General features: G+C 43.8%; 43 protein-coding genes, 1 tRNA gene and 2 pseudogenes (2 of these 46 cut by a window edge). 41 read left to right on the top strand and 5 right to left on the bottom strand.

Annotated features, from left to right (window positions below):
• From ruvA to EL081_RS09480, 34 genes and pseudogenes are all read left to right on the top strand, one after another.
• Positions 1 to 433 carry the 3' portion of a Holliday junction branch migration protein RuvA gene (ruvA, locus tag EL081_RS09650; protein WP_048691877.1) on the top strand. 161 nt of this gene lie to the left of the window's left edge, so the window shows 433 of its 594 coding nt (coding positions 162–594); its start codon lies off the left edge, out of view; its stop codon occupies positions 431 to 433.
• Positions 434 to 442: 9 nt separating this feature from the next.
• On the top strand, positions 443 to 1,009 hold the full coding sequence (locus tag EL081_RS09645) for a DNA-3-methyladenine glycosylase I (RefSeq protein WP_126404973.1): 567 nt from the start codon (positions 443 to 445) through the stop codon (positions 1,007 to 1,009).
• A gap of 83 nt (positions 1,010 to 1,092) precedes the next feature.
• The gene (locus EL081_RS09640; RefSeq protein WP_126404972.1) at positions 1,093 to 2,361 is read left to right on the top strand and encodes a competence/damage-inducible protein A; all 1,269 of its coding nucleotides are present in this window, start codon (positions 1,093 to 1,095) and stop codon (positions 2,359 to 2,361) included.
• A 46-nt stretch (positions 2,362 to 2,407) separates the two neighbouring features.
• Positions 2,408 to 3,550, top strand: coding sequence for a recombinase RecA (recA, locus tag EL081_RS09635; RefSeq protein ID WP_125335103.1), 1,143 nt, complete (start codon positions 2,408 to 2,410; stop codon positions 3,548 to 3,550).
• Positions 3,551 to 3,637: 87 nt separating this feature from the next.
• Positions 3,638 to 4,036: a transcriptional regulator Spx gene (gene spx, locus EL081_RS09630; RefSeq protein WP_006595399.1), complete on the top strand. Its 399-nt coding sequence runs from the start codon at positions 3,638 to 3,640 to the stop codon at positions 4,034 to 4,036.
• A gap of 184 nt (positions 4,037 to 4,220) precedes the next feature.
• Complete coding sequence (locus EL081_RS09625; RefSeq protein ID WP_125335101.1) at positions 4,221 to 4,814, top strand: SP0191 family lipoprotein; 594 nt, start codon at positions 4,221 to 4,223, stop codon at positions 4,812 to 4,814.
• Between the two features lie 9 nt (positions 4,815 to 4,823).
• Complete coding sequence (locus tag EL081_RS09620; RefSeq protein ID WP_023027380.1) at positions 4,824 to 5,375, top strand: SP0191 family lipoprotein; 552 nt, start codon at positions 4,824 to 4,826, stop codon at positions 5,373 to 5,375.
• 142 nt (positions 5,376 to 5,517) lie between these two features.
• Entirely contained in the window at positions 5,518 to 5,784 is a 267-nt protein-coding gene (locus tag EL081_RS09615; protein WP_006597020.1) for an IreB family regulatory phosphoprotein, read from the top strand.
• Entirely contained in the window at positions 5,784 to 6,203 is a 420-nt protein-coding gene (gene ruvX / locus EL081_RS09610) for a Holliday junction resolvase RuvX (protein WP_023027379.1), read from the top strand. Before EL081_RS09615 ends, ruvX begins: the two co-directional genes overlap by 1 nt.
• 17 nt (positions 6,204 to 6,220) lie before the next feature.
• A complete protein-coding gene (locus tag EL081_RS09605) occupies positions 6,221 to 6,532 on the top strand; it encodes a DUF1292 domain-containing protein (RefSeq protein WP_006595405.1) in 312 nt (103 codons plus the stop codon).
• A 225-nt stretch (positions 6,533 to 6,757) separates the two neighbouring features.
• Entirely contained in the window at positions 6,758 to 8,005 is a 1,248-nt protein-coding gene (locus EL081_RS09600; RefSeq protein ID WP_126404971.1) for a bifunctional folylpolyglutamate synthase/dihydrofolate synthase, read from the top strand.
• A 121-nt stretch (positions 8,006 to 8,126) separates the two neighbouring features.
• Positions 8,127 to 8,549, top strand: a complete 423-nt coding sequence (locus tag EL081_RS09595) for an SP_0198 family lipoprotein (protein WP_126404970.1) — start codon at positions 8,127 to 8,129, stop codon at positions 8,547 to 8,549.
• A gap of 265 nt (positions 8,550 to 8,814) precedes the next feature.
• Positions 8,815 to 10,350: a cardiolipin synthase gene (gene cls, locus EL081_RS09585; RefSeq protein WP_126404969.1), complete on the top strand. Its 1,536-nt coding sequence runs from the start codon at positions 8,815 to 8,817 to the stop codon at positions 10,348 to 10,350.
• 156 nt (positions 10,351 to 10,506) lie between these two features.
• Positions 10,507 to 11,370, top strand: a complete 864-nt coding sequence (locus tag EL081_RS09580; RefSeq protein WP_185946468.1) for a hypothetical protein — start codon at positions 10,507 to 10,509, stop codon at positions 11,368 to 11,370.
• Positions 11,371 to 11,544: 174 nt separating this feature from the next.
• On the top strand, positions 11,545 to 13,023 hold the full coding sequence (locus EL081_RS09575) for an LCP family protein (RefSeq protein ID WP_164555446.1): 1,479 nt from the start codon (positions 11,545 to 11,547) through the stop codon (positions 13,021 to 13,023).
• On the top strand, positions 13,016 to 13,747 hold the full coding sequence (gene cps4B / locus EL081_RS09570; RefSeq protein ID WP_126404967.1) for a capsular polysaccharide biosynthesis protein Cps4B: 732 nt from the start codon (positions 13,016 to 13,018) through the stop codon (positions 13,745 to 13,747). Before EL081_RS09575 ends, cps4B begins: the two co-directional genes overlap by 8 nt.
• Before the next feature lie 42 nt (positions 13,748 to 13,789).
• The gene (locus EL081_RS09565) at positions 13,790 to 14,485 is read left to right on the top strand and encodes a Wzz/FepE/Etk N-terminal domain-containing protein (RefSeq protein ID WP_126404966.1); all 696 of its coding nucleotides are present in this window, start codon (positions 13,790 to 13,792) and stop codon (positions 14,483 to 14,485) included.
• A 12-nt stretch (positions 14,486 to 14,497) separates the two neighbouring features.
• Complete coding sequence (locus EL081_RS09560; RefSeq protein ID WP_126404965.1) at positions 14,498 to 15,193, top strand: tyrosine-protein kinase; 696 nt, start codon at positions 14,498 to 14,500, stop codon at positions 15,191 to 15,193.
• 19 nt (positions 15,194 to 15,212) lie between these two features.
• Positions 15,213 to 16,586, top strand: coding sequence for a sugar transferase (locus EL081_RS09555; protein WP_126404964.1), 1,374 nt, complete (start codon positions 15,213 to 15,215; stop codon positions 16,584 to 16,586).
• A 3-nt stretch (positions 16,587 to 16,589) separates the two neighbouring features.
• The gene (locus EL081_RS09550; RefSeq protein WP_126404963.1) at positions 16,590 to 17,375 is read left to right on the top strand and encodes a LicD family protein; all 786 of its coding nucleotides are present in this window, start codon (positions 16,590 to 16,592) and stop codon (positions 17,373 to 17,375) included.
• Between the two features lie 17 nt (positions 17,376 to 17,392).
• Positions 17,393 to 18,118 (top strand): WecB/TagA/CpsF family glycosyltransferase, encoded by a 726-nt coding sequence (locus EL081_RS09545; RefSeq protein WP_414485334.1) that lies wholly within the window; start codon positions 17,393 to 17,395, stop codon positions 18,116 to 18,118.
• The gene (locus tag EL081_RS09540) at positions 18,093 to 19,178 is read left to right on the top strand and encodes a glycosyltransferase family 4 protein (RefSeq protein ID WP_126404961.1); all 1,086 of its coding nucleotides are present in this window, start codon (positions 18,093 to 18,095) and stop codon (positions 19,176 to 19,178) included. The genes EL081_RS09545 and EL081_RS09540 overlap by 26 nt, the downstream gene beginning before the upstream one ends.
• Positions 19,175 to 20,269 (top strand): non-hydrolyzing UDP-N-acetylglucosamine 2-epimerase, encoded by a 1,095-nt coding sequence (gene wecB, locus EL081_RS09535; RefSeq protein WP_126404960.1) that lies wholly within the window; start codon positions 19,175 to 19,177, stop codon positions 20,267 to 20,269. Before EL081_RS09540 ends, wecB begins: the two co-directional genes overlap by 4 nt.
• The gene (locus tag EL081_RS09530) at positions 20,269 to 21,234 is read left to right on the top strand and encodes a glycosyltransferase family 2 protein (RefSeq protein WP_126404959.1); all 966 of its coding nucleotides are present in this window, start codon (positions 20,269 to 20,271) and stop codon (positions 21,232 to 21,234) included. The genes wecB and EL081_RS09530 overlap by 1 nt, the downstream gene beginning before the upstream one ends.
• A 57-nt stretch (positions 21,235 to 21,291) precedes the next feature.
• Positions 21,292 to 21,999: an IspD/TarI family cytidylyltransferase gene (locus EL081_RS09525; RefSeq protein ID WP_126404958.1), complete on the top strand. Its 708-nt coding sequence runs from the start codon at positions 21,292 to 21,294 to the stop codon at positions 21,997 to 21,999.
• Between the two features lies 1 nt (position 22,000).
• Positions 22,001 to 23,026 (top strand): zinc-binding dehydrogenase, encoded by a 1,026-nt coding sequence (locus EL081_RS09520; RefSeq protein ID WP_126404957.1) that lies wholly within the window; start codon positions 22,001 to 22,003, stop codon positions 23,024 to 23,026.
• A 6-nt stretch (positions 23,027 to 23,032) separates the two neighbouring features.
• On the top strand, positions 23,033 to 24,451 hold the full coding sequence (locus tag EL081_RS09515; RefSeq protein ID WP_126404956.1) for a flippase: 1,419 nt from the start codon (positions 23,033 to 23,035) through the stop codon (positions 24,449 to 24,451).
• Between the two features lie 202 nt (positions 24,452 to 24,653).
• Complete coding sequence (locus EL081_RS09510; protein ID WP_126404955.1) at positions 24,654 to 25,802, top strand: polysaccharide polymerase; 1,149 nt, start codon at positions 24,654 to 24,656, stop codon at positions 25,800 to 25,802.
• Positions 25,803 to 25,930: 128 nt separating this feature from the next.
• Positions 25,931 to 27,028: a UDP-galactopyranose mutase gene (glf, locus tag EL081_RS09505; RefSeq protein ID WP_126404954.1), complete on the top strand. Its 1,098-nt coding sequence runs from the start codon at positions 25,931 to 25,933 to the stop codon at positions 27,026 to 27,028.
• A 15-nt stretch (positions 27,029 to 27,043) separates the two neighbouring features.
• A complete protein-coding gene (locus tag EL081_RS09500) occupies positions 27,044 to 28,099 on the top strand; it encodes a sugar transferase (RefSeq protein WP_126404953.1) in 1,056 nt (351 codons plus the stop codon).
• Between the two features lie 116 nt (positions 28,100 to 28,215).
• The gene (locus tag EL081_RS09495; RefSeq protein ID WP_126404952.1) at positions 28,216 to 30,657 is read left to right on the top strand and encodes a GBS Bsp-like repeat-containing protein; all 2,442 of its coding nucleotides are present in this window, start codon (positions 28,216 to 28,218) and stop codon (positions 30,655 to 30,657) included.
• Positions 30,658 to 31,099: 442 nt separating this feature from the next.
• Positions 31,100 to 36,433 (top strand): Cna B-type domain-containing protein, encoded by a 5,334-nt coding sequence (locus EL081_RS09490; RefSeq protein ID WP_126404951.1) that lies wholly within the window; start codon positions 31,100 to 31,102, stop codon positions 36,431 to 36,433.
• Positions 36,434 to 36,877: 444 nt separating this feature from the next.
• Positions 36,878 to 37,813, top strand: a complete 936-nt coding sequence (locus EL081_RS09485; RefSeq protein ID WP_126404950.1) for a metal ABC transporter solute-binding protein, Zn/Mn family — start codon at positions 36,878 to 36,880, stop codon at positions 37,811 to 37,813.
• A 9-nt stretch (positions 37,814 to 37,822) separates the two neighbouring features.
• Positions 37,823 to 40,883 (top strand): annotated as a pseudogene (locus EL081_RS09480) (pneumococcal-type histidine triad protein); the annotation flags it as partial.
• A gap of 478 nt (positions 40,884 to 41,361) precedes the next feature.
• On the opposite strand, the gene EL081_RS09475 reads toward EL081_RS09480, so the two are convergent.
• Positions 41,362 to 42,237 (bottom strand): RluA family pseudouridine synthase, encoded by an 876-nt coding sequence (locus tag EL081_RS09475; RefSeq protein ID WP_164555445.1) that lies wholly within the window; start codon positions 42,235 to 42,237, stop codon positions 41,362 to 41,364.
• Positions 42,238 to 42,420: 183 nt separating this feature from the next.
• Here EL081_RS09475 and pbp2a point away from each other — a divergent pair, with 183 nt between their 5' ends.
• Positions 42,421 to 44,652 (top strand): penicillin-binding protein PBP2A, encoded by a 2,232-nt coding sequence (pbp2a, locus tag EL081_RS09470; protein WP_126404947.1) that lies wholly within the window; start codon positions 42,421 to 42,423, stop codon positions 44,650 to 44,652.
• A gap of 324 nt (positions 44,653 to 44,976) precedes the next feature.
• On the opposite strand, the pseudogene ypfJ reads toward pbp2a, so the two are convergent.
• Positions 44,977 to 45,896, bottom strand: a pseudogene (gene ypfJ / locus EL081_RS09465) (KPN_02809 family neutral zinc metallopeptidase).
• Between the two features lie 126 nt (positions 45,897 to 46,022).
• On the opposite strand from ypfJ, the gene rpmG reads away from it, so the two are divergent.
• From rpmG to nusG, 3 genes are all read left to right on the top strand, one after another.
• A complete protein-coding gene (rpmG, locus tag EL081_RS09460; protein WP_006595433.1) occupies positions 46,023 to 46,175 on the top strand; it encodes a 50S ribosomal protein L33 in 153 nt (50 codons plus the stop codon).
• Between the two features lie 9 nt (positions 46,176 to 46,184).
• Positions 46,185 to 46,361 carry a preprotein translocase subunit SecE gene (secE, locus tag EL081_RS09455; RefSeq protein ID WP_006595434.1) on the top strand — a complete coding sequence of 59 codons (177 nt, stop codon included), beginning with the start codon at positions 46,185 to 46,187 and terminating at the stop codon, positions 46,359 to 46,361.
• Positions 46,362 to 46,546: 185 nt separating this feature from the next.
• Positions 46,547 to 47,083 (top strand): transcription termination/antitermination protein NusG, encoded by a 537-nt coding sequence (gene nusG, locus EL081_RS09450; RefSeq protein ID WP_006595435.1) that lies wholly within the window; start codon positions 46,547 to 46,549, stop codon positions 47,081 to 47,083.
• 88 nt (positions 47,084 to 47,171) lie between these two features.
• Here nusG and EL081_RS09445 read toward each other — a convergent pair whose 3' ends face one another.
• Complete coding sequence (locus EL081_RS09445) at positions 47,172 to 47,891, bottom strand: hypothetical protein (protein ID WP_126404946.1); 720 nt, start codon at positions 47,889 to 47,891, stop codon at positions 47,172 to 47,174.
• 119 nt (positions 47,892 to 48,010) lie between these two features.
• Positions 48,011 to 48,081 (bottom strand) — tRNA-Cys (locus EL081_RS09440).
• A gap of 312 nt (positions 48,082 to 48,393) precedes the next feature.
• Between EL081_RS09440 and rpsB the strand changes: the two genes are divergently transcribed.
• Positions 48,394 to 49,176, top strand: coding sequence for a 30S ribosomal protein S2 (rpsB, locus tag EL081_RS09435; protein WP_042507486.1), 783 nt, complete (start codon positions 48,394 to 48,396; stop codon positions 49,174 to 49,176).
• 78 nt (positions 49,177 to 49,254) lie between these two features.
• Positions 49,255 to 50,295 carry a translation elongation factor Ts gene (tsf, locus tag EL081_RS09430; RefSeq protein WP_126404945.1) on the top strand — a complete coding sequence of 347 codons (1,041 nt, stop codon included), beginning with the start codon at positions 49,255 to 49,257 and terminating at the stop codon, positions 50,293 to 50,295.
• 331 nt (positions 50,296 to 50,626) lie between these two features.
• Here the strand turns inward: tsf and EL081_RS09425 are convergent, their stop codons facing one another.
• On the bottom strand, positions 50,627 to 51,097 hold the full coding sequence (locus EL081_RS09425; RefSeq protein WP_126404944.1) for a COG2426 family protein: 471 nt from the start codon (positions 51,095 to 51,097) through the stop codon (positions 50,627 to 50,629).
• A gap of 394 nt (positions 51,098 to 51,491) precedes the next feature.
• On the opposite strand from EL081_RS09425, the gene EL081_RS09420 reads away from it, so the two are divergent.
• Positions 51,492 to 57,671, top strand: the 5' portion of a protein-coding gene (locus EL081_RS09420) for an Ig-like domain-containing protein (RefSeq protein ID WP_126404943.1). The gene runs 675 nt beyond the window's last position; only the first 6,180 of its 6,855 coding nucleotides appear in the window; the start codon lies at positions 51,492 to 51,494; the stop codon falls past the right edge of the window.

Here is a 57,671-nt window from a genome sequence, read left to right as displayed (position 1 = left end):
AGATGCTCACCTTCTCTATGGCTTTGCGACTGAAGAAGAGAAACAGCTCTTTTTAAACTTGATCTCAGTCTCTGGGATTGGACCTGTCTCAGCTCTGGCTATCATTGCTGCAGATGACAATGCAGGCCTTGTCCAAGCCATCGAAAGCAAGAACATCACCTACTTGACCAAGTTTCCAAAGATCGGCAAGAAAACAGCCCAACAGATGGTGCTGGACTTGGAAGGTAAGATCAATCTCGATCTAGAAGATGCACCGGCTCAGACAAAAGCTAAGGCGACAGAAGAGAACCAAGCCTTAGAAGAAGCCATGGAAGCTATGTTGGCATTGGGCTACAAGGCAACGGAGCTTAAGAAAATCAAGAAATTCTTTGAAGGCACGACCGATACAGCAGAGAACTATATCAAGTCTGCCCTGAAGATGTTGGTGAAATAGGAGGTTCCTATGCCAAAACGTTGTGGCTGGGTTAAAATGAACAACCCGCTCTATGTAGCCTACCATGATGAGGAATGGGGACAGCCTCTCCACGATGACCAGGGGCTTTTTGAGTTGCTCTGTATGGAGACCTATCAGGCTGGTTTGTCTTGGGAAACGGTCCTCAATAAACGGCAGGCTTTCCAGGAATCTTTTCATGGTTACCATCTTCAACGCGTCGCAGAGATGACCGACTCTGAACTGGAATCCTTGTTAGACAATCCAGCAATTATCCGAAATCGAGCCAAGATTTTTGCGACACGGGCCAATGCTCAAGCCTTTTTACAAGTCCAGGTAGAGTTTGGCACCTTTGATGCCTATCTCTGGTCTTTTGTCGATGGAAAAACCATTGTCAATGATGTTCCAGATTACAGTCAAGCACCAGCTAAGACGCCTTTATCTGAGAGATTATCCAAGGATCTCAAAAAACATGGCTTCAAGTTTACAGGCCCCGTTGCGGTCCTATCCTTTCTACAGGCTGCAGGCCTGGTCAATGATCATGAGAATGATTGTGAATGGAAAAATCCGAATAACTAACCCATCGTAGAAAATTTTTCTACGATTTTTCTATTTTTGTGTTACAATGAAGAAAAATTACGAATAGTATAAGTGGAGGCGTTATGAAAGCAGAGATCATTGCAGTAGGAACTGAAATTCTCACAGGACAGATTGTCAATACCAATGCGCAATTCTTATCAGAAAAGTTGGCAGGTCTAGGGATCGACGTTTATTTCCAAACTGCAGTTGGAGATAATGCCGATCGTCTCTTGTCTGTTCTTGCAATCGCGCGTGATCGAAGTGATCTCGTCATCCTCACGGGAGGACTCGGACCGACCGAAGACGACCTGACCAAGCAGACCCTAGCGCAGTTCTTGGGTAGAGACCTGACCTTTGATCCAGAAGCAATGGCCAAGTTGGATCGCTTCTTTGCCAGTCGGCCAGACCATGTCCGAACTCCCAACAATCTGAGACAAGCGCAAATAGTGACAGGCTCAACACCGCTCCAAAATCTGACCGGTTTGGCAGTGGGAGGGCTGATTGAAGTAGAGGGTGTTAGCTATGTCGTCTTGCCTGGTCCCCCTAGTGAATTGAAACCCATGGTTAATGATGAGTTAGTGCCCTTGCTAGCCACAGGCGAGAAGCTCTACTCACGTGTCTTGCGCTTCTTTGGGATTGGGGAAAGCCAGCTGGTAACCGTTCTAGCCGATGTGATTGATGGCCAGACGGACCCGACGGTGGCTCCTTATGCTAAGACCGGAGAAGTGACCTTGCGCTTGTCAACCAAGGCTGCATCACAAGAGCAGGCTGATCAGAAATTGGATCAGTTGGAGCAAGTGATCCTCCGTCATGAGACTTTGGATGGTCAAGCCTTGAGCCAGCTCTTCTATGGCTATGGTGATGACAATTCCCTAGCCAAGGTTGCTTTTGAACTCTTACGAGAGAGAGGTTTGACCCTAACCGCAGCAGAGAGCTTGACGGCCGGGATGTTCCAGTCGACTCTGGCTAATTTTTCAGGAGCCTCAGCAGTCCTACCAGGAGGTTTCGTCACTTACAGCATAGAGGAAAAGAGCAAAATGCTCCAAATCCCCCTAGCTGAGTTGCAAGAACATGGAGTGGTCTCTGCCCATACAGCTGAGCGGATGGCAGCGCAAGCCCATCTCTTAACAGGGGCTGACTATGGAGTCAGTCTGACAGGTGTTGCTGGTCCAGACAGTCTAGAAGGCCACCCAGCAGGGACCGTTTTTATTGGAATTGCGGGTCCTAAAGGAGTCCAATCAATCAAGGTCAATATCGCTGGCCGGAGTCGTATGGATGTTCGTAAAGTTGCAGTCCTCCATGCCTTTAATCTGGTACGCCGGACTGTATTATTAGATGAAAATTTGCTATAATGAAAAGAAGCTTGTATAGCATTACGCTTTGATATAGGAGAAAAGAATGGCGAAAAAACAGAAAAAATTAGATGATATCTCTAAGAAATTCGGAGACGAGCGTGAAAAAGCGCTCAATGATGCCCTAAAGTTGATCGAAAAAGACTTTGGTAAAGGATCCATCATGCGTCTGGGCGAACGCGCAGAGCAAAAAGTTCAAGTCATGAGCTCAGGTTCCTTGGCTCTTGATATTGCCTTGGGTGCTGGTGGTTATCCAAAAGGTCGGATCATCGAAATCTATGGTCCAGAATCATCTGGTAAAACAACCGTTGCCCTCCATGCAGTAGCGCAAGCACAGAAAGAAGGAGGCATTGCTGCCTTTATCGATGCCGAGCATGCCTTGGACCCATCTTATGCTGCAGCTCTTGGGGTTAATATTGATGAACTCCTCTTGTCTCAACCAGACTCAGGAGAACAAGGACTTGAAATTGCTGGTAAATTGATTGACTCTGGTGCCGTTGACTTGGTCGTTATCGACTCTGTTGCTGCCTTGGTCCCACGCGCAGAAATCGATGGAGATATCGGTGACAGCCACGTTGGTTTGCAAGCGCGGATGATGAGCCAGGCTATGCGTAAGCTTGGAGCTTCAATCAACAAGACCAAGACCATTGCTATCTTTATCAACCAATTGCGTGAAAAAGTTGGGGTCATGTTTGGGAATCCAGAAACCACACCTGGTGGTCGTGCCCTTAAATTCTACGCTTCTGTTCGTCTAGATGTTCGTGGAAATACTCAAATCAAAGGTACTGGGGACCAAAAAGATACCAACGTTGGTAAGGAAACCAAGATTAAGGTTGTGAAGAACAAGGTGGCTCCACCGTTCAAAGAAGCCATGGTTGAAATCATGTACGGAGAAGGAATTTCACGTACAGGCGAATTGCTAAAAATTGCAACAGACCTTGATTTGATCCAAAAAGCAGGGGCTTGGTATTCTTATAACGGTGAGAAGATCGGCCAAGGTTCTGAAAATGCTAAGAAGTACTTGGCAGACCATCCAGAAATTTTTGATGAGATTGACCACCAAGTGCGCGTGCGCTTCGGTTTGATCGATGATGACACTGCTGTAGTTGCACAAGATGAAGTAGCTGAAAGCCCACTTCTTGAAGAAGTAACACTAGATCTTGATGATGCCATTGAGATTGAAGAGTAATTTTTTTTAAAATAGGTCGAAAGACTGATGGTTTTTATGGTATAATATACTACAATGTTATTATCGTGTGGCGAAAGGAGTGCATGCATGATTAAAATTTACACAGTTTCAAGTTGCACGAGTTGTAAAAAAGCCAAAACTTGGCTAAATGCTCATCAGTTGATCTATAAAGAACAAAACCTTGGTAAAGAAGGGATTACAAAAGAAGAATTACTCGATATTTTGACCAAAACAGAAAATGGCATTGCAAGTATCGTTTCTTCAAAAAACCGATACGCTAAGAATCTAGGTGTCGATATTGAAGACCTCAGCATGAATGAAGTCATCGATATCATCTTAGAAACACCACGAATCTTGAAAAGTCCTATCCTAGTGGATAACAAGCGACTTCAAGTTGGTTATAAGGAAGATGATATTCGGGCCTTTTTACCACGTTCTGTACGAAATGTTGAAAATGCGGAGGCTCGCTTAAGAGCAGCCCTATAAGAACAAGTAGCCAAACATTGAGCTACTGAGAAGAGTCGAGATGTCAAAATCTCGACTTTTTCTTTTGTATCTGGCCAAAGAATCCACGAAAAAATGGTTGTAAGAATGTTTTTGCGGGGCATTCTATGGTACAATACTTCTGTGGGGAAAATCCCTTTTATAGAAGCTTATCAAAGGAGAAAACATGAAAAAGAAGCTTATTTGTCTCGGAGTCTTGCTCCTGACGCTGACAGCTTGTGGACAGAAGAAACAAGGGAAAACCGACTCTTCCAGTGTTCAAAAATCCAACAGTGCTAAAATTGAATCATTCAATAAAGAAAATCGAAATCTGTTAGAGAAGGCAGAAGAGCAGCAAGTCTTTACCAAACACTTTGTTCTTCCAACAGATGAGAAAGGTATTCGCCAAGAGCAGACCATCACCTATCAAGGGGAACAATTACAAAAATTGGTCATGACCAATACCACTCCTGCTAGTGATGAATTGAAAAAAGCCATTCAAGAGGTCGGCCTCGAAGAAGCCCAACGATTGATGGTGGAGTCGATGGACAAGGATGAACAACTCCAACAGGCACGGACTCTTCCAGGCTTTACCATTGAACTGACCGTACCAAATGAAAATGAATACCAAACGGTCATCACCTATGACTTCACTCAGTTGGATACTAAAAAAGCGGTTGAGTTAGAGTACTTCAAATCGGCTAATATTGCAGATTTGTTGAAGTTGACACCAACAGAGTATATGAATAATCTACTCCGTAATGGAGCAAAAGAAGAATAAGGAGAAAACATGAAAAAATTTCTATTACTGGTCGTTGCTGGATTGCTTGTCTTGGTAGGTTGTGGGAATTCTCAATCAAAAGGGGGCAACTCCCTATCGAAAGATAGCGTCATCACTCGGACCTTTAAGATTGACAGAGATGTTGATGAGGTTGACGTGGTAGGTAAACAGGAAATCACAGTGACCGTATCCTACCAAGGAAAGAAATACAAAAAAGTTTCCATCAAACTAGCGACTCATGTGTCGGATGAATTCAAAGCTGAAATCAAGAAGATGATTGATGCTGAGGATGATAAAGAAGGTGCCAAGCAAGCCTTGATCGAAGGTTACGAAGGTGAAGGTGGCATTGATGAATTGAGAGACTACGATGGAATCACCGTGACATCAGATTGGACAGGTGAAGCAATGGTCTCTGAGATTGAGATTGACCCTGATAAAGTAGACTTCGATGACATTAAAAACAGCGAAGACTTGGGAGAAATTTGCAAAATGATCAAGACCTATTCTCCAACGCTCTTCATCAAAAACATGGAAAAGAATGGCTTTAAAGAAGTAAAATAAAGTCATTGAAAAAATATAGCAGATTGTTTTCGGAAACAAGTGATAAAAAGTCCAAGAAAGCCCATGAAATCAGTAATTTTCGTTTGAGAAAGTATGGAAATTATGATATAATAGTATGAATATAAAGAAAGAGGGTGGTATTGTGGGATTTACAGACGAAACAGTACGTTTTAATCTTGACGATTCAAACCGTAAAGAAATTAGTGATACATTAAAGGATGTCTACTTATCTTTGGATGAGAAGGGCTACAATCCAATCAATCAAATCGTTGGTTATGTACTCAGTGGTGATCCTGCTTATGTACCTCGTTATAACAACGCTCGCAACCAAATTCGTAAGTACGAACGAGATGAAATTGTTGAAGAATTGGTTCGTTACTACTTGAAAGGGCAAGGGATCGATCTCTAATGAGAATTATGGGACTAGACGTTGGCTCGAAGACTGTCGGAGTAGCCATCAGTGATCCATTAGGTTTTACTGCTCAAGGTCTGGAGATTATTCAGATTGATGAGGAGAAAGGAGAGTTTGGTTTTGACCGTCTCTCTGAACTGGTGAAGGAATACCGGGTTGATCGTTTTGTCGTTGGTTTGCCGAAAAACATGAACAACACAAGCGGTCCTCGAGTGGAAGCGAGTCAAGCTTATGGAAAGCGCCTTGAAGAGTTATTCAACTTGCCGGTTGAGTATCAGGACGAGCGTTTGACGACCGTTGCCGCAGAGCGGATGCTGATTGAACAAGCAGATATCAGCCGAAATAAGCGAAAAAAAGTAATTGATAAATTGGCTGCCCAGTTGATTTTGCAAAATTATTTAGATCGAAAATTTTAGAAAAAAGAGGAAATAAGATGGCACACAATCATGATCATGACCACAACCATGACGAACGCGAATTGATTACATTGGTAGATGAGCAAGGAAACGAAACCTTGTTTGAAATCCTTTTGACCATTGATGGAAAAGAAGAATTTGGTAAAAACTATGTTCTTTTGATTCCTGCAAATGCAGAAGAAGATGAAAACGGTGAAGTAGAAATCCAAGCTTACTCATTTACTGAAAACGAAGACGGAACAGAAGGCGACCTTCAACCAATCCCAGAAGATTCAGATGATGAATGGAACATGATTGAAGAAGTCTTCAACAGCTTTATGGAGGAGTAAAAACGTCCGGGGGACGTTTTTAGCCTTGCGCTGGAAATGAAAACCGCAAGTAAGTCTGGGAGACTGTATCACCCCAACTCCAAGAGATTGGAAAGAGTTGGTAAGTCCGGGGGACGTTTTTAGCCCTGCTTCTAAAAATACTGGAAGTGAAATAAGAAACCAAAGAAATAGCAGAGCGTGAGCCAGCAACAAGGCTTGATCGCTCTTTTCTTTTAGGAGAAAGATATGAATCAAATTGAAGAATGGATGAATAGCCGAATTGGACTCAATTTTCGTTCAGGCTTGGGGCGGATGCAACAGGCTGTAAAGCTCTTAGGGGACCCTCGTGAAGCTGTTCCGATGATCCATGTGACGGGGACCAACGGTAAGGGCTCGACCATTGCGTTTATGCGCCAGCTATTCCAACAACATGGCCTAAAAGTCGGGACCTTTACTTCTCCGCATATTGTTAGTATGCATGATCGGATTTGTATCAATGGGCAACCAATTTCGGATCAAGATCTGATTCGCTTGGGTCAGAGCATCCAAGCGATGGAGTCTCAGCTTCTTGAGACTCACGACCAACTCTCTTACTTTGAAATCATCACCCTCTTGGCCTTTTTGTATTTCCATGAACAAAAAGTAGACCTGGCCTTGATCGAGGTTGGGATCGGAGGCCTCCTTGATACGACCAATGTCATCACAGGAGAGGTAGCAGTGATCACCTCAGTAGGGCTGGATCATCAGGAGACCTTGGGAGGAAGCCTAGAGGCCATTGCTAGGCAAAAAGCTGGGATCTTTAAAGCCGGGAAGCCGGCTGTTATCGGTCCACTGGCTAAAGAGGCTGAGCAAGTCTGCATAGAAAAGGCCCAAGCAATAGGCTGTCCGCTAGCTCGCTATGGAGAAGATTTCCAACTGGTGAAGGGCGTCTTTCAAGATGCGCAGCATCGGTTTGACTCACTGAAAATTGGGCTCAATGGAGCTTATCAGGAAGAGAATGCTGCGGTGGCTCTCGAAGCCTTTCTCCTCTTCATGGAGCAGAGAGGTCTGGCGGTCGATGAAAACGGTGTTCGGGAGGCTTTGCAAGCGACTAGCTGGCCGGGTCGTCTGGAAAACTTTGACCAAGGCATCTATCTAGATGGCGCTCATAACCCCCATGCCATCCATCGCTTGGTCGAATATGCCCGCACTTTTTCAGATAAGCGCGTGAAGATCCTCTTTGGTGCTTTAAAACGCAAGGATTACCAGGGAATGTTGGAGATCTTTGCAAGCGATTTGCCGGAGGCGGACTTGACGGTGACGACCTTTGCTTATGGGGAAGTGGTCCAAGAGGCGGATGGCTTAGGCTATCCTTATGTGGCGGATTTCAGAGATTATTTGCAAGATTTTTATAGCCGGCAAGCTGGTCAAGAGGTGCTCTTTGTCACTGGCTCTCTCTACTTTATTTCCGAAGTTCGCGCATATCTATTAGAGCAGGGAAAGAATCCTTTATAGGTAGCAACTCTCATCGGCCAGTCATAAAGATTGACCAAAAACAGGCTCTAACGTATACTAAAGGTGAGCCACAAATGAACGGGGAAGTCCGTTGAAAAGTTGGCGCGAAAGGAGACCATCCATGGCAAAGAAAGTAACTGCTTTATTAGTAACAGCTACAGTCCTCCTACTTGGAGCGTGTTCGAACCAGCAAACACCATCGCAAACGAACACGTCATCAAGTGCGACGACCACAACGGCAACTTCTTCTCAACAGACAACGACTAGTCCGCAGGTTAACCAAGCAGGTCTGAACGGAACCTATATGGGAATGGATGAAAGCGATCAAGTGACGCTCGTCATCGCTGGTGATTCAGGGACTTGGACGGCTGTAGAGGCAGATGGAGAGCAAGAGCTGAAACAAGTCAAGCTAGATGCTGCCAACCAGATCCTCTTTATCGGAGATGATGGCTACCGCTATCAACTGGAGGGGCAACAATTGACCCTGAAGGAAGCGGATCAAGACTTGGGTGATCAGGATACGATTGTTCTGACCAAGCAATAAACTAGCAGAAGTGAGAGTGGGACAGAAGTCCTAGCCTCTCAATTGTCTTTGGATTGTCGAGCAAGACGCAGTGGTTGAGTGGGCTCTACTACGCTGATTTCATCAGCTTTTACAGCCCTACTCAACTGTGCGGAGGTGGGACGACGAAATCGAATTCTAACGAATTACCGATTTCTGTCCCACTCTCTTTTTTCATTTTATCGGGTTTGCGCTCCCTTCTTAGAACTGGTATACTAGTAGGGATTATAAAAGAAGGAGAATGAGGGTGAGTTTTCGAAAGATTCGATTGTTAATGTCCAAATATGGGTTCAGTATCCTCTTTATGGGGTTTGAACTCTGGCTGTCCTTTGCGGCCTTCTTTTGGTTAAATGAATGGTTCCCCAACTGGATGTCTGTCACCATCATGGTCCTCTTGTATATCTCGACCATTTTGGCGATCGTCAACCGAAATATGCCTCCAGAGAGCAAGGTGACCTGGCTCCTGATTGCCGTCATCCCTGTCTTTGGTTCCCTTCTTTACCTCATGTTTGGAGAGCGGCGTCTGTCCAAGAAAGAAATGGTTCAGTTGGAAAATATGGAGTCCATGAATTTCCGTGAGGACAACAGCCGTGAGCTTCGCCTGCAATTGAAAGAAGAGAGTAAGAGCGTCTATGGGATGGTCAAGTCTATTCTGTCCATGGACCACAACGCAGACCTCTACAATGGGACGGCTTCGACCTTTTTCCCACTAGGGGACCATATGCTCCCACAATTGTTGGAGGATTTGCGTTCAGCCAAGAAATTTATCTTTCTCGAATTCTATATCATCGAGGAAGGTCTCATGTGGAATAGCATCCTAGATATCCTACTTGAGAAAGTCAAAGAAGGGGTAGAGGTGAAACTGCTCTACGATGATATTGGCTGTATGGCGACCCTGAAGGGAAACTACACCAGACGCTTGCGCAAATTAGGCATTGATGCCCATAAGTTTAACAAGGTGGTGCCACGATTGACGGTGGCTTATAACAATCGAGACCACCGCAAGATCTTGGTCATTGATGGCCAGATTGGCTATACAGGTGGCGTTAACCTAGCGGATGAGTATATCAACCAGAGAGAACGCTTCGGTCATTGGAAGGATAGTGCAGTGCGCTTGGACGGCCGAGCCGTCAAGGCCTTGACGCGACTCTTTCTCATGAACTGGTACATCAACCAGGGAGAGATTGAAGATTTCGATAAATACCATATGGAAAACCAAGCGGTAGATGGAGAAGGCTTCTATATCCCCTTTGGGAGTGGACCGAAACCCATCTACAAGTCCCAGGTTGGTAAGTCTGTGTATCAGAATATCATCAATCAGGCAACAGACTATGTCTACATTACGACCCCTTATTTAATCATTGATTATGATTTGACAGAAGATATTCGAAATGCGGCTCTCCGTGGTGTCGATGTACGCATCGTGACCCCTTTCATTCCGGATAAAAAATTGATCCAAATCGTTACAAGAGGGGCTTATCCAGACCTGATGGAAGCAGGGGTGAAAATCTATGAATACACCCCAGGCTTTATCCATAGCAAGCAAGTATTGGCCGACGATGAAGTCGCAGTAGTCGGGACCATCAACTTTGACTATCGGAGCCTAGTTCATCACTATGAGAATGCTGTCTGGATGTATCGAAGCCCAGAATTGACCAAGATCCGAGCGGATTTTGAAGAGATCTTTTCCGTATCTCAGCAGATCAAGTTGGACACTTTCCGGATCACCTGGTACCAGCATTTGATCAAAGAAATTATGCAGTTATTTGCGCCCATGCTATAGTTGATAGGCGATTAGATCCCTTCTCAAGAGAAGGGATTTTTTTATTACGAAGGAGAGACAAAATATTACAATTTCTTTACATAGGCTTGTCTAAGAATGTTCAAGGGGGCTATTTTTGGTATAATGAACATAATCTATAAAAAATAAGGAGAACTTATGAAAAAGCTCGTAAAATATGGTGTCTTACCAGCCTGCTTGTTGTTGTTGGCAGCTTGTTCGTCAAAACCAGCTACTGAGAAAAAAACAGCCAAAGAGGACAAGGTAGAACAATCTAGCGAATCAAAAGAAGAAAAAACAAAAAAACAAATTGAGAAAGATGGAGATATTATTCTTCGTGCCATCTTCACTGACCATTCTTCTGGTTTTACAACCTTGATGGGAACATCCGTTGATAAGTGGAAAAAACAAATTACTGAAAAATTTGTTGATGAAAATGCATCAAAATATCTACCTGCAGAAGACTTCACGCTTGAACTGTCAACTGAAACATTCACTCCAGAAAAAATCTTGGAATTGTTTGACCAAGCTCGTTTCAAAGTGTTAGCAACGATTGGTGATGACTATGAAATCACTAAGGTTGAAGACGAAGGAGATACTGCGACAGTTACCTTCAAATCTCGTGCGATTGCAACACGTGACTTGGCTAACTTGATCAACCGTGCAAAATCTAGTCTGTTTGAAAACGGAATTGAAGATGTTAAAAAATTAGAAGACAACACAGATCCAGAACTAGAAAAACGCTTGTCTCTATTGAACAACTTCTTATTCTATTATGCCTTTGACCGTTTGAATGAAGACTTTGGTTACATCGAACCACGCGAGTATACTTTGGAATTGACTAAAACCAAAGAAGGACGTTACATCCTTAGCGATGAAAGTTTCCTTGAATTGCGTAAGGAAATCTTTGTAAACGAATATTCTGCTGATGGAGCTGAAACTCGTAAAGGAAGCAATTCCTCACAGAGTGACTCAACTAGCAAGGATTCAGATACAAGTTCAACCTCAAAAGATAAAGTATAAATCCATAAAAAAGGTGAGTTTCCTCACCTTTTTTATTTACTCATTTCTTTGTCCCATATTGCTGTACAGAGAGCTCAGAATAGTATAAAATTAATAGTGGAGAATTGGGCCTAGATTCCGATTTTTAGGATGATTTTATGTTATAATATTTAAGAAAATAGTATGGGGGATAAAATGAATCAAAGCAGAAAAAACAAACGCTCAACTAGAACTAGCAGTTGGGATCAGCTACGGATTGTCAATAGCGGTCTCTGGGTCTTAACGCTACTTGTGGCTGGGCTCTTTCTTTATAATGTCTTTAGCTACAATATCCTAGCCTTTCGCTATTTGAATATCCTTGTGACGGCCTTGCTGGTTGGCGGACTTTTTTTAACCTTGGGTTTGATCCTTGCAGGCAAGGCTAAAAAGACGACGCTATTTTTATTGGTCCTAGGCTTGCTAGGAACCTCTGTGGGAACCTATGTTACCCAACAGTTGGTCGATGTCGCTGGAAATGTGAACAGAAATGCCAATTATACGGAGTTTGAGATGGCTGTCTATGTTAAAGCAGATAGTCCAATCCAAGATATCAAAGAAATCAGCAGTGTGGCAGCGCCTACGGGGAATAATAATGCAGATGATCTGATGGCCCTAGTAGAGGAAGTGAAGAAAACGCGCCAGCATGACCTGACCATCGAAGATGTGGAATCTTATGCGGCAGCCTACCAGGCCCTACAAGAAGACAAGACGAAAGCCATCGCCTTGAATAGTACCTTTGAAGATACTGTAGCAAGTGTGGATGCTGACTACGCAAAAAAATTAAAGAAAATCTACTCTTACAAGATCCGTCGCCAAGTGGAAACCAAGGCAAAGGCAGATGCCAATGCGGACACCTTTAACATCTATGTCAGCGGGATTGACACTTACGGTCCAGTCACTTCGGTTTCTCGGTCTGATGTCAATATTATCATGACGGTCAATCGAAAGACCAAGCAAGTCTTGCTGACTACGACTCCGCGTGACGCCTATGTTCCAATTGCTGATGGCGGGAACAACCAAGGGGATAAGTTGACCCACGCTGGGATTTACGGAGTAGATGCGTCTATTCATACCTTAGAAAACCTGTACGACATCAAGATTGACTACTATGTCCGCTTGAACTTCACCTCCTTCTTGAAGCTTGTCGACCTCGTCGGAGGGATTGATGTAGAAAATGATCAAGAGTTTACAAGTCTACACGGGAACTACCACTTCCCTGTAGGGAAAGTTCACTTGAATTCGGAACAGGCCCTTGGCTTTGTCCGTGAACGCTACTCTCTCGAAGGTGGAGACAACGATCGTGGGAAGAACCAAGAAAAAGTGATCGCAGCCATTATCCATAAATTAACATCGACCAAAGCATTGAGCAATTACAACGAAATCGTTTCTGGTTTACAAGATTCCTTGCAAACCAATATGCCCTTGCCAACCATTATGAATTTGGTCAATACACAGTTGGAGACTGGTGGAAGTTACAAGGTGACTTCACAAGCTGTCACTGGACAAGGACGAAATGACTTGCCTTCATATGCGATGCCAGGATCTGCTCTTTACATGATGGAGCTGAATGCTGATAGCGTGGCACAAGCCAAAGAAAAGATAAACCAAACCATGGAAGGAAAAAACAATGATTGATATTCATTCACACATTGTCTTTGATGTGGATGATGGACCAAAGACGATTGAGGATAGCAAGCTCCTCATCGAGGAAAGCTACCGTCAAGGGGTTCGTACCATCGTTTCGACGTCCCATCGTCGAAAAGGGATGTTTGAAACCCCAGAAGAAAAGATCTATCAAAACTACTTGGCAGTAAAAGAGATGGTAGAGACCTATCTGCCTGAAATGAAACTGCATTTCGGAGCAGAAATCTACTATACGCGAGATATCCTAGAAAAGCTAGAAGCCGGGACTATTCCAACGCTTGCTGATACCAGTTTTGCCTTGATCGAGTTTAGTATGGCGACCCCCTACAAGGAGATTCACCAGTCCTTAAGTGCAGTTTTGCGCTTAGGAGTGACTCCGGTGGTTGCCCATATTGAACGCTACCACTGTTTAGAAAAGAATGAAAAACGGGTGCGGGAATTGATCCGAATGGGATGCTATACCCAGATCAATAGTTCGAGCGTCCTCAAGCCTAAGTTGTTTGGTGATCGCTATAAGTTCATGAAACATCGTGCCCAATATTTCTTGGATAAGGACTTGGTTCATTTTGTTGCCAGCGATATGCACAATGTTGATCAGCGCCCTCCATACATGGACCAGGCTTATCAGTTGATTGAAAAACGCTACGGCAGTGACCGGGCGCGTGCCCTTTTTGTTGAAAATCAGCAAACATTATTGGATGACGAATTATTTTAACAATCAAGTTCCATCACGGGGATTGAAAAGGAGAAAGTGAATATGAAAAACCAAGAGAGCAAAGAGATCGAATTGGATGTGGTCTCCCTCTTTAAAACCTTATGGCGTCGTAAATTCTCAATTATCATTACGGCCTTGCTGTTTGCGATTGGAGCCCTGGGGTACAGTGCTTTTGTAGCGAAAAAGATCTACCAAAGTACTAGTCGTATCTACGTGGTCAGCCGTCAGAATCAAGAAAACAATGCCTTGACCAACCAAGATCTTCAAGCGGGATCCTACTTGGTTAAAGACTATCGCGAGATAATTCTCTCTCAAAACGTTTTGAATCAAGCTATTGATGAGTTGAAATTAGAGATGACTCCAGCAGAGCTTGCTAAGAAAGTCTCCGTGGCAGTACCTACAGATACTCGGATTTTGTCGATCACAGCATCAGACCCAGATCCCAAAGAAGCAGCTCGCATCGCGAATGGCTTGAAAGATGTAGCGGCAGAAAAAATTATTGCTGTAACAAAGGTGTCTGATGTGACAACATTGGATGAGGCAGTTGTCCCGCAGAATCCTTCTTCACCAAATATCAAACGAAATGTTGTCATTGGTTTTGTCCTTGGTGGTCTCTTGATTTCCATTCTGGTGATTTTGTCAGAGGTATTGGATGACCGTGTGAAGAAACCAGAAGATATCGAAGAAGTGATGGGTATCACACTATTAGGTGTGATCCCGAATGTGAAGAAACTGTAAGAGGGAGAATTCATGGCAACCTTAGAAATTGTAAAAAGCAAATTAGCAGCGATGACTCAGGCTGAAGAATATTTTAATGCCTTGAGTACCAATATTCAGTTGAGTGGGACGAATATCAAGGTCGTTGCCATCTCATCTGTGCAACCAAACGAAGGAAAATCAACCATTTCTACGAATTTGGCGACAGCCTTTGCGCGTGCGGGCTATCGTACCTTGTTGATTGATGCGGATATCCGTAACTCGGTGATGACAGGTGTCTTCAAGAGCCAAGGCCGTGTCGCTGGATTGACAGAAGTCCTTTCTGGGAAGAGTGAGATTTCCCAAGCGATTGCGACAACAGACTATCCAAAATTGGACGTTCTCTTGTCAGGTCAGATTTCTCCAAATCCAACGGGTCTCTTGCAAAGCAAAAACTTCGAGGTCATCATGGAGGCGCTTCGCAATCACTATGACTATATCATTGTCGACACCCCACCAATTGGGATGGTGATTGATGCGGCGATTATTGCTCAACGCTGTGATGGTAGCTTGATTGTGACAGCAGCAGGAGCTGTTAGTCGCAAGGCTGTTCAAAAGGCCAAAGAGCAACTAGAGCAGACAGGAACACCATTCCTGGGAGTGGTCCTCAATAAATTTGATATTCAATTAGAAAAATATGGTTCCTATGGTAATTACGGGAACTATGGCAATTATGGGAAAAAAAGATAAGGAATAGGATAGGGAAATTATGACAGAAGGAAGGGGATTTCACAAATTTGCTTTGGCCTTTGTTCAAAGCTTACCAGTCTTAGTTGTGGCTTATTTGTTTAGTTTTGTGACAGAGACAGAAATCCACTCTAATACAATTTTCTATCTGTATTTGTTGCATTACGTAGCCTTTTACGTCAGCGATTACAACCAAGATTACTTCAAGCGGGGGCATCTAGTCGATTTCTTACAAACCTTGAAATACAGCTTGTGCTTCGCGCTTGTCATCAGTTTTTCGAGCTTCTTTTTGGAGGAGAAGTTCTCCCTCTCCCGTCGCGGAATGATTTATTTTCTGTTCCTGCTAACACTTGTCCTTTATTTGATGAACTACCTCATCAAACGCTACTGGAGACGCTTCTATTATAGTCTCAAAGGAAGTCACAAGATTCTCTTGATTACGGCTCATTCTCGTATGGATAAAGTCCTGGATCGACTCCTTTCGTCCAATGATAGCGGTGGGGAAGTGGTTGCGGTGACAGTATTAGACCGGCCAGACTTTCAACACCCCTCTGTTCGGGTTGTTCCAAAGGAAGACCTGTTGAATTTTGCGACCTATGAAGTGGTAGACGAAGTCTTTCTCAATCTTCCAAGTGAAGAGTATGATATTGGGGAGTATGTCTCACAATTTGAGACCATGGGAATCGACGTTACCGTTAACCTCAATGCTTTTGATTTGAACTTTGCTGGCAACAAACGGATTCGCGAAGTGGCTGGACTCAATGTTGTCACCTTCTCGACCAACTTCTACAAACCTAGCCACGTGACCGCGAAACGCGTGATTGATATCTGTGGTTCTTTGGTGGGCTTGGTTATCTGTGGCTTGGTGGGTATCGTGTTGGTGCCCTTGATTCGCAAGGATGGAGGTCCAGCTATTTTTGCTCAAAAGCGGGTCGGGAAAAATGGCCGCTATTTCAAGTTTTATAAGTTCCGTTCTATGTATGTCGATGCAGAGGAGCGGAAAAAAGAATTGATGGATCAAAACACTATGACCGGTGGGATGTTCAAAATGGACAATGACCCTCGGATTACGCCGATTGGACGCTTTATCCGCAAGACCAGTCTGGATGAGCTGCCCCAATTCTTTAATGTCCTAAAAGGAGATATGAGTCTGGTTGGAACCCGTCCGCCAACAGTGGATGAGTATGAGAAGTACACTCCGGAACAGAAACGTCGCTTGAGCTTTAAGCCTGGAATTACAGGGCTTTGGCAGGTGAGTGGACGCAGCGAAATTACAGACTTTGATGAAGTGGTTCGCTTAGATGTGTCCTATATTGATGATTGGACCATTTGGTCAGATATAAAAATCTTGCTGAAAACGATCAAAGTTGTATTTAAACGAGATGGAGCGAAGTAGAAAATGAGTAAAGTAAGACAGATTCAATTAGGAGAGTTGTCCTTATTAGAAAAGTATATTGAGATTTGTTCTAAGTACAATCTTCGCTATTATGCTTTAGGTGGGACTCTATTAGGAGCAATTCGTCACAAAGGATTCATTCCTTGGGATGATGATATGGATTTGGGAATGCCTAGAAAAGATTATGAAAAATTCCTGGAAATTTGCGAAAAGGAATTGCCAGATCATGTTATCCTAAGAATCCATGACGATAATTTAGGTAACACCTCTATCATGGATACTTCCCTTCAAATTGAATTTGGTGGGGTTGTGTGTAGTCCGTTTATTGATGTGTTTCCTTTAGATGGTTATCCGTCAGATGGTTTCCACTATTTCTTGCATACTAATAAAATCAAGTATTACCGTGCCCTTTCAAAAATATCTGTCATCAATCGATTGCACAATCGGGACCGAGGCTTCTTTGAAAATTCAATTGTGAAGGTTTCTAAGATCCTTCACTTGGACAAATTATTAAATACAGAAAAAATTAATCGGAAATTACAGAATACGATTAAACAGTACGACTTTGAGACAAGTGCTCTTGTCGGAAACGTCTTAGGCTCATATCGTGAGAGAGAGTTGGCCTATAAAGAGGTGTTTGGGGAGCCACAACTCCTTGATTTTGAAACCATTAAAATCAGTGGACATGCTGATCCGGATGCTTATCTGACAAAGATTTATGGCGATTATATGAAGTTGCCAGAAGAATCAGAGCAAAAAGGTCACTTTGAATCCACTTGGGGAGAATAAGCTTGAAAAGTTTTACAATGATGGGGGTCAGAATTGACCCTTTAACAATGGCAGAAACCGTTGCTGCTACAGAACAATTCGTACGAGATAAAAAACCGCTCCATTTGATGGGGGTCAACGCAGATAAGCTCAATCAATGTGCGACAGATGAGGCCATCAAGAAGATTGTCAATGAGTCTGAAATCATCAATGCAGACGGTGCTTCTGTTGTTCTCGCGGCACGCTATTTGGGCTATGCTGTGCCAGAACGCGTGGCAGGCATCGATTTGATGCAGGAATTGCTTCATTTGGCCAATGAAAAAGGCTACTCTGTCTACTTCTTCGGGGCAAAAGAGGAAGTCTTGACAGATATGTTAACTATCTTTAAAAAGGATTATCCGAATCTCCGAGTAGTGGGGCATCGCAATGGCTATTTCTCTGTTGAAGAGGAAGAGGCTATTCAAGAAGATATTCGTGAGAAGAATCCAGATTTTGTTTTTGTCGGCATCACCTCTCCTAAAAAGGAGTACTTGATCCAGAAGTTTATGGACAATGGAGTCAATTCTGTCTTTATGGGAGTGGGAGGAAGCTTTGATGTCCTCTCAGGTCATATCAAGCGGGCACCTATATGGATGCAAAAAGCCAATCTGGAATGGTTGTTCCGTGTGGCCAACGAACCCAAACGGCTCTTTAAGCGCTATTTTGTAGGAAATGCCACTTTTATTAAGAGAGTAGTACATGAAAAACGGAAAGCAAAAAAATAATATTCTTCACATTTCGCGAACCATGGATATCGGTGGGGCGGAACGTATTGTCTATCAGTTGGCGACAGATCTTAAGGATGAATTTGATCAGGTTCATGTCGCATCAACTGGTGGATTGTGGGAAGAAAAGCTAGCAGAGAATGGGATTCAACACCATCGCATTTTAGACGTCGATAGCAAACAGCCAGCTACGGTGCTCAAGATTCTTGCTAGTCTCTCCAAGATCATCAAAGGAAATGAGATCACTCTTGTCCACACCCATCACCGGATGGCTGCTTTCTATGTTCGTTTGTTGCAGATGCGCCATCCGAAATTGCTCCATGTCTATACAGCCCATAATGTTTTTAAGGACAAATTGCCACTTTATAAATTTGCTCTAGGGAAGGCTCGAACTGTTGCTGTTAGTCAAGCTGTCCAGGAAAATATCCATAATGATGTAAGGTCAAAAAACTCTATTGTAATTTATAATGGGGTGAAAATGAAACAAAGTGAGCATACAGTAAATGAAATTACTAAGTGTGACGGTATCAAAATAGGCTGTATAGCTCGCCTGTCCGAACAAAAAGGGTTGCCTTATCTGATCCAAGCCATGTCACTAGTGACAAATCCAAGTGTATCCTTGTTTCTTATCGGTGACGGAGAATTAAAAAATGATTTGATAAATCAAACAAAAGAGCTAGATCTGGAAGAAAGAATTCATTTTTTGGGCTACCGTAGTGACGTGGTAGAGTGTATCAATAGCTTTGACTTTTGTGTTCTTCCATCGGTCTTTGAAGGATTTGGATTGGTTGCAATCGAGGCCTTTATGAACGGTAAAACGATGATTGCAACAGATATTCCGGGTGTGAATGAAGTAGTGAACTCTGAGAATGGGATCCTCGTCCCAGCTGAGGACCCGCAAGCCTTGGCTCAAGCAATTAAAGAGTTGGCAGGGAATCCTGAGAAAAGAGCCTCTTTAGCTGCTCAAGCAAAGAGGGATTATGATACTAAGTTTAGCTATTCTATCTTTTTAGACAACTATCGTAACTTTTACCAATCGATGAGGAAGGGTTCAAAATGAAAAAAGTAATGTTGGTGTTTGGGACGCGTCCAGAAGCCATTAAAATGTGTCCTTTGGTGAATGAACTCAAGCAGCACAATACGATTGAAACCGTAGTCTGTGTAACAGGGCAGCACAAGGAAATGTTAGAACAGGTCTTAGATGTCTTCCAAGTCACTCCAGATTATGATCTTGGTATCATGAAAGCCAACCAAACCTTGTTCACCATCACGACCTCTATTTTAGAGAAAATCCAACCAGTCTTAGTGCAGGAGCAACCTGATATTGTCCTCGTCCATGGGGATACCACCACCACCTTTGCGACAGCTTTGGCGGCCTTTTATATGGGCATCAAAGTGGGGCATGTGGAAGCAGGTTTACGGACATACAACCTTCAAAGCCCTTATCCCGAGGAGTTTAATCGTCAGGTTACTTCCATTGTGGCAGACTATAACTTTGCACCGACCCAAGTTTCAAAAGACAACCTCTTAAAAGAGGGGCGCACCAATATTTTCGTTACAGGAAATACTGTTATTGATGCCTTAAAAACAACGGTAAAAGAAGACTACGACCACCCTATATTGGAGTGGGCAAAAGGGAGCAAGCTCATCATGTTGACGGCTCATCGTCGCGAAAATCTTGGAGAACCTATGGAGCACATGTTCCGTGCGGTCAACCGGATTTTGGATGAGTTTGAAGATGTCAAGGTAGTCTATCCCATCCACAAAAATCCAAAGGTCAGAGAATTGGCCAGCAAGATTTTTGGAGAGAATGAGCGAATGAAAATCATTGAGCCCTTGGAAGTGATTGATTTTCATAATTTCATGAACCAAAGCTATATGATTTTGACAGACTCAGGTGGCGTCCAAGAAGAAGCACCTTCTTTAGGAAAGCCTGTCCTTGTCATGCGCGACACGACAGAGCGTCCAGAAGGTGTGGCTGCGGGGACTCTGAAATTGGTAGGAACAGAAGAAGAAGCCATCTATCGCAACTTTAAGCTCCTTCTGGAAGACCAAGACGAATATGAGAAGATGAGCCAGGCAAGTAATCCTTACGGGGATGGAACAGCTTGTCAACAGATTGTAGAAATTATCATGAAGGGATTAGCATAATGGAAAAGGTTTCGATTGTCATACCGGTCTATAATGTCGAGGAGTATTTACAGTATAGTGTCGGTAGTCTTAGACAACAGACCTATTCAAATATTGAAATCATCCTAGTCGATGATGGATCGACGGATCGATCAGGAGAAATTTGCGACCAGTATGCTCAGGAAGATGACCGTATTCGAGTGCTCCATCTTCAAAATGGGGGAATATCTTATGCTCGCAACAACGGTGTAAGAGTGGCAACAGCTGATTGGATTATGTTTCTAGATTCAGATGATTATTATGATCGTAGAACTGTTGAATATTTAATGGGATTGAAAGACCAGTATAATGTTGACCTCGTATCGACCCCGGTCATTGAAGTCAGAAGTTATGAGGACAAAGATTTTTCAGGAGATCTAAATGAAAAGGGCGCTAGGAAATTAGACCGCCATACAGCTCTGATAGAAATGTTCTATGGTCACCACGTTGGGACCCATTCAGGAGGAAAACTCTACAAGAAAGAGATCTTACTCCAACATCCCTATCCAGAAGGAATGATTTATGAAGATTTGGCCATTGCCTATGAGCATATTGCAGCTTGTAAGGAGATTGCTGTAAGCAATCTTAATCTTTATAAATACTATCGAAGAGCGGGTAGTACAGTCAATTCGAAGTATAGCGATCGCCTTTTGAATTTCTACAAGGCCATGGAATGGAACAGAGCCTATGTCGAGAGAGACTATCCTGATGATCCGGAAATGAAAAAAGCGGTCAATGCCCGCTATGTCTTTAATGGCTTGCATGTGGTCCATGCTATGCTAGGTTCTCATATGTATGATCAGGTTAACAAAATTCGCAAAGAGTATCGTCGCTATTGGAAAGATATTCTAATCAATTCACATATTACAAGAAAAAATAAACTCAAATACCTTCTTTTGCTCCTTTCTCCTCATTTGTATCAAAAGGTGAGAGCAAAACTAGGCTAGATTGCTAAATAGCCATGTTCTAGAGAAGGAAAAAGAGACAACATCAGGAGGTTTAGGATGATTTATGCAGGGATTTTAGCAGGTGGGACAGGCTCACGGATGGGTATTACGGATATGCCCAAACAATTTTTGGATTTGGGTGGACGTCCTATTTTAATCCACACGGTTGAGAAGTTCTTATTGGTTCATGAGATTCAAAAGATTGTATTGGGGATCCATCCGGACTGGGTGACCTATACCGAAGATCTGGTAGACAAGTACTTGGCTTCTTATAAGGACCGGATCTTGGTTGTAGAGGGAGGAAGTGACCGCAACTCTACTATCGAAAACATCATCCTGGCTATTGATGGCCTACAACCTTTGACAGATGAGGACATTATCGTCACACATGATTCGGTTCGTCCCTTTGTCAGCCTAAAAACCATCCAAGAAAACATTGAACTAGCCAAGAGCCATGATGTTGTGGATACAGTGGTCGAAGCGACCGATACCATTGTTCAAAGCTTGGACAATACCTTTATCACGGATATCCCAGAGCGCCAATATCTCTATCAGGGTCAAACCCCTCAAACCTTCAAAATGAAAGACTTTCTTACCTTGTATCATGATTTAAGTGACCAACAAAAAGAAGTCTTGACAGATGCCTGCAAGATCTTTGTCATTAATGGCAAAAAAGTTGCCCTTGCAAATGGGGAATATTCCAATATTAAAATTACGACGATTACAGATTTGAAAATTGCACGCGGTATGATTGAGGACAATTAATATGTTGAACCAAATCTTTCAGCTGACCCAGCCGAAAAACATCACCATCAAATACCAAGAAGAAGACATGAGCCGTGGAGACAAGGTGTTGATTCGCCCCTATTACATGGCTATTTGTCATGCGGACCAACGTTACTATCAAGGGAAGCGGGATCCTAAAGTGCTTAAAAAGAAATTGCCCATGGCCCTGATCCATGAGTCATCAGGTATCGTGGTAGCGGATCCTACGGGGACCTATCAACCAGGACAGATTGTGGCCATGGTTCCCAATCAGCCTCCTCATCAAACAGAAGGTATCTTCTTTGAAAATTATTTGGCGGGGACACACTTCTTATCTAGCGGTTTTAATGGCTTTATGCAGGAAGTCGTTGCCTTACCGCTGGATCGTGTAGTAGCTTATCCAGAAGAAGTTCGGGGCCCTGTGACAGCTTTAGCGGAGTTTAGTAGTGTTGCTATGCATGCCATTCATCGCTTTGATCTCATTGCCCACCAACGAAGAGAGTCCGTTTTGATTTTAGGTGACGGAAGCCTCTCTTATGTGGTTGCGACTTCTTTGCACTATCTTTACCCTGATTTGAAGATAACTGTAGTTGGGCGCAATAGTGATAAATTGCAATTGTTTAATTTTATCCATCAAGCAATTTTGACCAGCGAGTTAACAGAAGACCAACGGTTTGATCACGCTTTTGAATGTACTGGTGGTCAAGGAAGTGAACCAGCTATCAATGACATTATTGATCACATCAAGCCTCAAGGAACTGTAATGTTGATGGGGGTTAGTGATAACCGGGTCGCAGTTAATACAAGAGATGTTCTTGAAAAGGGATTGACCTTTGTGGGGTCTTCTCGCTCGGGTCGTGAGGATTTCGAGCGGGCTGTAGAGATGCTGGCTAATCGTCGGGTCCAAAACCGTTTGAAAAACATTATCCACGTTGACGAAGAGGTTCAAACCATCCCAGATATTCACCGAGCTTTCGCGACGGATTTGATCACGCCGTTTAAAACGGTCTTTAAGTGGGGATTGTAGCCAATCATGAAAGTTCTTAAAAATTACGCCTATAATCTCTCCTACCAGTTACTGGTGATTATCTTGCCGATTATCACCACCCCTTATGTGACGCGGGTTTTTAGTTCAAATGACTTAGGGACCTACGGCTATTTTAACTCCATTGTCACCTATTTTATCCTCTTGGCGACGCTAGGGGTGGCCAATTATGGAACTAAGGAGATTTCGGGGCACCGGAAAGATATCCAAAAGAATTTCTGGGGGATTTATACCCTCCAGTTGGGGGCTACGATTTTATCTCTTACCCTCTATGTTCTTTTGTGTCTAACCCTACCTTCCATGCAAAATCCTGTCGCTTATATCCTAGGACTTAGCTTGGTTTCAAAGGGACTCGACATTTCCTGGCTCTTTCAGGGGTTAGAGGACTTCCGCAAGATTACGGTTCGGAATATCACGGTCAAACTAGTTGGAGTCATCTCCATCTTCTTGTTTGTCAAATCTGCCAATGATCTGTATCTCTATGTATTCTTACTGACCATCTTTGAGCTCTTAGGTCAGCTCAGTATGTGGCTACCTGCTCGGGAGTTCATTGGGAAAGCCCATTTTGATATGGCTTATGCACGGGTACATTTAAAGCCGGTCATTCTGCTCTTTTTACCGCAGATTGCCATTTCCCTCTATGTCACCTTGGACCGAACCATGCTGGGGGCTCTCGCCTCTACAAAGGATGTGGGGATTTATGACCAAGCCTTAAAACTGGTCAATATTTTGTTGACCTTGGTGACCTCACTGGGCAGTGTCATGTTGCCTCGGGTATCGAGCCTCTTATCCTCAGGAGACCACAAGGCGGTTAATAAGATGCACCAAATGTCCTTTTTGATTTATAATTTGGTCATTTTCCCCATTATTGCCGGCATGCTAATCGTCAATGATGACTTTGTTCAGTTCTTCCTAGGGAAGGACTTCCAGGATGCGCGTTATGCCATTGCCATCATGATTTTTAGAATGTTCTTTATCGGATGGACCAATATCATGGGGATTCAAATTCTGATCCCTCATAATAAAAATAAAGAATTTATGATTTCGACTACTGTACCTGCCATTGTCAGTGTCGGATTGAACCTCATCTTCCTACCAAAACTGGGCTTTATTGGAGCTGCGATTGTCTCAGTGTTGACAGAAGCTTTGGTATGGGGGATTCAACTCTACTTCACACGAGCTTATCTTAAAGAAGTGCCGATTATAGGCTCAATGATGAAGATTGTGCTCGCTTCAGGCCTCATGTATGGTCTCTTGCTACTAGTCAAGTCCATTGTCCATTTTTCGCCGACTCTGAATGTCGTTCTGTATGCTGGACTAGGTGGGGTCATCTATGGAACCTTGATTTTACTCTTCAAGGTGGTGGATGTGAAAGAGTTGAAACAGCAATTTACGAAACGTGCATAGAGCAAGACTCATCCATAAAGATGGAAGAGGTACTTGCTAGACGAAATAATGGTAACTATGAAAAGAGAGGCCGAGAAAGGAAAGATAAAAGATTCTTGATCAGCTTGGATATAAATAGTGAGATGGACACTTCTGTCTGGCACAAGACGAACCTGTCTCTTGTTATCCGTGCTTTCTTGTTTTTTATCAATGTATTATCAATATGTTAAAAATGAAATTTGACGACCTCCTCGTTAGTGTTGTCGTAGCTATCGTCATATTCTTTAATACCCTATCAACAACGATGTTGAATAAAGGGATTTTTCACATGAATGCAAGCACTCTTTTGTTAGTAGTCTTACTATTAGCATTGCGATTTTGGAACAAGATTCATGTTTCTTATACGTACTTGTTATTTTCATTAGCCTTACTATCAATTGGTGTCCTCGTATTTGTGAAAACTGGTAGACTCAATTTTTTAGTCTATTCCTTATTGATGTCCTTGTTAATAAGTGCAGATAGGAAGGTTGTTTTACGGACCTATATCTTTGTTGGTGGAAGTATTCTTGTATCAGTCCTCTTCCTGTCTCTTTTAAAAGTTATTCCGAACTTGCAATATAGTCGGGGAGGCGTTATTCGGAATTCCTTTGGGTTTATCTATCCTACGGATTTTGCCTCGCACTGTTTTTATCTTTTCATAGCGATTTCTTATCTGTTGAAGAATCGTTACATCTGGTTACGGACCCTGAGTGGGCTTTTCTTGGCCGTCTTTCTCATCAAGTTTTGTGACGCTCGGATGAATGCTTATTCACTGCTTGTAGGAACCTTGGTTTTTGTTTTCTTTTATTTAACCAAGGAAAAGAAAATTGGGCTCTATGCCCTCATGCCCTACTCAGCTGCGCTCTTTTCTTCCCTCATTCTCTATCTGACTTATCACTTCTCATGGACTTCGCCTTTCTATGTAAAAATCAATCAATTTATTACAGGGCGCTTAGCCTTAGGGAAAAATGCCTTTAATTTATACGAATTGAATTGGTTTGGAACCAGAGGCGTTCAATTTATTGGTTCAGGGGGAAGTACAGAGTCTGTTCTCAGCTACAACTATGTTGATTCTTCCTACGTTCAAATGCTCTTCACTTATGGTATTATTCCGGTACTTGCTTTGATTTTAATTTATGTTCTAGTATCTAGGGATGAATTCAAGAAAGGGAGATATCTTTACGTTGCTATTCTTTCTTTGATCACTGTCAACTGTATGATTGAAGCCTTTTGGTTTGTACCTTCTTATAATATTTTTATGTTTATCCTCTTCACTCGAAACACGGTGGATGTTAACTCATCGACAACAGTCGGTGAGCCAGCATTAAGTTAGTGATAATCTCAGCAGTTGTTGGAGGACTCATATAAGGTAAAACAATACGATTGTTGGACATGTTTTTGTATCAGTTCGAAGCATGCTAAGTTAAAAACTGATGACTATATTTTTAAAGGGAGACAACTATGTACGATTATCTGATTGTTGGGGCTGGTTTGTCGGGGGCAATTTTTGCCCATGAGGCGACCAAGCGTGGTAAAAAAGTAAAAGTCATTGATAAACGGGACCACATTGGTGGCAATATCTACTGTGAAGAAGTGGAAGGGGTCAATGTTCACAAGTATGGTGCCCACATTTTTCATACGTCTAACAAAATAGTGTGGGACTATGTCAATCAGTTCGCTGAGTTTAACAACTATATCAACTCACCGGTGGCTAACTACAAGGGGAGCCTCTACAACCTTCCTTTCAATATGAATACCTTCTACGCCATGTGGGGAACTAAGACTCCTCAAGAAGTCAAGGATAAGATTGCCGAGCAAACAGCTGACATGAAGGATGTTGAACCGAAAAACTTGGAAGAACAAGCCATCAAATTGATTGGTCCAGATATCTATGAAAAGTTGATCAAGGGCTATACAGAAAAACAATGGGGCCGTTCTGCGACAGACCTTCCACCATTTATCATCAAGCGTCTTCCAGTTCGTTTGACCTTTGATAACAACTACTTTAATGACCGTTACCAAGGGATTCCAATCGGTGGTTATAACGTCATCATTGAAAACATGCTGGGTGATGTGGAAGTAGAGCTTGGAGTTGACTTCTTTGCCAATCGTGAAGAACTGGAAGCATCCGCAGAAAAAGTAGTCTTTACAGGGATGATTGACCAGTACTTTGACTACAAACATGGGGAGTTGGAGTATCGCAGTCTTCGATTTGAACACGAAATCTTAGATGAGGAAAACTATCAAGGGAATGCCGTGGTCAACTATACCGAGCGTGAGATTCCTTACACTCGGATCATTGAGCACAAGCACTTTGAGTATGGGACTCAACCGAAGACGGTGATTACCCGTGAATACCCAGCTGACTGGAAACGGGGAGATGAACCCTACTATCCAATCAATGATGAAAAGAACAACGCTATGTTTGCCAAGTACCAAGAAGAAGCCGCTAAAAATGACAAGGTGATCTTCTGTGGGCGCCTAGCAGACTATAAATACTACGACATGCACGTGGTTATTGAGCGTGCTCTAGAAGTCGTAGCAAATGAATTTGATTGAAAGAAACAGTGATTCATGAAGTATTTTCTAAAAGAAGAGTTTTTAAAAGATTCTGGAGCTCGAAACGCCGGGAACAAGGCTAGAAATGATGTCGAAGAGATCGTCAAACGAGAAGGCTATCAACCCTTGTTGTTAACAGTTGAGGATTGGTACCAAATGGGAACCGTTAAAGCCCAACAGCATAAGGCGAAAGCGCTGGCTCAAGCTTTTTCTCAGTTGAAATCAGGGGATCAATTATTAATTCAATTCCCCATGCTCCATCATAGTTTTTTCACCACTCGGTTGGTAAGAAAAATCCAGCGAAGAGGGGTACAAGTCTATTTTATTATCCATGATTTAGAAGCTTTGCGCTATGCCAATCTGGATACAGTACCTTTGAAACATAAGATTCGAGTCCATCTTCAAGAATCAAGTCTATTGAAGGTAGCTGATGGAGTGATTGCTCATAATCCGATTATGAAATCAGTATTGGTGGAGAAGGGGATCCCAGAGCACAAACTAGTTAGTTTAGAAATTTTTGACTACCTCATTCCGAATTACCAAGAGAAAGATGGTCTATCAAAGGATCAACCAATCATTGTAGCAGGGAATTTAGCCCAAGAAAAAGCAGGCTACCTTTATCAATTGCCTGCTAGACCGGCCTACAATCTCTATGGTGTCGGCTTTGACGAGAGCAGAGCACTTGCTAACGAGACCTACTTTGGCTCCTTCCTACCAGATGAGCTCCCTGCAGCCCTTGAAGGTGGCTTTGGTCTTGTCTGGGACGGGGATAGTGCGGAGACCTGTAGTGGTGTATTTGGTGATTACCTTCGCTACAATAACTCTCACAAGGCTTCACTTTATCTAGCATCGGGCTTCCCGCTTGTCGTGTGGAAACAGTCAGCCTTGTCTCACTTTGTGCTTGAGAAGAGCTGTGGGATTGCAGTAGAGTCGCTACATGATCTCTCTCTAGCGATTGAACAGTTAGACGATAAGGACTACCAAGACTTGCTTGTCAATGCGAAAGGCATCGGTCAAAAGATTCGTAATGGACGTTATTTAACAAATGCCTTGAATAAACTTGTAAAATAGAAGCCTGAAAAGGCTTCCTTTTTTGTATTCCGTAGAAAAAACGCCTAGAAAGCTTTTCGAATCCCTCTCGGTATGCTAAAATAGGGACAGTATAAAATATGATTAAAGGAATGGAAATGAGAAAAAAGGATTTCATTTATTTTGCCAGTGCAGCTGTATTGCTAGCTGCCTCTGTCCAAGTCGCCCATGCCGATGAAGTGGGAGTGAAAGAATCGGCAGTCACTGAAAGTGAATCGGTAACGACACAAGCTAGCCCAACACCTGTCATTGAGGATAAACCTCAAGTAGCTTCCAATAATTATGCGGCGCCAGCCCCAGTAACAGAGCTTCCAGTTACTAGCTCAGAAGTTACGAAGGCAGACGAGCCAAAGGAAGAAACAAAGCCTATCTCAGAAGGACAAACTGTCCCATCTTCTGAGTCAACTATGAAACCTGTAACGGGAACTACTACCTTCTATAGTGCGGGTTCCAAGGCCCCATCTGGCCGTACAGTTAGTAGCCCTGTTTCGGCAGATTTGAGCATCTCCAATCCAGATACCAATGGGAACTTTACCATCACCGCCAAGAACCTCAAAGGCTTCGAAGGATATAAGGAAGTGAAGCTTCCTTTCTGGTCACATGCCAATGGGATGAAGGATATCGTCTGGTATAGCCCAAGTCGCCAAACGGATGGCTCTTATACGGTTACAGCTAAGGTCAGCGATCATGAAAATGCCAGTGGGAAGTACGAAGCCCAAGTCTTTTATGTGGATCATCAAGGTCGCAATACCTTTGTGAAGAAGGCCTTTATCGATCGTGCAAAGCCAAGCGCTGACTTATCGATCTCTAATCCAGATGCCAATGGAAACTTTACCATCACCGCCAAGAATCTCAAAGGTTTCGAAGGCTACAAGGAAGTGAAGATTCCTTTCTGGTCGCATGCCAATGGGATGAAGGATATTGTTTGGTACAGTCCGACACGCCAATCCGATGGCTCTTATAGTGTTACAGCCAAGGTAGGTGATCATGAAAATGCCAGTGGGAAGTACGAAGCCCAGCTCTTTTATGTAGACCAGCAAGGTCGCAACACCTTCGTGAAGAAGGCCTTTGTCGATCGTGCAAAACCAAGCGCAGATATTACGATTTCAAAAAACGAGGTAGAGGGTACCTTTACGATCACAGCTAAGAACCTTAAAGGCTTTGAGGGCTACAAGGAAGTGAAGATTCCTTTCTGGTCTCAAGCAAACGGGATGAAAGATATCATCTGGTACACGCCAACTCGTCAAGCAGACGGTTCATATACTGTGACAGCCAAAGCTAGTGACCACGAAAACGCTGATGGCCAGTATGAAGCGCAAGTTTTCTATGTGGATGCCAAAGGCCAAAATAAGTTTGTCAAGAAGGCCTTTATTGATTTCAAAAATCAGTCACGTCCAACTGCTAGTCTCTTAATCCAAAACAACAACAAGGATGCGGGTACCTTTGACGTCATCATCAAGGATGTCTACAGCCCTAAAGGCGTCCGTGCTGTGCAAGTCCCAACTTGGTCTGATAGGGATGGCCAAGACGATATTCGCTGGTATGAAGCGACTCGTCAATCAAATGGAGACTACAAGGTATCAGTCAAAGCGAGCGATCACAAGAACTCTACTGGTAAGTACCATGTTCACCTTTACTATATTCAAAATGATGGTTCTCGTGTGGGTGTCAGTTCAACGACTACAGAAGTTGAGTTCCGAAATGCCCAGACCAAGACACAAACAGGGATCAAAAATGTCAATTCTGGTGCTGGAACCTATACGGTAACGGTGGATCAAGCGCCTCAGGGACGTCGGATTAAGAACATCCGTGTCGCAGCCTGGTCTCAAACTCACCAAGAAAATCTTTTCTGGTATTCAACAACACCTTCTGGTAAACATACAGAAGTGCAAGTCTCTGTAGCCAATCACCAGTATCAATCAGGCAACTATACTACTCACGTCTATGTGGACTACGTCGATGGTGGCGTTGAAGGCTTTAACCTTGGACAAACAGCCCTTCATCCCCGTGCAACAGTAGATCAGACCGCTTTTAGTCCTCGTGTAGCGAATGGGCAACGGGACCGTGTCTTACGGGCAGCAGCTAGTTTAGTCGGTGCTCGCAAAGGAAGTGCAGCTCACCAACAATTGGTCAATGATTACAACAGTATCAAACCACTTCCAGTTGGTTATGAGGTGAAGATGACTGATGACTGGTGTGACGTCTTTGTCACAACGGTCTTTCAGCGGGAAGGCTTGAGTGGTTTGATTGGCCGTGAATGTGGAGTTGAACGTCACATCCAAATTTTCAAACGCTTGGGCATTTGGAATGAAAATGGTGCCTCTACACCAAAAGCAGGGGATATCATCACCTTTAACTGGGATCAAGATTATCAATCAAATGATGGTTGGGCAGACCATATTGGAATTGTGGAACGCGTCGAAAATGGACTGATTCATACAATCGAAGGAAATTCCGGTGCAGTTGGAACTGTCAAACGCAATGTATACCGTATCGGACATGGCAATATCCGCGGATTTGCGACACCGCGCTATAAATAACATACATATTTTTCAGCATTTTTGCCTAATGACATTTCTAGAATAGAAAGACAACCAGCTCTATAAAGGAGCTGGTTTTTTGTATCCCTTTGATGATAGGAGGAGGAGTCATTAGGCAAGGAGTTTTTGTCCAAAAAAATTTAAAAACACCCTAGAGATATCTATGCAACTATTTAAAGGTAACTGAGAAGGGTATAAAAAAGCTATGAAAACAAGGGCTGGAGCCATATAATAGATCTTTGCAATCATATCTTGGGAGGACTTAACTTAAATTGGCTAGTTGATGCAGAAATCAAGAAAACTTAAAAAAACAAAAACATTAGATGGCTCATTTGTTCATTTAGCGATACTTTTTGTATAATCGTTGGCTTAATTGACTCATATATGATAAAAATGTAATGATGAACTTTTTGGGTTCAAAATGATAAAAGGAGATGAAAGAATGAAAAAGAGACCGTCCTTATGGACAACCTTTTTGAAAAAAGGGTTTGCCCTCTTCACTATTTTGATGATGCTGGGTCAATTGGGTCAAGGGGCTGTAACAGCCTTGGCGCAAGAGCTAGCAGTCGGAGATAATGGTGCCTTAGATGTCAGCCTCTTGTATGGTGATAAACAAGAGCATCCAGGTGGTATGGCCTATACCACGTCTGACACCATGTCTGGATACATCCAGATTACCCCAAAGAATCTGACAACAGATCTCGATGATGTAGTGGTGAATCTAGTGCTTCCAGGGAAATACTTGGATGAGGTGAATGTTCCCGAGTTCAATAGTAGTTCACAACATGATGCACCATCTGTGACCAAGGTAGGAGATGATTACCATGTCAGTCTACATTTTACCAACTACCAAAAATCTGAGGTCTTGACCCTACCATTTATCGCCAAGTTTAAGTTAGGACTCCCTCCTACCAACTACTCGATGGATATTACAGGGACGCTCAATATCAATGGTGCTGAGACTGCTATAAATAGTATCACTTGGAAACCTCAATACAAGGATTATACCTTGACCAAGTTTGTCAATCAGAACTATGATGCGACGATGTCCAGAGATTATGCGGAAGCATCTCCAGGGATTGTAACTGGAGCAGATGGCAAAAAGTACATTGAAAAAGCTACTTCGGTTCCGTTTGCCTTCTTGTTAGATGGGATGCGTGGACAGTACAATGGTAGCTATCGTCAGTTGGAGTCTGCAACAATCACAGACAAATTGCCAACTTATACTGACAAAGATGGAAAAACTCGTACAGCCGTTCTAGATACAGAAAAATCAGAAGGCTGGGTTGATAATGGGGATGGTACGGTTTCAAAAACCTTTGTTGCCAATCCAAATAGCAATCTTTCAAGCTATCATTCTGAGTTTATGCAACAGATCCAAGACAAGAGTTTCTTGTACTTGAAATTCCCTGATTTGGTCATGGAGAAAGACCAAACCCTAGAAGATGTCTTAGTGAAAGACTTGACCAATACTGCGACTGTCGTAGGGATTCCTGCGGAGCGTGGAGAGGGAGAACCTGATGTAAGGGCTGAAGATTCTCTTATCTTCCGACTTACTTCTCGTGACTTGGAAGGCAAAGGAGCTTTTGCTAAGCAAGCAGAAGGTAATGTCTACGACTCGACAGACTACAAGGCAGCCAACTACAAGTGGCTCTTGAAATACAATAACATCACACCATTTGCTCAAAAAAATATCGTCTTTTATGATGAGCAAGTAGACTCTCGCTTGAAGTTTACCAAGATTGAATATGCTCGCATGTTGATTGGGATCTATGGAAACGGACCTCTGATCAATCAATACGTGAAACGCATCATCCTAACCATGGAAGATGGCTCAACTAAAGAAATCCAACCAGAGGCAGACAAGGATGGATTTGGAAGCACTGATTTGACCAAATATGGAACGGTTGTCGGCTGGAGACTGGAGATGAAAGACGACTTCGAGCTTCCATCTGGTCAAGGGATTTATATTTCTACCTATACAGCCTTCAAGGATCCAGAAAAGACTCATATCGATCAGAATGATGAGTCTAAGAATGCCTATGAAAATACTGGACGGATCACCTATAAGACCCAGTCAGGGGCAGACAGAGACCAATCTGCTAAATGGCAGTTCAAACTTCTTCCGTTGACAGAAAATGTTGAACTGACTAAGAATACTGATTACAACAATGTCCAATTTACAGATGGAAAAACCATTCGTTTTGCCCTATCTGCAAATAATGTCCGCTTGGATCCAGGTAAGGACTACAAGGATTTGCGGGTCATTGATCTCTTTGATCCAAATACGCTGGATATTGACTTTAAAGATTTAGATCAATATTTTGATAAAAATAGCACTCGCTTTAGCCCTTGGAATAAATCTTACGAGGTCATTGAAAATTACCACAACTCTGGACGTTCTGCCTTGATTATCCATTTGGATCAAAAGGAATTTATCAAACGCTCTCTAGAGACTGGTGGTCAAGTTCGTTTGCCATTTATCTATACCAAGCTGAAAGGGAAAGCTGATGGCGGAACCTTTACCAACCATATCTATATGGCGGGAGAAGGACTCTGGGATCTAGAAACGGCTAACCCGAATAAGGTTGCAGTAGATAGCTACGATTTGAATAACAATGGTTCGACAACGGATAAGGTTCCTCATGCGGAATCCAACTATACCATTGTCGCAGCTGAAGGGGTTTATTCTCGTAAGTTCATTGCCAAAAACGATGACTTGTCCGATGCCTCAACAGTAACCCGTACCTTCAAACCAGGGGAAACCTTTAATTACAAGTTGACCATTAAGAACAACACAGACAGGCCAGTTGAAAATACGGTGATTTATGATGTTCTCCCTAAAGTTGGGGATGTCAACACACTAGATGCTTCAGCTCGTAAGACAGAATACACAGTTAGTCTTCGTGGTCCGATCACTGCTCCAGAAGGGTGGACAGCATACTACACAACTGACACCACAGTTACAGCTAGTACCATGGCACAAGCGGCAGATAGAGATATTTGGTCAGCAGATGTCACAGACTTTAGTAAAGTAACAGGAATTAAGGTCGTTGCGAATGAGGGGACCACTATCGGTGCACGTAGCCAAGTAGATGTTGCGGTGCCAGTGGTCAACCCAAGCGAATTGACAGACCAAGTCAAGCAGTTGATGCTAGAACGGACAGAAGACAACAAGGACAATGGGGGCCGTTCAGGTGTCGTCCAAGCCCATAACCAATTCGGTTATAGAGCCAAAGGACATGAAGGAAACCGTGAGTCCAATACCGTAACTTCTCAAATCTTCGCAGCAAGCTTCCATGTGAAGAAGGTTGACAAAGATGATACAAGCAAAGGCCTAGCAGGTGCTGAGTTCACCTTGTCAGACGCGACTGGTGCAGTTCTTGCGACTCAAGTTTCTGATAAGGATGGCGACCTTTCCTTCACCACCCTAACAGAAGGAACTTACACTCTTAAAGAGACGAAAGCTCCAAACAACTACAAGTTGGATGAGGCAGAACATGCTGTCCTTGTGACCTACGATGCAGATCAACAGCTCTACCATGTCACGATTGATGGCGAAGCGACTGGTTCAAAAGCTTCACCAAAAGTGATTGCCAATGAGAAAGATATCCATTATATCGATCTGGAAGCTTCAAAAGTCTGGGATGACCAAGACAACGTCGAAGGTCTTCGTCCAGAAAAGATTGAGTTCCAATTGTACAAGAATGGAACAGCAGAAGGCAAACCAGTAGCTCTTTCAGCAGGAAATGACTGGAAAGTAACCTTCAGCGCTCTTCCGGACAAAGACAATGACGGCAACGTGATTACCTACACTGTAAAAGAAGTCAAGGTACCGACTCATTATACAGCTGATAGTCAAGAAGCTCAGTTCGTCGATGGAAAAGCAACCATTACCAACAAGCGTACTCCTGAAACTACAGAAGTCAGCGTGAAAAAAGTTTGGGACGATGCTCAAAACCAAGACGGTCTCCGTCCATCGACCATCACGGTCCATCTCCTAGCCAACGGAGAGGAAGTACAGGCTGCGACTCTTTCTGGTGAGGGAGATACATGGAGCCACAGCTTCACCGACTTGCCAGTCTACAAGAATGGTCAAAAACTAGTCTATACGGTAACAGAAGATACAGTTGCGAACTACTCAACAGTTATCGACGGTTCAACCATTACCAACACTTACAAGCCAGGTAAGACAAGTGTAACAGTGACCAAGAAATGGACAGATGCAGAAAACCAAGATGGCCTTCGTCCGAAGAGCATCAAGGTTCAGCTCTATGCGAATGACCAAAAATCAGGTAAAGAGGTAGAACTTTCTGCAGACAACGACTGGACTTACACCTTCTCTGACTTGGATGAGAAAAAAGCTGGTCAAACGGTTCAGTATACCGTGAAAGAAACAGAGGTGCCAGAAGGCTATACTCAAACTGTAGAAGCTACGAACCCGGGTCAAGTAGTGATTAGCAATACGCACACTCCTTCTAAGACGAAAGTTCAAGTAACCAAGAAATGGGACGATGCCAATAACCAAGATGGTCTTCGCCCAGCGACGATTACAGTCAAACTTTATAAAGATGGAGTTGCTACAGACCAGACCCTTGAATTGTCAGAAGCGAATCAGTGGCAAGGAACGTTTGAAAATCTTGATGAAAAAGCAGCCGGTAAGGCCATTCACTACACTGTGAAAGAAGAGAATGTCCCAGAAGGCTACACCCTTTCAATTGATGACAAGGATCCAGCTCATCCTGTCTTGACCAATAAGCATGAACCAGCTGTCACTCAGGTCAAGGTCACTAAGAAATGGGATGACGCTAATAACCAAGATGGCCTTCGTCCAAAAGAAATTCGCGTCCAATTGTATGCGGGTGATCAAAAGCTAGGCAAGGAAGTTGTCTTGTCTGCTGAGAACAAGTGGACTCATACTTTTGAGAAACTTGCTGAAAAAGCAAACGGACAAGAGATTCATTATTCTGTGAAAGAAGTGGATGTCCCTGAAGGTTACGCCGTAACAGAAGAGAGCAAGGAGAAGGGCGATATCGTCTTGACCAATACGCACACTCCAAGTACGGTGGATATTCCAGTCACTAAGATCTGGATGGACAATGACAACCAAGATGGTCTTCGTCCGACTAAGATCACTGTGAAACTTCTTGCCAATGGTGGAGAAGTGGCTCGCAAAGATATTACAAGCGAGACCGATTGGAAAGAAACCTTTACTGGCCTTCCTAAGTTTAAGGATGGCAAGGAAATCGTCTACACCCTTCAAGAAGAAAATGTTGAAAATTATTCACCAAGCATTGACCAAGAAAGCTATACTATTACCAATACGCACACTCCAGGTAAGACCACCCTCTCTGTAACCAAACAGTGGGATGACCAAGAGGACAAAGATGGTCTTCGTCCGAAGAGTGTGAAAGTGCAGCTATATGCGGATGGTAAGAAATCTGGTAAAGTCATTGAATTGTCAGCTGAGAACAAGTGGACTCATACCTTTGCGGATCTAGACAAGAATGTCAAGGGCAAAGCTGTCACCTATACGGTGGAAGAAGTCGATGTTCCAACCGGTTACCAAGTGACGAAAACAGAGGATGGTCAAGGTAATGTTGTTCTGACCAATAAACATGAACCAACAGAGCCAGTGACACCAGAACCTAAGAAACCAGGTAAGAAGGTTGGTATCTTGCCAAGCACTGGTACCACTATCTCCTTGATTAGCTTGGTATTAGCCTTTGTAGTCGCAAGCGGTGCAGCTTATCTCCTTAAAAAGAAGAAAAAATAAGCGCATGGTTTGATCTAACTAATCGAGAGTATTAAAGAGGCCCTTAGGGGCCTCTTTAGAATAGAGATAAACTGTTTTTACATTAACTAGCTAGATGATTCTTCAAAACAATGAGTTTTTATTTGAGTCATATAAGCAACTCTAAAACTTTCCGCTGTGAGAAAAGTGCTAGAAACAATAGTGTTTCTAGCACTCGGGAGTTTTGGAACCTTAGTTCCAAAACTAAGTCATGGAACTTCTTCGAAGTTCGCTGACGTCCGCCCTCACCTAAGGAAAGTTTTTAAGATTGCTTTGTCTTCAATCTGAGAGGCTCCTAGGGGGCCTCTTTTTTATGTGTGATAAAAAATACAAAAAAAATTCTTGACAAACTAAAAAATTAACGTTATCATTAACTAGTTAATTAACTGTTTAATAAACTGATTAAGAAAAAGAAAGGATTTATACATGTGTGGGAGGAAACTAAGGGCCTTAGGAATAGGATTCATCTGCCTTTTGTTGCTAGTGGCTTGTGGGAGTCAGAGGAGTTCGGAAGCTGGCTCTACTAAAAAGGGGCTCAAAATTGTGACGAGTTTTTATCCTGTCTATTCCCTGGTCAAGGAAATTTCAGGCGATCGAAACGAAGTATGGATGGTTCAGTCAGGTGCTGGGATTCATGATTACGAACCTTCGGCCAAGGAGACAGCCCAGATCTATGATGCGGATGTCTTCGTCTACCATTCTCAAACACTCGAATCTTGGGCTGGACGTCTAGATCCTAGCTTGCAAGACTCGAAACTGCGGGTCATCGAAGCCAGCAAAGGAATGGAATTGGATAAGGTCGCTGGCTTAGAAGATATTGAGGATACGGAAGGGAAGGATGCAAAACACTTGTATGACCCCCATACCTGGATGGATCCACTGAAAATCGCCGAAGAAGGGAAGATCATTGCCCAAGAGTTGGGAGACATCGATCCAGAAAATAGAAGTTATTATGAGGCCAATGCCCAAAAGCTTGCAAAACGCTGTGAGGCTTTGGTGGACAAATACCAACCTCTCTTTGAAAAAGCGACACAAAAAACCTTTGTGACTCAGCATACAGCCTTTTCTTATTTAGCCAAGCGCTTTGGTTTGAAACAATTAGGAATTGCAGGGATCTCGCCTGAGCAGGAACCAACAGCCCGTCAATTAGCTGAGATTCAGCAGTTTGTCAAGGACTATCAAGTTCAGACTATCTTTGTTGAGAAGCATACCTCGTCCAAGGTGGCTGATAGCATTGCCAAGGCGACAGGGGCAAAGGTGAAGGTCTTGGATCCTCTCGAAGCAGATCCAGAAAATAACAAAGATTTCTTGGAGAACCTAGAAGAAAATATGGCGAGTCTAGCGAAAGAATTACAGGAGTAAGTAGAAAGAATGAAGAAAAAAGGAACAATTGGATTAGTAGCGACCTTAGGTCTGGGTTTATGTGCCTACGCCTTAAGTCAGCAAGCACCAGTCAAGGAAGACAAAAAGAGTCAGAATCAGGTGCAGTATTTACAAGGAGACAAGAAAAAGTCAGCTAGTAGCTCAAACAAGCAGGAAGAAAGCATTGAATCCGTCAACTCGAAGGAAAAGACCAAGGCAGAGCAGATTGTGGTTAAGATTACTGACGAGGGCTTTGTGACTTCCCATGGAGATCATTTCCATTACTACAATGGCAAGGTCCCTTACGATGCGATATTTAGTGAGGAACTGATATTACGTGATCCCACTTACCAACTGCAGCAATCGGACATTGTCACACAGGTGCGAGATGGCTATATTATCAAGAAGGATGGGACCTACTACCTTTATCTAACCGATCCGCAACATACACTGAATGTTCGTTCGGTGGAGGAAATTGCCCAACAGAAAAAAGGAGAGCTGGTTTCAGATTCGAAAGAGAGTGTCCAAAAAGCTGGGCAAACTCGTGATTTTAGTCAGCCAAGTCAGGCTTTACGAGAAGGGAAAACAGTAGCCAGTCTAACAGCAGGAGTCAAGCCTAGCCAGGGTGGCTACCGGACAGATGACGGCTATGTCTTCCATCCTGGGGATGTGATTTCTGATACAGGAGATGGCTTTATCGTGCCTCATGGGGGACACTACCACTATATTCCGAAGAGTGCCTTATCAGCTGGAGAATTAGCTGCTGCCTTATCTATCTTAAATGGTAGAGGGGGGAAAAATGAGGTAAAACCTGTATTGCCCCCTTCTATCCAGTTGACTGCACCGGTTAATCCGAATCAACCGATTCCAGTACCTGTCACTCCAGCGCTCTCCACTCCTCTTCCCCACCCAACAGTGACGACAGAAGGACGAAGTCTGGAAAGCCTACAGAAAGAGCTGCAGCATACTCCGCTTTCAGAGCGCCATGTTGAGTCAGATGGTTCTGTTTTTGATCCAAGTAAGATTACCAAATGGACAGATCAAGGGGTAGTTTATCCTCATGGGGATCACTTCCATTTCATCCCTTATAGTCTCCTTTCGCCTTTAGAGCGGGAGTTGGCACGACAGTTCCAACTATCCCGTACACAAGGTGGAAGTATCGCAAAAGAAGAGAGTCCAACTCAACCTTCAAGCCCAGATACAAAACCAGTCGATCAGGACCACGACCATGAGAAGGAGGATCCTCATCACAAGCATGACCATGAGGACCATGAAGCCGATCATGATCATCATCATGAAGGTGAACAGGCCCATGAGCACGATCATGGATTCCATGCAGATCATGTCATCAGCAAGGATGACGAGGGCTATATGGTCGCTCACGGAGACCATGCTCATTACTTCTACAAGAAGGATCTCTCTCCACAAGAGATCGCAGCTGCAGAGGCGGTGTTGGCTGGTAAGAAGGAAGAAGACAAGGGTCAACCACTGACAGATGATGTGGCGACCTATTCGCGCGATGCTTCGGATGAAGAAAAAATTCAGTACATTAGCCAGACTTACGGCGTCCCTCGGGAAGCTATCAAGATTTCCAATGGTTTCTTTGTCTTTAACAATCCAGACCAAGAATACGATCCAACCCATATCCACCCTTATGCAGTACGGAAGGAGCATGTTCGGATTCCGCTTGAAACAGGGAATCCTGAGCTAGACTTTATCAACGAGCTCTATGCAACAGCGCTTCGCTCTGGTATTTCTCCATATACGATGCAAATCGAGAATGGTCAGTTTGTCATTCCGCATGGAGACCATAATCACTATATCAAGGTGCGCTCTGCAGGCCTGGCGGACTACTTAGCTCACCGTCTACCGACCATCCAAGCAGCTTACCAGAAAGGTGACTTGGACCAGAAAGCTATAGAGGACAAGGTCAACCAACTCCTAGCAGAAAGTCGGACTTTGTACGCTTCAGACCCTCTACAACAAAGACGGATTGAGTTGAACTTGGGTCAATTCTTAGAAACTGTTAAAAACTTCCCAAGCAATTCGACAGCAGGCTACTTGGCTAGTCTGGACCAAGTTGACAAGGAATATATCCACGCGACCCAAGAAGTCAAACCAAAAGAAGAAACAGCCTTGGACCGTCGCTATCAGGAATTGCTGGAACAAGTTCGCTTGCTAGATACCGAAGCTTTCCAACTCAAGAAAGAAAGCCTCGTTTCTCAGTTGCAGGAAGCCTATACGGCCAAGGATAGCCAACGATTGGAGAAAGAAGGAAAATTGTTGCAGGCCATTCAAGAGATGCAAGATCGGACCGGTGTGACTTCGGTGGACTACCTCAAGTATTTCTACCAAAGTTTAAGTGATGCGCGCTTGACACCAGAATTGCGGGCGACAGCAGCGGACCTTGCTTTGAAGCTTTACCGGGCTCAGGCCTTTGAAGAAGCTTGGGACTCAAAAGCCCATTTCATGGAACTCTACCAAGCCAAGCAAGCTATTGACCAACTAGTGTCTCAGGAAAATGCTCCAACCTATCCAATTGAAAAAACAGTTCTGGATCAAAAGGGAGCAGATGCTCCGTCCTATAACTTAGCTGTTTACGACTTCCTCAAGGGGGTCTATGGTGACTTGGATGAAAAGACAGAGTCTCGTCAACGCTCCAGTCTCTTGACAGCACTTGTAGAACAAATCACCTCTCTTTTGCCACAAGTAGAAGAAAGCAAACGTCCTGCCTTTGAAGAACGTTTGGAACAGGTGCGCCAAGAGCCAGATGCTGACACGGCTTTGACAACTGGGAAAACTCTTTTGCGTGAAGTTGGTGAAACGATTGAACAACAAAAGCAAAAGAAAACAGAAGAACCTCAACTGGGAGACGTAGCCCTCTATCAAGAGATTTATAACCAGTTGATCGCTCTCCACCAACAATTGGCTGAAAAAGGAGCCAGTGATGCTCAGTTTGAACGCTTAGAAGCCCTCTTTGATCAACTAGCTGATCCAAAGAGCGACAAGAAAGCCTTGTTACAGGCGATCCAAGCCCTTCGAGATGATTTGCTAGCGGCGCCATCGACAGCAGTGACAGTGGAAGCAGACAAAGCAACCCCAGCCCCTCAAAGTCCTGCTACAAGCGATTCTAACCTAAATAAGGAAGAAGCTTCAGATCCTGCTCAGACTCCATCTCCAGAGTCAGAAAAAACAGAAGCCAGCCCAGTCACAAGTGAAGAAACGACGGACTAGGACCTATGTAGAAATAGCAAAAAAACACAGAATCAATTTGATTCTGTGTTTTTAGATGTAGATAAAATCTTCCGAAAAACTTTCCTTAGGTGAGTACGGACGTCAGCGAACTTCTAAGAAGTTCCATGACTAATTATTGAGCCTAAGGTCTCAATAATTCCGAGTGCTAGATACACTATTGTTTCTAGCACTTTTCTCACAGCGGAAAGTTTTTAATCTTCTTAAATGGCAAAATAAGTCATTTTTTGAAAATCAACTAGCTGTTTTTTGATTACTCTGTAAGGTAATCGATTAGGAGCACCACTCGCTTGGCTCTATGGAGATGTCTGCTCTTTTAATCCTTTTTCAAAACTTGCAGAAGGAGCCTCAACTTGGATTTTTTCTAAGGTAAAGGGGTGGGTGAGTCGCAAGCGGTGGGCATGGAGCATGAGACGAGGAGCTCTTTCTGGGTTGTAGAGAGGGTCTCCCACGATTGGATGGCCATGGTGAGAGAGGTGGACGCGGATCTGGTGGGTGCGACCTGTCTGGAGCTGGCAGTTGACCAAGCTGGTGCGTTTGAAAGTCTTTAAGCTGGTCACATGGGTTTCCGCATAGAGGCCCTTTCGAGGATCAACAATGCGTTTGCGTCGATCGTGGCGATCTCGTCCCAATTTGTCCTTATAAACCAGCTGCTTTTTAGGTAAGTTGCCTAGGATTAAGGCCCAATAGTCTCGTTGGATTTTCTTGTCTTCTAGCAGTCGATTCAGGACGGGTAAAACAAAAGGATTCTTGGCAAAGACAAGAGCCCCACTGGTCTCCTTGTCCAAGCGATGAACCACATAACAGGTCTTTCCGACATAAGTAGAGACATGGTTGAGAAGGGCGATTTCATCTGGTTGATTGGCGTGCGTTTTCATGCCTTCGGGCTTGTTTACGATGATGAGGTGCTCATCTTCATAGAGGATTTCGACCAGGCTAGCATCCCCTGCTAGGAGCTCCTTTTCTTCATAATCTTCCGGATCAAAGGTGAGGGTGAGTTGGTCACCAGCCTGAAGCATCGATTGCCAATGGACAGTCTCCCCGTTGACTTGGACATGTTTTTTTGTTCGCAAAAAATGACGAATCTTTCGTGGGATGAGAAAATAATCTTCAAGGGCCTCTTTGACCGTCATCGTGGGTAAGGCGCTTGGTATCGTTATCGTATAATGCATAGTGTTATTGTATCAGAAAGCAAGAGGAAAGAAAAGGCGAGAAGGAGGGAGAGGAAGGGGGGGACGAGACGCTGAAACCCGCCCTAGAGTAGACTAGATAGCAACCTTAAAGAAAGCTAAAAGTATCCTTTCTTGCGAAGGTCTTTCTTGTCTAGACGTTAGGAAGGTGATAAAATAGGGACTATGAACAAATTAAAAGAATTAATGGAGGGAATGATTCGTCATTTCCAACGAGAAAAAAACCCAAGGAAGATTGCGGAAGAGGTTGAGTTATCAACGGACGGGGAGGAGCAAGCTCCAACCTATAGCCGCTCGGAAAAGTCACGGAGAAAATCTCACTCCCAACATCCGATCAGACGCTTTTGGCGCAAGTATCACTTGACCAAGATCTTCCTACTGATTGGCCTGACCTTTAGTCTCATTGTTGGAGGTTATCTTTTTTACATAGCCAAGACAACCAATGTAGCAGATCTGCAAAATGCCCTCAAGGCGACTACGATCATCTATGATAAAGATGGGAACCAAGCAGGTAGCCTAACGGGGCAAAAAGGGACCTACGTTGAGTTAGATGCCATTAGCGAAAACTTGCAAAATGCAGTTGTTGCGACGGAAGACCGGAGTTTCTACAAAAATAGTGGGATTAACTACGGTCGTTTCTTCCTGGCGATTTTGACTGCCGGTCGCTCTGGTGGGGGATCGACGATTACCCAACAGTTGGCCAAAAATGCCTATCTTTCTCAGGATCAGACGGTTGAGCGGAAGGCCAAGGAGTTCTTCCTAGCCCTTGAGATTAACAAAAAATATAGTAAGAAAGAAATCCTGACCATGTACCTCAATAATGCCTATTTTGGGAATGGGGTTTGGGGGATTGAAGATGCTTCTAAGAAGTATTTCGGTGTATCCGCTAGTGAGTTGACTTTGGATCAGTCAGCTGTCCTTGCCGGTATGCTCAAGGGGCCAGAAATTTATAATCCACTTTATTCTGTCGAGAATGCGACCAATCGTCGTAATACGGTCCTACAAAATATGGTCGCAGCTGGTTATATCGATCAAGCCACAGCAGATCAATTCGCCGCAGTCGACATTCATGGCCAACTGATTGATGCCTATGAAGGCAAGTCAGAAGATTATCGCTACCCGTCCTATTTTGACGCGGTTATCAATGAGGCTGTCAACGAATATGGTCTAACAGAAGAAGATATCATCAAGAATGGTTACCGGATCTACACAGAGATGGACCAGAATTACCAAGCCAGCATGCAGGTCATCTACGACAATGTAGATCTCTTCCCAGTTGCCGAAGATGGCACGCGGGCAGAATCTGGTAGTGTAGCCCTGGATCCTAAGACCGGAGGAGTGCGGGCGATCGTTGGACGCGTGGCTAGTGACCAAGATGTTGGCTTCAGAAGTTACAACTATGCGACTCAATCTGCGAGAAGTCCTGGTTCTACCATTAAACCTCTTGTCGTGTATAGTCCAGCTGTTGCCAACGGCTGGTCGACCAACAAAGAATTGGACAATACGACTAAGGTCTACGGTAGTTATACAGTCGATAACTACGGCGGCATTCAAGGTAGCCCGACTGTCCCTATGTACCAAGCCTTGGCAGAATCTCTCAATCTTCCAGCAGTCGCTACAGCCAATGAGTTAGGGCTTAATACGGTCTTTGATTACGGGACAAAATTTGGTCTCAATATGGACAAGGTAGACAGATCTCTCGGAGTTGCTCTCGGATCTGGTGTGACGACCAATCCGCTTCAGATGGCTCAGGCCTATGGAACCTTTGCCAACGATGGAGTGATGAACGATGCCCATCTCATTACGAAGATTGAAAATGCTAGCGGTCAGGTGGTGAAAAGTCACAGCCAGAAATCGAAACGAGTGCTCAGCAGTTCAGCCAATAAGAAGATGACTAATATGATGTTAGGAACCTTTACCAATGGAACGGGTGTCAATGCAGCACCATATGGTTATACCATGGCTGGTAAAACAGGAACGACTGAAACGGACTTCAATCCCGATCTTTCCGGAGACCAGTGGGTCATCGGCTACACGCCAGATGTGGTCATTAGTCAGTGGCTAGGCTTCCCTAAGACGGATGAAACCCACTATTTGACAGGGACCAGTGCAGAGACAGCCTCAGTGATCTTCCGAAATGTAGCCAATAGCGTCCTTCCTTATACAGAAGGAACTAGCTTTGACAATGAGAAAAATTCTTACCAGGAAAATGGCATTGCCCCTGTCGGTCAAGAAACAGAAACAGAGAGTCCAGAAGAGGACAAGGGCTTCTTTGATACGGTCAAAGAACGCGCTGCAGGTATCGTAGACGATGCCAAAAAAGCCATCGATGAAGCAGATATTCCTGGAAAAGCACAAAATGCCTGGGATACTTTCAAAGGTTGGTTTGGATTCTAAAAATAGATGCTTAAAAGATGGGAAGATTCTTTCCATTCACAGTCTTCTTAGAAACTTTCCTTAGGTGAGTACGGACGTCAGCGAACTTCGAAGAAGTTCCATGACTTAGTTTTGAATCTAAGGCTTCAAAACTCCCGAGTGCTTGAAACATAATGTTTCAAGCACTTTTCTCACGGCGGAAAGTTTCAAGATAGAGTTGAACAACTCCATATAAAATTATATTTATTGAATACCCCCCAGCCATTATAATGCTCAGATAGCTATCGATAGGGTGCTAAAAAAGCCTTCAGATGATGACCTGAAAGGCTTTTGGTTTTAGGGTTGTTACAAGTCTTCGTCAGAGACGCTGAAGGTATCTCCGTGCTCAAAATCACCATATTGGTAACCACGTTTGAACCAGCGCATGCGTTGTTCAGAAGTCCCGTGGGTGAAGCTATCAGGGACGGAGTAGCCATAGGCTTGTTCTTGAAGGGTATCATCCCCCACGGCATGGGCAGCATTGAGCGCTTCTTCGATATCTCCTGTCTCCATGAGGCCTTGTTCTTCAATGTAGCGAGCCCACATACCCGCATAGTAGTCAGCTTGAAGTTCCAAACGGACATTGAGGGCATTTTTTTCTGTCTCGCTTTTCCCTCGGATGGCTTTCTGGTAACTCTGAAGAGTCCCCAATTCGTTTTGGATGTGGTGGCCGACTTCGTGAGCGATGACATAAGCCATAGCAAAATCTCCGCTAGCCTTGTATTTGGTGGTCAACTCTTTGTAGAAGCTGATGTCCAAATAGATCTTTTGGTCTGTCGGACAGTAGAAGGGGCCGGCAGATGCTTGGCCTACACCACAGCCAGTTCGAGTTTGACCTGTATAGAAAACCAAGGTTGGCTTGTGATAGGTTCGGCCTTCATTTTGGAAGGTTTGCCCCCAGAAATCCTCAGTAGTTCCAAGGACTTGACTGACGAATTTGCTATCTCCGTCACTCACCTGGGTATTGCTTTGGCGCGTGACTTGTCCTGAGTTATAGTTCTGCGTGCTTTGACCTTGGTCAAAGAGCCCGCTTAATCCAGCTCCACCGCTCAAAAAGATGAGGACCAGGATCAAGATTAGTTTACTCTTGAAGCTTCCAGGTGAGAGGAGGATTTGTAAAATCCCCCCCCTAAATTCCCACCAGAGCGACCAGATGAGTAGCTTCCGCCACTTTGCCCGCGACGGTCTTCAATGTTTTTACTTTCTTTTAGATGATCGCTTTTCATAATTTCTCCTTTATCTCCTATATTGTACCAAATCGTAGAGAAAAGCCAAACAAAATGCGCTTCCAGAGAGCAGAAGAACTTGTCAAATAGTGGAAAACTTGCTATAATGGTGTGAATGGAGGCGTTATGGCATTAAAAAAAGCAAGTCTAGCGTGTACGGTTTGTGGGTCACGCAACTACTCAATCAAGTTGAGTGCGACGCCAAAACCAAAACGTCTAGAAGTTAACAAGTTTTGTAAACATTGTAGCAAATATACAATTCATAAAGAAACCAGATAGGAGAATGTTGTGAAATTTTTTAAAGATATTTTTGTCTTGCTAAAAAACACGACTTGGCCAAATCGCAAGGAAAGATGGAAAAACTTTATCTCCGTGATTGAGTACACCGCTTTTTTTGTAGCTTTGATTTATTTATTTGACCAAGTAGTGGCTAAAGGTATTTTGAAGCTAATCGATATGTTCTAAAAAAGAAACAAATTTGCGTCCTCAGTGGATGCTTTTTTTCTTATCTTGCTGAAGAAAAACAAGAGAAACTGCTTTGCTTTCTCCGGTTTTATGTTATAATGGAGCTAGGAAAACAAGAGCCAGAAGGCTTTTTTTAGTATCGTGATGAAACGATGGACCTCTGGTAGATAAGAAAGGAAACAAAAATGGATAGTTTTGACAAAGGCTGGTTTGTCCTACAGACCTACTCAGGATATGAAAACAAAGTGAAGGAAAACCTTCTTCAACGCGCACAAACATATAACATGTTGGAAAACATCTTGCGTGTAGAAATCCCTACTCAAACTGTGCAAATCGAGAAGAACGGGAAAACAAAAGAAATCGAAGAAAATCGCTTCCCTGGTTATGTCTTAGTAGAAATGGTCATGACTGATGAAGCTTGGTTTGTTGTTCGGAATACACCAAACGTAACAGGATTTGTTGGATCACACGGGAACCGTTCAAAACCAACTCCACTTTTGGAAGACGAGATTCGTAACATCTTGATTTCGATGGGACAAACAGTTCAAGATTTCAACATTGATGTGAAGGTGGGAGATACTGTACGCATTATCGATGGTGCCTTTGCAGACTACACTGGTAAGATCACAGAAATCGATAACAACAAGGTGAAAATGATTATCACCATGTTTGGAAATGACACTGTGGCAGAAGTCAACCTCAATCAAATTGCAGAATTATAAGGAATGAAAAAGGGGCCTTCCCCCTTGATACAAAGAAATCCTCCAAGACCAGCGTCTTGGAGGATTTGTGTTTGTTGAGAAGGGATTCTTATGCAGGCTCAGAGACTTGGAAGACTGTTTCTTTGTCAAAACCGACAGAGTAGTCCTTCCCGTCTTCACCTTTCCAAGTAAAGATAGTCGCGTAGCCAAAGACGAAAACAGTTTCTGGACGGCCGTGTTTTTCAATGACTTCTTTAGCCGTCATTCCAGGTTGAATATCCTTGAGATTCGTAACCTTTTTAGAGTTAGGCAAGGTGGCAATTTTGTTAGTAGCTTGGCCTTTTTCATTAAAACTAATCATGATACCACTGCCCTCCCCATGCCAGTAACCACTATTATCAGAAGTGGAATCAGTAGGGCCTAACTTGCTGATGGCTTCATCTTTTGTAGTAGGGGCAAGGGCTTCATTTCCGACGAGGATTTCCACTTTAATCTCTTTGAAGGCAACCCATTTTGGCATTTCAGGGATATCCCCGATAGCTTCCAGTGATTCTCCTTGGTCCATCAAGCTCATTGTATAGTTAGGATCCTCGCGCGTGTTAGAGTCTGAAGAGATATGAGAATGATCATCGTCGAAGCCTGATGAAAAATCCTTTTTGCTGGATGCCTTTTTAGAGTATGAACTTCTAGAACTCTTAGAGCTTTTAGAGGTTTTTTTAGAGCTGCTCACAAGAGGTTTTCTTTGGTGAGTCTCTTCTTGTGCTGGTTGGCAAGCAGCGAGCATGGCCAAAGAGAGGATGCTGAGAGCATATAAGGTAACTTTTTTCATAATATCGTTTCCTTTCATGAATGGAAAACACAATCACTGACAAAGGGGCGAAAGTGAGATTCCATCAAGCTGATGTATCAAAAAAGCCCATTGCTGGGCTCATTGATATTTGTTTGTGAAGGCGGTAGACGGATTTGAACCGACGATCAAGCTTTTGCAGAGCCGTGCCTTACCACTTGGCTATACCGCCACAACATATTCTATTTTATCTTAAAAATCAGATAAGGTCAAGAAAAAATTTCAGACAAAAGTCCTCTGAAAGGGAAAGAATGAGAATCGAGCAGAAAAAATAAAAGGAAGGAGGAAGGTCCTGAAGAAAAGCAGGAAAGTCTAGGAATTTCTCTCAAATGACTTGCAAAAAGCTTCTAAATCTGCTATACTAATAAAGTTGCGTAAAGCAATAAATACTCATCCCGGAACCATTGTGGCACCGTTGCCCTTGTGGTCGTGTTGCAAGCTGACGTCTGGGAGAGGAGAAAAAAACAAAAAGGAGAATTTACTCATGGCAGTAATTTCAATGAAACAACTTCTTGAGGCTGGTGTACACTTTGGTCACCAAACTCGTCGCTGGAACCCTAAGATGGCTAAGTACATCTTCACTGAGCGTAACGGAATCCACGTTATCGACTTGCAACAAACTGTAAAATACGCTGACCAAGCATATGACTTCATGCGTGATGCTGCTGCAAACGACGCAGTTGTATTGTTTGTTGGTACTAAGAAACAAGCTGCTGAAGCTGTTGCTGAAGAAGCTGTTCGTTCAGGTCAATACTACATCAACCACCGTTGGTTGGGTGGTACCCTTACTAACTGGGGAACAATCCAAAAACGTATCGCTCGTTTGAAAGAAATCAAACGCATGGAAGAAGAAGGAATCTTCGATGTTCTTCCTAAGAAAGAAGTGGCACTTCTTAACAAACAACGCGCTCGTCTTGAAAAATTCTTGGGTGGTATCGAAGATATGCCTCGTATCCCAGACGTAATGTACGTTGTTGACCCACACAAAGAGCAAATCGCTGTTAAAGAAGCTAAGAAATTGGGTATCCCAGTTGTAGCGATGGTCGACACAAACACTGATCCAGACGATATCGATGTAATCATCCCAGCAAACGATGATGCTATCCGCGCTGTTAAATTGATCACTGCGAAAATGGCTGACGCTGTTATCGAAGGACGTCAAGGTGAAGATGCAGTTGCATCAGTTGAAGCTGAATTGGCAGCAACTGAAACTCAAGCAGATTCAATCGAAGAAATCGTTGAAGTTGTAGAAGGCGACAACGCTTAATTATTACAATCGTAATTACCTAGGAGGGCGGGGCTTAGCCCGGCTCTCCTATTTTTAAAAAAATATAGGAGAATCAAAATGGCAGAAATTACAGCTAAACTTGTTAAAGAGTTGCGTGAAAAATCTGGTGCTGGTGTCATGGACGCTAAGAAAGCCTTGGTTGAGGTTGATGGTGACATCGAAAAAGCAATCGAATTGCTTCGCGAAAAAGGTATGGCTAAGGCAGCTAAGAAAGCTGACCGTGTTGCCGCTGAAGGTTTGACTGGTGTTTATGTGAACGGTAACGTTGCAGCAGTAGTTGAAGTAAATGCTGAAACTGACTTCGTTGCGAAAAACGCTCAATTCGTTGAATTGGTAAACGAAACAGCGAAAGTCATCGCTGAAGGTAAACCAGCTAACAACGAAGAAGCTCTTGCTTTGACAATGCCTTCAGGTGAAACTCTTGAAGCAGCATACGTATCTGCAACAGCTACAATCGGAGAAAAAATCTCATTCCGTCGTTTTGCTTTGCTTGAAAAAACAGATGCACAACACTTCGGTGCATACCAACACAACGGTGGACGTATCGGTGTTATCTCTGTTGTCGAAGGTGGAGACGAAGCACTTGCTAAACAAATTTCAATGCACATCGCTGCAATGAAACCAACTGTTCTTTCATACAAAGAGTTGGATGAGCAATTCGTGAAAGATGAGTTGGCACAATTGAACCACGTGATCGACCAAGACAACGAAAGCCGTGCAATGGTTGGTAAACCAGCTCTTCCACACTTGAAGTATGGTTCTAAAGCTCAATTGACTGACGAAGTTGTCGCTCAAGCTGAAGAAGATATCAAAGCTGAATTGGCAGCTGAAGGTAAACCAGAAAAAATCTGGGATAAAATCATCCCAGGTAAAATGGATCGCTTCTTCTTGGACAACACGAAAGTTGATCAAGCCTACACTCTTCTTGCACAAGTTTACATCATGGATGACAGCAAGACAGTGGAAGCTTACCTTGAATCAGTAAATGCTTCAGTTGTTGAATTCGTTCGCTTTGAAGTTGGTGAAGGTATTGAAAAAGCTTCAAATGATTTTGAAGCAGAAGTTGCAGCTACAATGGCAGCAGCTCTTAACAACTAAGAATAAAAAAAAGAGGTTTCGGTGGAAACCTCTTTTTTTGTAAGGAAGATACCTAAGACATTTGTTTTAGGCATTTTCTAACTATTAAAAACTTAGAATTCATAAAATAACGGAGATATTCTGACTGAAAATTAATTCAAATACATACTGAGGCTTTCCGCCGTGAGAAAAGTACTTGAAACATTGCTGTTTCAAGCACTCGGGAGTTTTGGAACCTTAGATCCAAAACTAAGTCATGGAACTTCGTAGAAGTTCGCTGACGTCCGTACTCACATAAGGAAAGGATCGAAGAAGGTATTTCCTAATCTGATACCATGCTTTTATTTTTTTCTTAATGCGCAAAGGTATTGAGTCCAAAGAGGAGCGAGAGGGTTCCCATGATAAGCCCTGCTAGAATGACTCCCAACATGACCGCTAAAACGCTCCGTTTGAAGTCCCAGTCTAGAATAGAAGCGGCGAGGGTACCAGTCCAGGCTCCAGTTCCTGGCAAGGGAATGCCGACGAAGAGGAGTAGGGCCCAAAAGATTCCCTTATCACCTGCAGCTTCTTCCAATTTTTGACCTCCACGATGGCCCTTGTTGAGACACCAAGTAAAGAAATTCCCAATCACAGGTTTTTCTTTTCCCCACTCCAGGATATGGCGAGCGAAAAAGAAGATAATAGGGACAGGAAGCATGTTTCCAATCACCCCAATCAAAAGAGCTTGCCAGAGAGGAATTCCGCTAGAGATAGCATAGGGAACAGCTCCACGAAGTTCTATCAGAGGAATCATGGAGATCAAAAAAGTAATAATGTAGTTCATGTGGTATCCTTTCAATTCATACTTTTCATTCTACCTTATCTCCGCTGGAATGACAACTATTTCAGACAGGAGAATCCCTTTTTAGGGCATAGAAAAAATCAAACAGGATATAGAGGAGGTCTTGAATCTTTTATACTGAATGATGATCGTCAGCACTATCTTCTTTATCAATTTCTTGTATATGAAAGAGATTTATTCTCTACACAATCCTATTTTATGCTCATAAGAATCAGTTCGACAAAGTATAGTTCTTTTAGTACAAACTATATATTCTTTGCCTGTTCTCTTGTTAAAGGCTCAACTTTTGGTATAGTTAAAATGTAGAGTTTCTTTATTTGCAAACGCATTTTAGAAAGCGCTTACATTTTAAAAAAATCCCAATAGGAGGTTAAATATGGGAAAGTCTTTTTTTGAAAAGCGCAGTGTATTTAGTATTCGCAAGCTCGCGGTTGGAGCTTGTTCTGTTTTAATCGGTGTATCTTTTTTTGGAGCTCCATCAGTATTGGCAGAAGAAGAAGGAAGAGCTGTAACAGAAGAGGAGATGACGTCCACAAGGGAAGCGTCAGAGGTAACGAATGGAGAGGTTGTGACAAGTGATAAAGCTTCAACAACCTTAGAGGCGCCTGCTGTCATTACTCCTGAAAGAAATGAGAGCGAAGTCGAACAGCCACAGGTGGAACCTCAAACAAGTGAACGTTCTGCTGGGGCTACTGAAGAGGCTACGAAAGACCAAAAACAGGTAGCGGAGGACATGGTGCAAGATCGCGAACGAGACTTTAACAAGGACTGGTATTTCAAATTAAATGCAGCTCCTGGTGCAGAAGGTCGCCAGGTGGATGTTAAAAACTGGAAAAAATTAGATTTACCCCACGATTGGTCAATCTTCTTTGACTTCGATCACAACTCTCCGGCTCAAAATGAAGGGGGACAATTAAACGGTGGGGATGCTTGGTATCGCAAGACCTTCCGTTTGGAAGACAAGGACCTCGATAAGAAGGTGCGTTTGGAATTTGGTGGAGTTTACATGGATTCGAAAGTCTATGTAAATGGGCAATTTGTTGGTCATTATCCAAATGGCTACAATGCTTTTTCTTATGATATTACTCCTTATTTGAATGCGGATGGAAGTGAAAATACCATCGCGGTTCATGTAGTCAACCAACAACCAAGTAGTCGTTGGTATTCTGGAAGTGGGATCTATCGTGATGTCAAACTCAGTGTGACGGACAAGGTTCATGTGGCTAAGTATGGGACCACCATCACGAGTTCAAAATTAGAAGAACAACAGAATGGGGCAGTCGATACTCTTGTGAAGAGTCGTATTGTTAACCAAGATGATCAAGCCCATAGTATTTATGCAGAATACGAAATCGTCGATCAAAATGGTCAAGTGGTCAGTGAAAAGGTACGTAGTGAAGTTCAATCCGTTTTGGCTGGTCAAGAGATCAACCTGTCTCATACTCTTCATGTTGAAAAACCGACCCTCTGGGATGTGAAGACCAATAACCCAGCTCTCTATACGCTGTATACGCGGGTCTATCGGGATTCGCAGTTGGTCGATGTGCAAAAGGAACGCTTTGGCTACCGCTATCTGAACTGGACACCAGAAGGGGGCTTCTTCCTTAACGGAGTGGCTACGAAATTCCACGGTGTTTCCCTTCACCATGACCATGGGGCTCTCGGAGCTGAGGAAAATTACAAGGCTGAATACCGTCGCCTCAAACAGATGAAGGACATGGGAGTCAATGCCATCCGGACGACCCACAACCCAGCCAGTGAACAAACCTTGCAAATTGCGGCCGAGTTGGGCTTGATGGTCCAAGAAGAAGCTTTTGATACTTGGTATGGTGGTAAGAAACAATACGATTACGGTCGATTCTTTGAAAAGGATGCAACGCATCCAGAAGCTCGTAAAGGGGATAAGTGGTCTGACTATGACCTTCGAACCATGGTAGAGCGAGGCAAGAACAATCCTTCTATTGTGATGTGGTCAATCGGTAACGAAATCGGTGAGGCAGATGGATCTGATAAGTCTGTCGCAACCGTTCGTCGTCTCGTAAAGACCATCAAGGAAGTGGACGCAACTCGCTATGTCACCATGGGAGCTGATAAATTCCGCTTTGGTGATGGATCAGGAGGGCATGAAAAGGTAGCGGCAGAGCTCGATGCAGTTGGATTTAACTATTCAGAGGCCAACTATGAAAGCCTACGAGCTAAACACCCAAACTGGCTCATTTATGGTTCTGAAACCTCTTCTGCGACGCGGACACGGGGCTCTTACTACCACCCTGAAAGAGAATGGGTCGGAAGCAACCAAGAAGACCGCCACTATGAACAATCAGACTACGGCAATGACCGGGTTGGTTGGGGTCGGACAGCGACAGCCTCTTGGACCTTTGACCGCGATCATGCCGGCTATGCAGGGCAATTTATCTGGACAGGTACCGACTATATCGGTGAGCCAACACCATGGCACAACCAAAATGACACACCTGTGAAAAGTTCTTATTTCGGTATTGTCGATACTGCCGGCCTTCCGAAGAATGATTTTTACCTGTACCAAAGTCAATGGTTGTCAGCTGAGAAACATCCAATGGTCCATCTCTTACCGCATTGGAACTGGGAAAATCCAGAATTGGCCAATCGTGTCATGGATGAAGAAGGTCGGATCCCTGTTCGGTCCTTCTCTAATGCCCACAGTGTGGAATTGATTGTCAATGGGGAATCACAAGGGGTCAAGACCTTTACCAAGAAGACCACAGCAGATGGCCGGACCTACCAAGAAGGGGCAAATCCGGATGAACTCTATCTAGAGTGGTTGGTTCCTTATGTACCAGGTAAAGTGGAAGCTATTGCGCGCAACGAAGCAGGCGAAGTGATCGCCCGTGATCAGATCGAGACAGCTGGGAAGCCAGCCGGTGTTCGTCTATTGAAAGAAGAACACGCGATTGCAGCAGACGGCAAGGATCTGACCTATATTACCTATGAAATCGTCGATGAAGAAGGTCGTGTGGTCCCAACTGCCAATAACTTGGTGCATTTCCATCTGCATGGGCAAGGTCAAATTGTCGGTGTCGATAACGGGGAACAAGCCAGCCGGGAACGCTACAAAGCGCAGGAAGATGGCTCATGGCAACGTCGGGCCTTTAACGGCAAAGGGGTTGTCATTGTCAAATCGACTGAGCAAGCAGGTGCCTTTACCCTGTATGCAGACTCAGACCGCTTGCAGTCAGACCAAGTTAGCCTCTTTACTGGTAAGAAGGACCAGGAAGAACGCTCTGTCTTGGGGGTCGAACCGGTTCGAACTCAAGTGTACTTGGGACAAAATCCTGAACTTCCAAGTCACGTATCTGTCGTCTATAGTGATGGCAAGGCCCAAGAAGAAGCCGTCGAATGGGATGCAGCAGACTATAGTCGTGCTGGCCAAGTCCGGGTGACAGGTCATGTTCAAGGACGGACGGTCGAAGCTCTGGTCGATGTGATCGGTGTGGAGCAAGTCCTTCCAGTTATCAAACAAATCCCACAGGGAGCAGATCTAACGACAGTGGATAAGACAGTGCAATTGGTCTTCACAGATGGCCGGACAGTTAGCTATGAAGTTGATCAATGGACCTTGGAAGCTGGTCAAGAAGATCAGTTGTCCACACCAGGTGCTCGCTTGAAGGCGACAGGTCTCCTAGGCAATGGGGAAACGGTCCAAGCGACGCTAGTGGTTGCAGGAGGAGATGTAGCCAAGGCTAAGAAACCAACGGTTCAGCTAGATGGGGTAGCCCTTCCAAAATTTGGTAGTGGCAACCATACCATTTTCCGTTCCCTCGCTTATGGGCAAGAGCCAGGTCAAGTCACAGCAAGTGCAGAAAATGCCCAAGTGACGGTACTACAAGCTAGCCGTGAAAATGGTTTGAAAGCTCAAATCTATGTTACCGCTAAGGATACGGGAGCTGTACAGACCTATGTGGTCCAATTCCAAGAAGAAAGTCCACAGATCCAACGTTTAGAATTGCGTCTGCCAGAAGGGCAAGAACTCAAGGAAGACCAAACAGTACTACTTGAAGTCATTGCTCATTACCAAGATGGTAGCCAGGCAAGTCTCAAAGCAGATCAAATCGATGTGGCAACAGCAGCGGGAAGTCAAGGAAAAGCAGTCGCAACCAATAAAGGTTTGGAATTGCGAGAAGCAGGATTGGTTCATTTACAAGCTAGCTTCCAAGGACAAACGGGAGAAGTCACCTTTACCATCACGCCAAATCCTGAAGAAAAGACGGTTGTCAAGGTGCGTCCTGTACGGATCAGCACCGATCGAAACGTTTTGCCAGCTCTTCCAGAGACCGTCTTGGTCGAGTATGATAAGGGATTCCCGAAAGAAAAACGTGTGACCTGGGATACCGTGGCAGCAGATCAAGTCAAGGATTACCATAGCTTTACAGTCACAGGTCATGTAGAGGGTGTGGAAAAAGAAGCCCAAGCTCAAGTCACCGTTGAAGGCATTATCGCTGTAGAAGAAGTCAGCACGACAACGCCAGTTGGTGAAAAACCAGCCCTTCCAGAAAGCGTGCGGACTTATCACTCCAATGGCAAGACCTATGCTGCCAAGGTGGCCTGGGATGCGGTCGATCCGCAACTCTTGGCCCAAGAAGGAGAAGTTGTCATAGCAGGCCGTGTAGAAGGAACCAACCTTCCAACACGTCTTCATATTCGTGTTTCTAGCACCACAGTCAAGGGAGCCAATGTAGCTGAGCAATGGACAGGATCAGTCTTGCCACTCGCTTTTGCAAGTGACTCTAACGATGCGGATCCAGTTGCTAAGGTCAATGATAAGGTCATCTCCTTTACCGATGCTCCAGCTAACCGTTGGACCAACTGGGGCCGTGACAATGCGGAAGATTCTGTTGGTATCTTGTTTGGGGATTCTGGTATCTTGACCAAGCGAGCAGTGGACAACCTCCATGTTGGTTTCCACGAAGACCACGGCGTTGGGGCTCCAAGTGAATATGTGATTGAGTACTATACAGGGGAACAAATCCCAACTGTTCCAAGCAATCCAAATCGCGTCAAAGACGAAACAGACCATCCATTTAACAATCCAGCCAACTGGAAAGAAGTCAGCAACCTAACCGTTGAAGAACCGGTAGCAGCTGGCAAGATGAATCATTTCAGTTTTGATAAAGTCGACACCTATGCTGTTCGTATCCGTATGAAGACACCAGAAGGCAAACGTGGAAGCTCTATTTCAGAGATTCAGGTATTTGCCAATAAGGTTGCGGCAGAAGAAAAGAGCCAGGTGACCATTCGTGTCAACGGTGAGGTTTTACCAGGAGTTAATCCAAGTGTGACCGATTACTACATCGATGCGCGTGATCGGGCTTATCCACAAGTGGAAGCGACGGCTAGCCATCACGGTCTTGCAACGGTTGTGCCAAGCGTCCATGAAGGTGAGCCAATCCGTGTCATCCATAAAGCAGAAGATGGTACTATCTTACAAGAATACCGCCTCCATCTCACAAGTGATGCAGAAAAACTGAAACAAGCTACCCCAGTAGCAGTAGAAGCAGGCAGACGTTTTGTCAAAGTCGGTCAAGATCTGGTTCTACCATCTACAGTAGGTGTCTACTTCAAAGGGGACACAGGTTATGAACGCAAGGAACTGACGGTGGACTGGCAGGCTATCCCAGCTGATGCACTTTCTCATGAAGGCAACTTCACGTTAGAAGGAAAGGTCCTCGGTTATGATCTGACAGCTCAGCTGACCGTCCGGGTGTCAGAAAAGACAGGAGAAATCCTCTCTGTGAACCGTGACTACAATGCAGAGGATACCAGAGCATTTGCTAGTGAAACCAACGATCTCGATCCAAATCAAATCGACTATATCGATTACATCAATGATGGTGGCTACAACGAGTACTACCGTTGGACCAACTGGAAGAGAGAGCCAGATCAAACCGAAGTGTTTGCTGGTCTCATTTTCAAGAAAAATGGTCAAGTAACAGAGCGCTTAGTCAATAAAGTAGCAGTCGATTTCTTTGCAGATCAGGAAACAGGTCTGCCAACGAAAACGGTTCTTGAACGCTACATTGGTCCAGACTTTGATGTTCCGGATGATTATGGCAATCTGAAGAATCTTCCAGATCATCCATTTAACCAGGCCTCTAACTGGGAAGAAATTCCTTACAGCTTGGATTATGCCTTTGAGCCTGGTTATATCTCTAACCTCAGCTTCAACGAAACCAGAACCAAAGCCATCCGTTTAAGAATGGTCCGTGATGAAAATCTTAAAGGAATCGGAATCGTTGAATTGAGCGCCTATGCCCCAACAGAAGAGGCCCAGGCAACAACTGATGTCACGATCCAAGTGAATGGCAAAGACCTAGAAGGTTTTAAAGCAGATGTGACAGATTATCATCTAGAGTATGAGGGAGAACGTCCAATCGTTTCAGCACAAGGCAAGAATGGAACAGCCGTTACGGTCGTGGATGCTAAAAGTGCCAATGCTCCGGTTCTTGTCAAGGTTGTCTCAGAAGATGGCAAGCTCGAAAAAGTATATCAACTTTCTCTATCCGCAAAAGCACCTACAGGC

The organism is Streptococcus viridans (assembly GCF_900636365.1).
In the GTDB taxonomy this organism is placed as follows: Bacteria; Bacillota; Bacilli; order Lactobacillales; family Streptococcaceae; genus Streptococcus; species Streptococcus viridans_A.
Note: the sequence above shows the minus strand (reverse complement) of the source record. Positions and strands in the feature narration are given on the sequence as shown.

Excerpts from the sequence above, each read along its gene's own strand:
- EL081_RS09645 (WP_126404973.1), top strand. The coding sequence starts at position 443 with ATGCCAAAACGTTGTGGCTGGGTTAAAATGAACAACCCGCTCTATGTA.
- EL081_RS09640 (WP_126404972.1), top strand. The coding sequence starts at position 1,093 with ATGAAAGCAGAGATCATTGCAGTAGGAACTGAAATTCTCACAGGACAG.
- recA (WP_125335103.1), top strand. The coding sequence starts at position 2,408 with ATGGCGAAAAAACAGAAAAAATTAGATGATATCTCTAAGAAATTCGGA.
- spx (WP_006595399.1), top strand. The coding sequence starts at position 3,638 with ATGATTAAAATTTACACAGTTTCAAGTTGCACGAGTTGTAAAAAAGCC.
- EL081_RS09625 (WP_125335101.1), top strand. The coding sequence starts at position 4,221 with ATGAAAAAGAAGCTTATTTGTCTCGGAGTCTTGCTCCTGACGCTGACA.
- EL081_RS09620 (WP_023027380.1), top strand. The coding sequence starts at position 4,824 with ATGAAAAAATTTCTATTACTGGTCGTTGCTGGATTGCTTGTCTTGGTA.
- ruvX (WP_023027379.1), top strand. The coding sequence starts at position 5,784 with ATGAGAATTATGGGACTAGACGTTGGCTCGAAGACTGTCGGAGTAGCC.
- EL081_RS09605 (WP_006595405.1), top strand. The coding sequence starts at position 6,221 with ATGGCACACAATCATGATCATGACCACAACCATGACGAACGCGAATTG.
- EL081_RS09600 (WP_126404971.1), top strand. The coding sequence starts at position 6,758 with ATGAATCAAATTGAAGAATGGATGAATAGCCGAATTGGACTCAATTTT.
- EL081_RS09595 (WP_126404970.1), top strand. The coding sequence starts at position 8,127 with ATGGCAAAGAAAGTAACTGCTTTATTAGTAACAGCTACAGTCCTCCTA.
- EL081_RS09580 (WP_185946468.1), top strand. The coding sequence starts at position 10,507 with ATGAAAAAGCTCGTAAAATATGGTGTCTTACCAGCCTGCTTGTTGTTG.
- EL081_RS09575 (WP_164555446.1), top strand. The coding sequence starts at position 11,545 with ATGAATCAAAGCAGAAAAAACAAACGCTCAACTAGAACTAGCAGTTGG.
- cps4B (WP_126404967.1), top strand. The coding sequence starts at position 13,016 with ATGATTGATATTCATTCACACATTGTCTTTGATGTGGATGATGGACCA.
- EL081_RS09565 (WP_126404966.1), top strand. The coding sequence starts at position 13,790 with ATGAAAAACCAAGAGAGCAAAGAGATCGAATTGGATGTGGTCTCCCTC.
- EL081_RS09560 (WP_126404965.1), top strand. The coding sequence starts at position 14,498 with ATGGCAACCTTAGAAATTGTAAAAAGCAAATTAGCAGCGATGACTCAG.
- EL081_RS09555 (WP_126404964.1), top strand. The coding sequence starts at position 15,213 with ATGACAGAAGGAAGGGGATTTCACAAATTTGCTTTGGCCTTTGTTCAA.
- EL081_RS09550 (WP_126404963.1), top strand. The coding sequence starts at position 16,590 with ATGAGTAAAGTAAGACAGATTCAATTAGGAGAGTTGTCCTTATTAGAA.
- EL081_RS09545 (WP_414485334.1), top strand. The coding sequence starts at position 17,393 with ATGATGGGGGTCAGAATTGACCCTTTAACAATGGCAGAAACCGTTGCT.
- EL081_RS09540 (WP_126404961.1), top strand. The coding sequence starts at position 18,093 with ATGAAAAACGGAAAGCAAAAAAATAATATTCTTCACATTTCGCGAACC.
- wecB (WP_126404960.1), top strand. The coding sequence starts at position 19,175 with ATGAAAAAAGTAATGTTGGTGTTTGGGACGCGTCCAGAAGCCATTAAA.
- EL081_RS09530 (WP_126404959.1), top strand. The coding sequence starts at position 20,269 with ATGGAAAAGGTTTCGATTGTCATACCGGTCTATAATGTCGAGGAGTAT.
- EL081_RS09525 (WP_126404958.1), top strand. The coding sequence starts at position 21,292 with ATGATTTATGCAGGGATTTTAGCAGGTGGGACAGGCTCACGGATGGGT.
- EL081_RS09520 (WP_126404957.1), top strand. The coding sequence starts at position 22,001 with ATGTTGAACCAAATCTTTCAGCTGACCCAGCCGAAAAACATCACCATC.
- EL081_RS09515 (WP_126404956.1), top strand. The coding sequence starts at position 23,033 with ATGAAAGTTCTTAAAAATTACGCCTATAATCTCTCCTACCAGTTACTG.
- EL081_RS09510 (WP_126404955.1), top strand. The coding sequence starts at position 24,654 with ATGTTAAAAATGAAATTTGACGACCTCCTCGTTAGTGTTGTCGTAGCT.
- glf (WP_126404954.1), top strand. The coding sequence starts at position 25,931 with ATGTACGATTATCTGATTGTTGGGGCTGGTTTGTCGGGGGCAATTTTT.
- EL081_RS09500 (WP_126404953.1), top strand. The coding sequence starts at position 27,044 with ATGAAGTATTTTCTAAAAGAAGAGTTTTTAAAAGATTCTGGAGCTCGA.
- EL081_RS09495 (WP_126404952.1), top strand. The coding sequence starts at position 28,216 with ATGAGAAAAAAGGATTTCATTTATTTTGCCAGTGCAGCTGTATTGCTA.
- EL081_RS09490 (WP_126404951.1), top strand. The coding sequence starts at position 31,100 with ATGAAAAAGAGACCGTCCTTATGGACAACCTTTTTGAAAAAAGGGTTT.
- EL081_RS09485 (WP_126404950.1), top strand. The coding sequence starts at position 36,878 with ATGTGTGGGAGGAAACTAAGGGCCTTAGGAATAGGATTCATCTGCCTT.
- EL081_RS09475 (WP_164555445.1), bottom strand. The coding sequence starts at position 42,237 with ATGCATTATACGATAACGATACCAAGCGCCTTACCCACGATGACGGTC.
- pbp2a (WP_126404947.1), top strand. The coding sequence starts at position 42,421 with ATGAACAAATTAAAAGAATTAATGGAGGGAATGATTCGTCATTTCCAA.
- rpmG (WP_006595433.1), top strand. The coding sequence starts at position 46,023 with ATGGCATTAAAAAAAGCAAGTCTAGCGTGTACGGTTTGTGGGTCACGC.
- nusG (WP_006595435.1), top strand. The coding sequence starts at position 46,547 with ATGGATAGTTTTGACAAAGGCTGGTTTGTCCTACAGACCTACTCAGGA.
- EL081_RS09445 (WP_126404946.1), bottom strand. The coding sequence starts at position 47,891 with ATGAAAAAAGTTACCTTATATGCTCTCAGCATCCTCTCTTTGGCCATG.
- rpsB (WP_042507486.1), top strand. The coding sequence starts at position 48,394 with ATGGCAGTAATTTCAATGAAACAACTTCTTGAGGCTGGTGTACACTTT.
- tsf (WP_126404945.1), top strand. The coding sequence starts at position 49,255 with ATGGCAGAAATTACAGCTAAACTTGTTAAAGAGTTGCGTGAAAAATCT.
- EL081_RS09425 (WP_126404944.1), bottom strand. The coding sequence starts at position 51,097 with ATGAACTACATTATTACTTTTTTGATCTCCATGATTCCTCTGATAGAA.